Genomic DNA, 55,053 nt, shown 5'->3' with positions numbered 1-55,053 from the left:
AGGTTCATGACCTTGATCTCGGCGCCGGACACGGCGTAGCAGGCGTCAGCCATCATGCCGGTGGTGAGGTAGCCGCCGGACACGGCTTCGCCATACACCACGGACAACAGCGGGTGGCCCTTGCGACGCGCGATCTCGCAGCACTTGGCCAGATGCGCCATGTAGCCGTTGAGACCGAGCAGTTCGTCGCGGCGGCGCAGGCGCTGGCCTTGCGTGTCGAGGAAGAAGACGATGGCTTCTCCCGGATGCTTGCGCACGGTTTCCAGCACGGCGGCGGCCATGCGCAGGCAAAGGTCGACGCCGACTTCGGCGCGTTCCGAGGTGCCGATGATGGTGACGGTCTCGTCACCGATGCGGGCGCGGCCGTCGAAATAGTGGTCGTCGAGCGTGCGCGGCGTCCAGCCCGCGTCACTGAAAAAGGCCTCCAGCAATTCGTTGCGTGTCATGGCAGGGCCCTCCCGGTGGTGGCGTCGGCCATGGCCACGAAGTCTGCGGTGTCGAGCATCGAGACGTTTTCGGGTTGCGCAACGCCGAGGCGGCGCCAGACATCCAGCCCGTCGTCGCAGTCGGAAAAGGCTTCCCAGCGTGCGGCGAGCCGGGCGTGTTCGGCTTCGACGTCTTCCAGCGTGAGGCCGGCGGGGCCGTCGCTCAGCGCGATGGCCGCGGCGCGGAAATCGGCGACGTCGTCTTCGCAGATGCGGTTCGCGTCGCCCAGCAGATAGCGGTGCTTGCCGCCGGTGACGCGCCACACCAGCGCGCGGTCGCGGGCGTCGAACTCCTCGACGCCGTGTACGGTTTCGATCACCTCGGGGCCGGACATGGCCAGCCGCCCTTCCTCGGACATGGCGATGGCGTCGCAGCAGCGCGCGACCAGTCCGGTGCCTCCGAAGCAACCGGCCGAACCGCCCACCAGGCCGACGAAGCGCACGCCTTCGACGCGCGCCGCGCAGATTGCACGCAGGATCTCGGATACCGCGATCAGCCCGGCGTTGGCCTCGTGCAGGCGCACGCCACCGGAGTCGAACAGGATCAGCACGGCAGCCGGCTTCTCGGCCACCGCGCGGCGGATCAGGCCGACCAGCTTGGCGCCATGTACCTCGCCCACTGCGCCTCCTAAGAACAGGCCTTCCTGTGCGGCGATCAACACGGGCTTGCCGTCCAGCGTGCCGCGGCCGGCAATCAGGCCGTCGTCGAAGGCCACCGGCTGGTCGAGCTGGGCCAGATGCGGGCTGGAGGCGCGTTCGGACGGCGGTACGAATTCCTGGAAGCTGCCGGCATCGAGGATGCCGAGCACGCGTTCTCGGGCGGAGGCTTCGGAGTAGCTCTTATGCATGACCTTCTTCCCAGGCTTCGAGGGCCTGATCCAGGCGCAGGCTGACCACCGCCGGGGTGGCGCCGACGTCGTTGATCTCGATGGCCAGACCGCCGGCGGCGTGGCGTTCGCCGAAGTCGCGCAGCACGGCCTGCCAGATCGGCGCGAAGCCGATGGCCGAGGTGTTGATGGCAATGCGGCAGTGGCCGGTGTCGGCCCCCGATTCGACGAGAATCTCGCAGTTGCCGGACGCCGTGACGCCGACCAGTACCGGTGCGCCTTGTTGCGCAGCGGCTTGCGAGGGGATGTCGTACTGCAGTCTTTCCATGGCGCTCACCAGTTGCGGAAACGGCTGGGCGGGTCGTACAGCCCGCCGGAGGCGCGTACCAGATCCTTGATCGAGCGTGCGGCCAGCAGGTCGCGCGTGGCGTCGCGACGTGCGATGCCCAGATCTTCGGGGCGCTGGATGATGCCGCGCTGACGCAGCTCCGCCACCTTGGTCCGGTCGCGGGCGAGACCCACCGGCGTGTAGCCGGCCACCCCGCGAATGGCCTGCTCGCGCTCGCTGGCATCGCGGCACAGCAGCAGGTTGGCAATGCCCTCTTCGGTGACGATGTGGGTGACGTCGTCACCGAAGATCATCACCGGCGGGTTGGACAGCCCCATGTCTTCGGCCAGATCCCAGGCGTCCAGGCGCTCGACGAAGGCCGGTGCCATGTGCTCGCGGAAGGTCTCGACCATCTGCACCACCAGCTTGCGGCCGCGCGGCATTTCGTTGCGGCCCTGGCGTGCTTCCTCGCCGGCCTTGACCCAGGCTTCGCTCTCGTGGCGTCGGCCGCGGGCGTCTGCGCCCATGTTCGGCGCGCCGCCGAAGCCGGCGATGCGGCCTTTGGTAGCGGTCGAGCTGTTGCCCTGCAGGTCGATCTGCAGGGTCGAGCCGATGAAGAGGTCGCAGGCGTAATGACCGGCGGCCTGGCAGAAGGCGCGGTTGGAGCGCATCGAGCCGTCGGCACCGGTGAAGAACACGTCCGGTCGCGAGGCGATGTAGTCCTGCATGCCCAGCTCCGAGCCGAAGCTGTGCACCGAGTGCACGAAGCCGGCCTCGATGGCCGGGATCAGCGCCGGGTGCGGGTTGAGCGCCCAGTGCGTGCAGATCTTGCCTTTCAGTCCGAGCGACTCGGCGTAGGTCGGCAGCAGCAGTTCGACGGCGGCAGTGTCGAAGCCGATACCGTGGTTGAGCCGCGTGACGCCGTAGCGCGCATAGATGCCCTTGATGACCATCATCGCCATCAGCACCTGGATCTCGGAGATCTGCGCCGGATCGCGTGTGAACAGCGGTTCGATGTAATAGGGCGTGGGTGCTTCAACGACGTAATCGACCCAGTCAGCCGGGATGTCGACGCGCGGCAGGGTGTCGCGGATCTCGTTGACCTGTGCGATCACGATGCCGCCGCGGAAGGCGGTGGCCTCGACGATGGCGGGGGTGTCTTCGGTGTTCGGGCCGGTGTAGAGGTTGCCGTCACGATCGGCCGCTTCGGCGGCAATCAACGCCACGTTCGGTGTCAGATCGACGAAGTAGCGCGCGAACAGCTCCAGATAGGTGTGGATGGCGTTGACGCGGATGCGGCCCTCCGACACCAGTTGCGCCAGTCGCGTGGCCTGCGGGCCGGAGAAGGAGAAATCCACCTCCTTCGCGATGCCGCGCTCGAACAGCGCGATGTGGTCGGGCAGGGCGATGACCGACTGCACCAGATGCAGGTCGTGCACGGCCTGGGGATCGACTGCAGCCAGCGAGCGGGCCAGGAAGTCAGCCTGTTTCTGGTTGTTGCCTTCGACGCAGATGCGGTCGCCGCATTCGATCACCGCTTCGAGCAGCGCGATGGCGTCAGCCGCCTCGACCCGTCGTCCGCGCGCCAGCTTTGCCGCGCGCGACTTGCGCTCGGCTCGCCGGTTGCCCGGAAGGCGGTGATCGGTGGCGTTCATGGACAATTCTCCGTTGCGCACCCGGCCGGGGCCGGGTGCGGATTGGGCTTCAGACGGCCGGGCCCATCAGGAAGGTCGGCAGCCAGGTGGCGATGCCCGGGAAGATGCACAGCAGCACGATGGCGAGCACCATGCAGCCGACGTAGGGCAGCGAACCCCACAGGATGGTCTGCAGCTTGATGTCAGGCGCGATGCCGTTGATCACGAACAGGTTCAGGCCGACCGGTGGCGTGATCAGGCCGATTTCCATGTTGATGGTCAGCACCACGGCGAACCAGTACGGATCAAAGCCGGCTGCGATGACGATCGGCAGCAGGATCGGCGCGGCCATCAGGATGACCGCTACCGGCGGCAGGAAGAAACCGGCACCCAGCAGGAAGATGTTGATCATCAACATCAGCGTCCACGGGTTGAGGTTCATGTCGATGATCCACTGCGCCAGACTCTGCGTGATGTACAGGCTGGACAGCATGAAGCTGAACAGGCCCGAGGCGCCGATGATGACCATGATCATCACCGATTCCTTGGTGCAGTCGCGGAGCACATGCCACAGCACGGTCGGCTTCCACATCTTGTAGACCACGATGGCCAGCACCAGGCAGGCCAGCGCGCCGACCGCGGCCGCTTCGGACGGAGTGGCCACGCCGCCGTACAGCGCCCACAGCACGAACACGATGATCAGCAGGAAGGGCACGATCTTGGGCATCAGCTCAAGGCGTTCCTTCAGCGTGTACTTGATGTTGGAGACGATCACGCCGTCGGTCTGGCGCCACGTCGAGTAGATCGCCCACGACATGAACAGCGCGGTGAGCATCAGGCCCGGCAGGATGCCGGCAATGAACAGCCGGCCGATGGAGGTCTCGGTCGAGATGCCGTAGACGATCATCGTGACGCTGGGCGGAATCAGGATGCCCAGCGTGCCGCCGGCAGCAATCGAACCCGCAGCAACGCCTTTCGGGTAGCCACGCTTGACCATCTCGGGAATGCCCATCTTGCCGATCGCGGCGCAGGTGGCCGGCGAGGAGCCGGACATCGCCGAGAACAGTGCGCAGGCGCCGAGGTTGGACACCACCAGGCCGCCCGGTACGCGGGTGAGCCAGCGGCTGAGCAGTTCGTACAGGTCGCCGCCGGCGCGCGAAGAAGCCACCGCCGCACCCATCAGGATGAACATCGGGATGGACAGCAGCGCGAAGCTGTCGAGCTTGCCGAAGATGACTTCGGGGATCACGGCCAGGCCGAAGATGCCGTCCTGCCAGAGGATGAACAGGGTCGACACGATCATCAGACCGAAGCCGACCGAGACGCCGGAGAACAGCACCGCGATGGTGGCGATCAGTACGAAGAGGGCGAGCAGAAGCGGATCCATCAGCGTTCTCCCTCGGTGGTCGGCGTGAGCGGCTGGTGGCTGGCCGGCAGGAAGGGGTCGTCGACGCGGGTGGTCATCATCAGGTCAGCGGTGTATTGCAGCACCGTCAGGCCAAAGCCCAGCGGCATCGCGAGATAGGGAATCCACAGGGGTGTGCCGAAGACCGACGACGAACGCCAGCCGCCGTCCCAGGCCTGCAGGAGCAGTTCGGCGGAGTAGAAGGCGATGATCGAGCAGGCGACGATCTGTACCAGCACGCAGATCACGAACAACAGTTTTCGCGGGGTCTTCTGCAGATACAGCGGCAGCAGGTCCACGTTGATGTGGCCGCGCAGCAGCTGGACGTAAGGCATGCCCAGCATGGTCGCGCCGATCATCAGATAGGTGACGATTTCGGTCTGCCACACCGTCGATTCATTGAGCACATAGCGCATGAAGACGAGCTGGCAGACGATGAATACCGACGCGAGGATCATCATCGCGGCGGTGACGCCGCAGAGGCGCGAGAGCGCATGCACGGCACGGACATATTGAAGCATCTTCGTGCTCCGGTTCTGGGGCGTGAGACGTAAAAAGGCCGGCGCCTGATGGCGCCGGCCCGATGGGGATTACTCGACCGACAGAGCCATGTCCAGCAGCTCCTGGCCGCCTTTCACCTGCTCGTTGAAGGCCTTGTAGGAAGTCGCCTCGGCGAGCTTGCGCCACTTGCCGAACTGCTCGGCGTTCATCAGTGCGATTTCGACACCGGCCTTCTTGAAGACCTCGACCGAAGCGGCGTCTTCCTTGGCGGCTTCTTCAGCGTAGTAGGCCTCGGCCTTCTTGGCACCGGCAGCCACGGCGGCTTTCTGCGCGTCGTTCAGACCGTCATAGGCACGCTTGGACATCATCACCGGCTGATACATGAACCACAGCGCGTATTCGGCGGCCGGGGTGTAGCACTTGACCTGCTCGTAGAGGCGGAACGACACGAAGCTCGACGAGCTGGTGTTCACCGCGTCCAGCACGCCGGTCTGCATGCCGGTGTAGACCTCGGAGCTGGGCATCGACGCGATCGACGCACCGGCGCCGGCGAGCATCTGCTCGAAGGCCTTGCCGGCTGCGCGCATCTGCTGGCCCTTGACGTCGTCCGGTTCGACGATGCAGTTCTTCTTGGAGGCGAAGCCACCGGCCAGCCAGCCCTTGACGACCGTGACGGCGCCGGCCTTGTTGGCGATTTCCTCGATCTTGCCCATGAAGGGGGATTCGTTGATGCGGCCGGCGTGCGCGTGGTTCTTGACCAGGCCGGGCATCAGCGTGAGGTTGAATTCGGGGTGACGGCCACCGGCGTAGGACAGCGGCAGAACGGTCATGTCCAGACGGCCCGAGGTCATCGCGCCCCACTGGTCGTTGGCCTTGAACAGCGCCTGGCTCGGGAAGATCTGGATGGCAAGGCCGACGTTGGCCTTCTCGACCTCGTCCGCAACGATCTGTGCGACCTTGTGGCGGATGTCGTTGGTCGACCACTGGTGGGACAGGCGAAGGGTCTGCTGGGCGCTGGCCTGACCGACGATGCCGGCACCCAGGGTGACGGCGGCGGCTACGGTCAGAGCGGAACGCAGGAAGTTCCTGCGGACGGACGGAAGTTTCCGGGTCATGGCGGTTGTCTCCATATAAAAATTCTTGTTTCTTGTGGTGCCGTTGTTACGCAGCGCATGCTGGTAGCATCCGCTTCGGTCGCTTCGGCGGGGCGACCGTACCCCCGAGGGCATGCGTTGGTGCAGATTTGTATTCCAAAACTGCTTTCTTGTATACGAGAATAACCTAACATGAAGCTGATTCAAATTGACGCGGAATCAGCCGCGGATGAGGAAGCTCGCACGATGAACCGTCCGGAATCCCCACCGGTGGCGACGCGCCGCTCGGAGTATCTGCGCGAGACGATCGAGGAACGCATCGCTACCGGTGAGTATGGTCCGGGAATGCGCCTTGATGAAAGCGAACTTGCCGAAGAGTTCGGCGTGTCGCGCACGCCGATTCGCGAGGCGCTGATCCAGCTCGACTCCGAAGGTCTGGTCGAGATGCGGCCGCGCCGTGGTGCGGTCGTCGTGGAAGTGTCGCCGCAGCGGCTGTGCGAGATGTTCGAGGTCATGGCCGAGCTTGAAGCCATGTGCGCGCGACTGGCCGCCCGGCGCATCACGTCGGCCGATCGCGAGGAGCTGGTGGCGGCACACGAGGCCAGTCAGGCGGCACTCGACGGGGGGGATCCGAATGCCTACTTCTACCTCAACGAGCGCTTCCATCACGCCATCTACGCGGCCAGCCACAACCAGTTCCTGATCGAGCAGGCGCGCCAGCTGCAGCGCCGCCTGCGTCCCTATCGCCGCATGCAGCTGCATGTGCGTGACCGCGTCAAGGCCTCGTTCGACGAGCATGGCGGCATTACCGCGGCCATTGTGGCCGGTGATGGTGATCGCGCGGCGCAGCTGCTGCGTGATCACGTCACGGTGCAGGGCGAGCGCTTCAGTGACCTGCTGGTTTCGCTCTCCGAATTGCAGGAGCGTGCGCGCCGTTCGCGCTGACTAAACCCTGCACCCTTGATCCTGCGCAAGGCGGTCGAGGCGGGGATCGTGTTAAATAGACGCTCTGCCCGCGATCCGGTGCGCCCTGCGCCGGGGCGGCCGCCGCAGCGCCTGCCTGAATGACTTCCGAAGCTTCACCGGCCAGTTCCGCCACACCCGACGAATCCTGCTATCACTGCGGCCTGCCGGTGCCGCCATCGAGCGCGCACTGGGTGCGTATCGACGAGGCCGATCGCCGCATGTGCTGTGGCGGTTGTGAGGCGGTGGCCGGTGCCATTGTTGCCAGCGGCCTGACGGATTACTACCGTCATCGCGACGCCATGCCCGAGCCGGTGCGCGAGGCCATGCCGTCCGAGCTGCAGGACCTCGGCCTGTTCGATCATCCCGATTTTCAGGCCGACTTCGTCAAGCCGGTGGGCGAGCATGAGCGCGAGGCGGCGCTGATTCTCGAAGGCATCACCTGCGCCGCCTGCGTGTGGCTCAACGAGCGTCACGTCAAGACCTTGCCCGGCGTGTCGCTGGTCGAGGTCAATTACGCCACGCGTCGTGCGCGCGTGCGCTGGGATACGCGGGTGACGCAGCTCTCGGCCATTCTCGGCGCGATCCAGTCCATCGGTTATCGCGCCTATCCGTATGACGCCGAGCGGCTGGAGCAGGTCGCGCACCGCGAGCGGCGCTCGATGCTGTGGCGCGTCTTCGTGGCCGGTTTCGGCATGATGCAGGTGATGATGTACGCCTATCCGGCGTGGATCGCCTCGGGCGACGACCTGTCGCACGGCGCCGAGGTGTTGATGCGCTGGGCCAGCCTGGTGCTCACCCTGCCGGTGGTGTTCTATTCCGCAGCACCTTTCTTCCGCCGTGCCTGGCGCGACATCCGGCTGCGCTCCCTGGGCATGGATGTGCCGGTGGCGCTGGGTGTCGGCAGTGCCTTTCTGGCCAGCGTGTGGGCCACGCTGGTGGACGGGCCGGACGTGTACTTCGATTCGGTCACGATGTTTGTCTTCCTGCTGCTGTGCGGGCGCTATGTAGAAATGCTGGCGCGGCAGAAGGCGGTGCGTGGTGTCGAGGAGCTCGGCAAGGTATTGCCGTCCTTTGCCGAGCGGCTTGCCGCCGACGGCAGCGCCGAGCGCGTGCCGGTATCGCAGCTGGTAGCCGGCGAGCGCGTGCGCGTGCGCCCCGGGGAAGTGATTCCGGTCGATGGTGTGGTGCATGAGGGGGCGAGCTCGGCCAACGAGGCGCTGCTGACCGGGGAGAGCCACCCGGTGACGAAAGCCGTGGGCGCCGAAGTCATTGGCGGCAGCATCAATATCACCAGCCCTTTGGTGATCGAGGTCGTACGTGTGGGCGAAGCCACCCGGCTGGCAGCCATCCGGCGCCTGATCGATCGTGCCGCCCAGGAGCGACCGGCGGTTGCCACGCACGCTGACCGCGTGGCGCGCTACTTCATTGCGGCCCTGCTGGTGGCGTCGGCGCTGACCTGGGTGATCTGGCACTTCATCGACCCCGATCGTGCGCTGTGGATTTTCGTGTCGGTGCTGGTGGTGGCGTGTCCCTGCGCCTTGTCGCTGGCCACGCCGACCGCGCTGACAGTGTCCACCGATGCGCTGGCGCGCATGGGCATCCTGGTCACGCGCGGGCATGCCATCGAGGCCCTGGCCAAGGCCAACCGTTTCGTCTTCGACAAGACCGGTACGCTGACCCATGGCGAAATGCGTGTTGAGGCGGTCGACGTCTTCGCAGGCGACGAAGCAGGCGTGCGCCGTCTGGCGGCAGCGCTTGAGCAGGGTTCCGAACACGCCATTGCGGCCGCGTTGCGTCGGGCGAGCGACGCGGCGGATTTGCCGCAAGTCGAGGGTTCGAGGGCGGTGACGGGGCAGGGCGTTGAAGGGCGCATCGACGGCCGCCTGTTGCGTCTTGGCCGTCCCGATTTTGTTGCTGCGCTGGTGGGGGCTGCAGTACCGCAGCTGTCGATGGATTCCGGTGGAGCGACCGTCGTCGCACTGGGCTCGGCAGAAGGCTGGCTGGCGCTCTTTCGGCTGGCCGACACGCCGCGCGAGGATGCGCCGGTGCTGATCCGCCGTCTGGCCGCCGAAGGCGTGCCGATGGCGCTGGTCAGCGGCGATGGCGAGGCGGCCGTCAAGGCGGTGGCGGCGCATCTGGACATTGCCGAAACCCGCGCCGGAGCAACGCCCGAGCAGAAACAGGCTTTCGTGCGTGACTGGCAGGCGCAGCCCGATGCGCTGGTGGCGATGGTGGGAGACGGCGTGAATGATGCACCGGTGCTGGCGCAGGCGCAGGTCTCGGTAGCCATGGGCGGCGGCACGGATCTGGCGCGCAATCAGGGCGATCTGGTGCTGCTGTCAAACAGCCTGTCCGGCCTGTCTGCGGCGATCACGCATGCCCGGCGCACCATGCGCATCGTGCGTGAGAACCTGTGGTGGTCATTTGCCTATAATTTCACCTCGGTTCCGCTGGCCATGGCGGGGTTCATCACGCCTTGGATGGCGGGTCTCGGCATGGCCCTGAGTTCGCTGCTGGTCGTGCTCAATGCCTTGCGCCTGCAGCGCCGACCGGCCACTGGAGCCTGACATGGATTTTGGTCTGTACCTGTTGATTCCGCTTTCGGTCATTCTCGTCTTCGTGATCGGCGTGGTATTCTTTCGATCTTTGCGAAGTGGCCAGTTTGACGACCTCGAGGGTCCGGGTTTCCGGATTCTCGTCGATGATCCAGACCCCCCGCGAGAACAGGAAGAACTGGAGGCGCGCGCCAGACGAGAGGAAGAATCCTCGAAATCCGGCAACGGCGAGCCCGGTTGATCCAGATCAAACCAGCCCCAGGGGCACGATGACATACTGCCCCCATGGTGATCGAACGGCGCCAGCAGCGCCCTCGTTGCCATGGATTGCAAGTCTCTCTGTTGGGGTTGGGGGTGCGCTCACGCGCACCCCGTTTTTTTGTCGTAGTGCCCTCCGGGGCAAGAACGCAGGCCATGACCTACATTCAGAACTATTGATTTCACTGGCGCTTGATCGGAGTCAAATCCGGTCAGGCGCTTTGGCGTATGTTCGTGCCGGCGCGCATGGCTGCAAGCCGCTGGTGATGGAATCCGGTAAACAAGAGGAGTAATCCAAGTGCAATCGCAGACGACTTACCACTACAAAGTCGTTCGCCAGTTCGCCCTGATGACGGTCATCTGGGGCATCGTCGGCATGTCGCTGGGGGTCTTCATCGCTGCCCAGCTGGCTTGGCCGGCGCTCAATCTGAGCGAACTCGGTGAATGGTTCCACTTTGGGCGTTTGCGCCCGCTGCATACCAACGCGGTGATCTTCGCGTTCGGTGGCTGCGCACTGTTTGCGACCTCGTACTACGTTGTCCAGCGAACCTGTCACACCCCGCTGTTCGCGCCGAAGCTGGCCGCGTTCACGTTCTGGGGCTGGCAGGCCGTCATCGTGCTGGCTGCCATCACGCTGCCGATGGGCTTCACGTCGAGCAAGGAATACGCCGAGCTGGAATGGCCGATCGACATCCTGATCGCCGTCGTGTGGATCTCGTACGCCATCGTCTTCTTTGGCACCATCGCCAAGCGCAAGGTCTCGCACATCTACGTGGCGAACTGGTTCTTCGGTGGCTTCATCCTGACCGTGGCGCTGCTGCACATCGTCAACAGCGCTGCGATCCCGGTGACGTTCTGGAAGTCGTACTCGGCCTATGCCGGCGCGCAGGACGCGATGGTTCAGTGGTGGTACGGCCATAACGCGGTCGGCTTCTTCCTGACCGCCGGCTTCCTCGGGATGATGTATTACTTCGTGCCTAAGCAGGCTGGTCGTCCGGTGTATTCCTACCGCCTGTCGGTGGTGCACTTCTGGGCGCTGATCTTCACCTATATGTGGGCGGGCCCGCACCACCTGCATTACACCGCGCTGCCCGACTGGACCCAGTCGCTGGGCATGGTGTTCTCGCTGATCCTGCTCGCACCGAGCTGGGGCGGCATGATCAACGGCATCATGACGCTGTCGGGTGCCTGGCACAAACTGCGCACCGACCCGATCCTGAAGTTCCTGATCGTGTCGCTGTCGTTCTACGGCATGTCGACCTTCGAAGGCCCGATGATGGCCATCAAAACGGTCAATGCGCTGTCGCACTACACCGACTGGACCATCGGTCACGTTCACTCCGGCGCACTGGGCTGGGTGGCGATGATCTCGATCGGCTCGATCTACTACCTGATCCCGCGCATGTACGGCAAGACCGAGATGTACTCGGTGTCGCTGATCAACACACACTTCTGGATCGCGACCATCGGCATCGTGCTGTACATCGCGTCGATGTGGATTGCCGGTGTCACGCAGGGTCTGATGTGGCGCGCGGTCAACTCCGACGGCACGCTGACCTACTCCTTCATCGAGGGCGTGAAGGCCAGCTATCCGTTCTGGAACATCCGTCTGGTGGGCGGAATCCTGTTCCTGTCGGGCATGTTCATCATGCTCTACAACGTGATCAAGACCATTTCGGGCCAGAAGACCTACGAAGCGCCGGTGCTCGCCCCGGCTGCTGCGCACTGAGGAGTCGTGAGAGATGCGCAAAATCAAGCATGAGCTTATCGAACGCAGCGTCGGTCTGATGATTGTGCTGACGCTGCTGACGGTGAGCGTCGGCGGGCTGGTGGAAATCGTCCCGCTGTTCTTCCAGCACTCGCTGACCAAGCCGATCGACAAGTCGGGCAACCCGCTCGACATCAAGCCGTACGACGCAGTGCGTCTGGCTGGTCGTGACATCTATATCCGCGAAGGCTGCTCGAACTGCCACTCGCAGATGATCCGTCCGTTCCGCGCCGAAACCGAGCGCTATGGCCACTACTCGGTCGCGGGTGAGTTCATCTACGACCGCCCGTTCCTGTGGGGCTCCAAGCGTACCGGGCCGGATCTGGCGCGTGTCGGTGGTCGCTATTCCGACGAATGGCACCGTGTTCACCTGACCAATCCGCGTGCGGTCGTGCCGGAGTCGAACATGCCGGCCTTCCCGTGGCTGAATCGTCCGGTCGACGCCAGCAGCATCGACAAGAAGATGGTCGCGCTGCGCACGCTGGGCCACCCGTACTCCGACGAGGACATCGCCGGGGCCAAGGCTGCGCTGGAAGGCAAGACCGAGATGCAGGTGCTGATTGCCTACCTGCAGGGTCTGGGCACCGCGCTGTCCAACTTCAAGTGATCCGGGGGTGAGCATGGACGTCAATATCTTGAGGATCATCGTGACCGTGGTCGGTTTTGCCTGCTTCCTCGGAATCTGTTTCTGGGCCTATAGCCGGCACGCCCGCAAGGGCTTCGATGAAGCGGCCATGCTCCCCTTTACCGAAGATGACGACATGCCCGTCGCGCGCGATGACGGGCATCTGACGCAAGGAAAACAACATGGCTGACTTCGTGAGCGGCTTCTGGAATCTGTGGGTCATGGTGCTGGTGGCCCTCAGTCTGCTGTTCTGTCTGTTCGTGCTGATGTCGAACAACAAGAAACCCGAACCGGGTCCGGTCGAGCTGCACGGTCACGTGTGGGACGAGGACATCGCCGAGTACAACAACCCGCTGCCGCGCTGGTGGCTGTACCTGTTCTGGATCACGCTGATTTTTGCAGTGGTGTATCTGGCGCTGTATCCGGGTTTCGGTAACGTCAAGGGCGCGCTGGGCTGGACTTCGACCGGACAGTACGACACCGAGGTGGGGCTGGCCGACGAGCGTTATGGTCCGATCTACGCCAAGTACCGTGAGATGGATGTGGCTGCCGTGGCGGCCGATCCGGAAGCCAAGGCCATGGGCGGTCGTCTGTTCCAGACCTATTGTGCCCAGTGCCACGGCTCGGATGCCGGTGGTTCAAGCGGCTTCCCGCGCCTGAGCGACACGGTCTGGCTGTATGGCGGCGAGCCCGAGAACATCAAGGCCACCATCACCAACGGCCGTCTGGGCGTGATGCCGGCACTGGGTGCGGCGATCGGCCCGGAAGGCACCCGCGATGTGGCGCACTATGTTCGCTCGCTCAATGGCCTTGCGCATGACTCGCTGCGCGCCCAGCGTGGTGTGGATGTCTTTGCGGCCAACTGCGCGGCGTGCCACGGTCTGGAAGCCAAGGGCAACCCGGCATTGGGCGCGCCCAACCTCACCGACAACACCTGGTTGTGGGGTTCGAGCGAGGCGATGATCGTGTACACCATCAACAACGGCCGCCAGAACCGCATGCCGGGCTTTGGTGACTTCCTGGGTGAAGACAAGGTGCATCTGCTGGCCAGCTACGTGTGGGGCCTGTCGAACAAGCCCAAGCAGTAACGGTTGTCTCGTCCGCCCGGCTTCGGCCGGGCGGATTTCTGCAACATCCGGAACGGAAGACCATGGCGAAAGGCAGCAAGGCGCAACAGGAAGAAAGCGACTCACTGTACGCATCACGCAAAAAGATCCACATGCGCTCGGTGAAAGGCAGCTTTGCCAACTGGCGCTGGTTCTTCGTCTGGTTCACGCAGATTCTCTACTACGGCTTGCCCTGGCTCGAATGGAACGAGCGGCAGGCCGTTTTGTTCAATCTGGCCGAACGCAAGTTCTACATCTTCAGCTGGGTGTTCTGGCCCCAGGACGTCATCTATCTGGCGATCCTGCTCATCATCTCGGCCTTCGGCCTGTTCTTCTTCACGGCAATTGCCGGTCGCCTGTGGTGTGGTTACACCTGTCCGCAGACGGTGTACACCGAGATCTTCATGTGGATCGAGGAGAAGATCGAGGGCGATCACGTCGCGCGCCGCAAGCTTCATGAAGCGCCGATGAGCCCTCGCAAGGCCATGCTGCGCACCGCGAAGTACGCGGTGTGGGCGGTCGTTGCCTTGTGGACCGGCTTCACTTTCGTCGCCTACTTCACACCGCTGGACGGGCTCATCGAATCCTTCGCCGCGTTCGATGTTGGCGGCTGGGTGCTGTTCTGGACCCTGTTCTACGCAGCCTTTACCTACATCTTCGCCGGCGTCCTGCGCGAGCAAGTGTGCTTTTACATGTGCCCCTATGCGCGTTTTCAGGGGGTGATGTTCGACCCGGATACGCTGGTCGTGACCTACGACAGTGAGCGCGGAGACCCGCGCGGTTCGCGCAAGAAGGGCGTTGATCCGAAGAGCATCGGCAAGGGCGATTGCGTCGACTGCAACATCTGTGTGCAGGTCTGTCCGACCGGCATCGACATCCGCGACGGCCTGCAATACGAGTGCATCGGCTGTGGTGCCTGTATCGACGGCTGTGACGACGTCATGGATCGTATGGGCTACGAGCGCGGCCTGATCCGGTATTCCACGGAAAACGCCGTCAAACAGCACTGGACGCGCAAGGACATCATTGCGCATATCCTGCGCCCGCGCATTCTGGTGTATGCGGCCTTGCTGGTCGTGATCTGTTCGGCGACCCTGGCTGCGCTGGTGCTGCGCCCGGACATGCGGGTAGACATCATCCGCGACCGCGCGGCGCTGGCGCGCGAGGTCGAAGGCGGCATGATCGAGAACGTCTACCGTCTGCAGATCATGAACATGACCGAACTTCCGCGCGAAGTGCTCGTCGATGTAAGCGGTATTGAAGGTGCGCAGCTTGTCGGCTCGACGCTGGCGTTGCTGCCGTCGGCCGGAATCGAGTCGGTCTCGGTCAATGTACGTGTGCCCTATGATGCGGTTCCACCGGGCGTGCATGAGATTGTTTTTGAAGTGACCGCGGAAGACTTGAAGGTACGTGAGCAGACCACCTTCATCATGCCGCAATGATCAGGATGAGCAGATGAACACCCGTACGGACCCTGGCTACGACCCGACTCCCTGGTACAAGCAGCGCTGGCCCTGGCTGCTGATGGTGATGCCGGGCATCTCGATCATGCTTGGCAGCATGCTGCTGTACTTCGCCATCACGACCAATGATGGTCTGGTGGTGGATGACTATTACCGTCAGGGCCGCGCGATCGACCAGACCATCGCCCGTTCGGTGGTGGCGGCGGATCAGGGGCTGGCTGCGAACGTCGGCGTCCGTGCGGAGGATATCCGCATCGCGCTCGACGCCAACGACGGCGTTGAACTGCCGTCCGAACTGATCGTCACGATCATCCATCCCACGCGCGCGGGCTTTGATCAGGTGCTGCGTCTCTCGCGCGTGGATGGGCAGTATGCCGGGCCGATTGCGCCGATGTCGCTGGGACGCTGGCACGTCCAGATCGAGGACCCGGAGCGTGCGTGGCGGCTGCATGGAGATGTGCGCATCCCCGATGAAACGCAGGTTCGCATCCTCCCGTACGGCGTTTGATTCTTCGTCACTTCAGGCACATACTGAATCCCGAAGTGGCGGAGTTTGCGCATGCCGGCCTCCAGAGCGGGCAGCGCGGGCGTAGGAGTCCGGTCGTGCGAGGAGGAATCGCAAATGATCAGATGGATCCTGGTGCTGTGGCCTTCGTTTCTGGTCGCCGGTGTTGCGGTGACGCTGTTCTTCACGCTGGTCAATCCGCGTGAGTTGTATCTGTTCGGGGAAATCGTCGAGTTCTCGCCGATCGCTACCTATTCGATCGGCTTCTTCGGTTTCTGGGCCTTGTGCGCCGCTTCCAGTCTGTTGACGCTGTATCTGGTCGGCAAGCCGGTGAGCGCAGATCCGCCTAAGTCGGTTCCGACGCGCAAGCCGCGCGCCTCAGGTACACCGAAATCGCGTCGGATGGAGGCTGGTCTGCACCCACATCACCACGTCCACGGATAAGAAAACGGCCCGTTTCGGGCCGTTTTTTGTTTCAGCGATAGATCAACACCGGAATCTTGCTGTGCGAGAGCACTTTCTGGGTCTCGCTGCCCAGTAGCAGTCCGGCCAAGCCTTTGCGCCCGTGCGAAGCCATGAAGATCAGGTCGCACTCGTGGCGCTCTGCGGCCTCGATGATGCCCTCGTATGGTACCTCGCACACCCCCGAATCCGTATCCGCCGAGACGCCGGCGGCCTTTGCGGATGCCTCGGCCCGATCCAGAATGAGCTTGGCCTCGGCGGACGCCGACTGGGCGAATTGCTCCGGTGTGGTCGGGTCGATCAGCGCGCCTTCCCCGTAGATCGGCATCGGGAAATCAGGCTGGGCATAATAGAAAGTGATGCGGGCGCTGATCTCGGCGGCAAAGCGTACGGCCTTTTCGACCGTTGTCTGCGAGAGTTCGGATCCGTCCGTCGGGACGAGAATGTGCTGGAACATGGCGCAACTCCAATACCGGATTGGGATGATGGCATTATAGCCATGCCCCGCCAGCTCTTGCGGCAGGCAATGTCCCCGGAGGCCTTGATGCAGATCGAATTTCACGGTGCGGCCGGCGAAGTGACCGGTTCGTGCGCCAGAGTGACCTGGGACGGCGGATGTTTTCTCGTCGATTGCGGCATGTTCCAGGGCGGTCGCAATGCCGGGCTGAAGAACTTGCGCGCGCTGGATTTCAGCCTCAAGAGCATCGATTTTGTTCTGCTCACTCATGCCCATCTTGATCATGCGGGCCTGCTGCCCAGGCTGGTCGCGCTGGGTTGGCGTGGCCCGGTGTATGTGACCGAGGCTACAGCTGATCTGCTCGGCATCATGTTGCTTGATGCCGGCCATATTCAGGAGAAGGAGACCGAGTGGGCCAACCGGCGCTCGCGGTCGCGCAACCGGCGCAGTCTGTCAAATGCCGCGCCGCTATATACCGTAGAGCAGGCGCGTGCGAGTCTCGGCCACTTGCGGGCGCATCCGTACGAAACGCCGTTTTCGCCCATGGACGGCGTTGACGTGCGTTTTCGTGAAGCTGGCCACATTCTGGGTTCAGCCATTATCGAGGTCGACCTGTCGTGCGCGGGTGGCACGCGGCGCATCGTATTCTCCGGCGACCTGGGCATGCATGCGCGTCCGGTCTTGCGCGATCCGGCACCCGTGAAGCATGCCGACTATCTGGTCGTTGAATCCACCTACGGAGATCGGGCCCACCGTTCGCTGCCGCAGACGGAAGACGAACTGGTGCACGTCCTGCAGGACACGCTGGAGCGTCGCGGCGGCAACGTGGTCATTCCGGCCTTTGCAGTCGGTCGCACGCAAGAGGTCATCTACATGCTCGCCGATCTGGTGCGGCGAGGGCGGGTGTCGCGGCTGGAGGTCGTCGTTGATTCTCCGATGGCCTCTGCGGTGACCGAGGTCACGCTCGAGCATGACGCCCTGTGGGATGCCGAGACACTCCGTCTGCGCGACTGGGCGCTGGCTCACCCCGAGCGTTTCGCCATCCGTTTCGTGTCCGACGTGGAGGAGTCGATTGCGCTCAATGCGCGCAAGCGCGGCCTGGTCATCATTTCGGCCAGTGGCATGTGTGAGGCGGGGCGCATCAAGCACCATCTCGCCCACAATCTCCCGCGCCCCGAATGCAGCGTGGTGATCTGCGGCTTTCAGGCAGGCGGTACGCTGGGGCGTCGCCTGGTCGATGGGGCTCGATCCGTGAGCCTGTTTGGCGAACGGGTGCCGGTGCGTGCATCGGTGCATACCATCGGCGGGCTGTCGGCGCATGCCGACCAGCCATCCCTGCTGGCGTGGATGGGGGGCTTTGAGCGGGCCCCCCGCAAGGCCTTTGTCGTGCACGGCGAGAGCAACGCTGCGCAGGCACTGGGCGATGCGATGCGTCAGCGTCTGGGGTGGACGGTGCGGGTGGCGGAGCCTGGTGTGGTGGAGCCGCTCGAATGAGCGCGAGGCGCTAGCGACTGCCGGACAGCTGGATGAGGCGGCGCAAGCCGGCTTGATCGATGATGCGGATGTGCTTCTGCTGCACCGTGATCAACCCTTCGTCCTGGAAGCGCGAGAAGGCGCGCGACACGGTTTCGAGTTTGAGCCCGAGGTAGGAGCCGATCTCGTCGCGGGTCATGCGCAGGTTGAACTCGGCCGGAGAAAAGCCGCGCGCATTGAAGCGTTGCGACAGATTCATCAGAAAGGCGGCCAGCCGCTCTTCCGCCCGCATCGAGCCGAGCAGCATCATCACGCCGTGGTCGCGCACGATCTCGCGGCTCATGACCTTGTGGAACTGATGCTGCAGCCCTTCGACCTCGCGGGACAGTTCTTCGAGCTGGCTGTACGGAAGTACGCACACCTCGCTGTCTTCGAGTGCGACCGCGTTGCAGCTATGGGTTTCGGTGCTGATGCCGTCCAGTCCGAGCATCTCGCCCGTCATCTGGAAGCCGGTGACCTGTTCGCGGCCGTCCTCCAGCAGCACGTCGGTCTTGAACCAGCCGACGCGGATGGCGTAGATCGCGTCGAAGGCGTCGCCCGAACGGTAGAGGTGCTGGCCCTTGCGGATCTTGCGGCGTGCGCCGACCAGGTTGTCGAGCCGCTCGATCTCCTCGGCGGACATGCCGACCGGAAGACACAACTCATGGAGATTGCACTGTGAGCAGGCAGCGCGCATGGCGGGGGCGCTGATTGGAACCGTCGCTTTGGTCACTGCGTGTGGCCACTCCATAGACATGCAGCGCCATTCGCGCATGCGTTTGATACACGTCAAAGCGGTCCGGGCCGGAATCCGGGATCGTGGAAACCATGCAGGAAACTACTCCCATGGATATCCACCAGCCGGTCGTCTTCGATCCCGATCTGATCCGTCGCTTCGACGTCAGCGGACCACGGTACACATCCTACCCTACGGCCGATCGCTTTGTTGAAGCCTTCGACGCGCAGGGGCTGGAGCAGTGGCTGCACAAGCGCAGCGTGGGTGGGGTGGTGCGTCCGCTCTCGCTGTATTTTCATATCCCGTTCTGCAACACCATCTGCTACTACTGCGGCTGCAACAAGATCATCACCAAGGACCACGGCCGCTCGGGCAGGTACCTCAAGTATCTCGCCAAGGAAATTGCACTGCAGGCGGCCCATATCGAGGGCAGCCGCGAGGTCACGCAACTGCACCTGGGCGGCGGTACGCCGACTTTTCTGTCGCATGACGAAATGCGCGGACTGATGGAGTCGGTACGCAAGCACTTCACGCTCAAGCCGGGTGGGGAGTATTCGATCGAAGTCGACCCGCGCAAGGTTGATTTCGAGACCGTCGCGCTGCTCGCCGAGCTGGGCTTCAACCGCATGAGCCTCGGCGTGCAGGACTTTGATCCCGATGTGCAGAAGGCCGTCAATCGCATCCAGAGCTACGAAGAGACGCGCCTGGTGCTCGACGCCGCGCGCGCCACGGGTTTCCGCTCGGTCAGCATCGACCTGATCTACGGCCTGCCGAAGCAGAACGTGATCCGCTTCAACCGCACGCTGAAACAGGTCATCGAACTGGCACCGGATCGCATTTCGCTCTACAGCTACGCTCACCTGCCGGCCACCTTCAAGCCGCAGCGGCGTATCGACGCCGCGCTACTGCCCGATCCCGACGGCAAACTGCAGATCCTGCAACTGGCCATCCGGCGGCTGACCGAGGCGGGCTACGTCTATATCGGCATGGATCACTTCGCGCGGCCCGACGATGAACTCGCCGTGGCGCAGCGCCAGGGCCGTCTGCACCGCAACTTCCAGGGCTATTCGACACAGTCCGAGTGCGATCTGCTGGCCTTCGGCGTTTCGGCCATCGCCAGCATCGGTCCGGTCTACGCCCAGAACCACAAGGTCATCGACGACTACTACGACGCGCTGGATCGTGACGAGCTGCCGGTGATGCGCGGTATCGAGCTGTCTGCCGACGATGTGCTGCGCCGCGCCATCATCCAGGCGCTGATGTGCCATTTTGAACTCTCGATCGAGTCCATCGAGATCGCGCACCTGATCCGCTTCGACGAATACTTTGCTGAAGAGCTGGCCGATTTGCGCGAAATGCAGGCGGCCGGCTTGCTCGAGATCAGCGACGGCTGGATTGCCGTTCAGCCCGCCGGCCGCATGCTGGTGCGCGTCATCGCCATGGTGTTCGATCGCTATCTGCGTGCTGACCGGGAACGCAAACGTTACTCCCGCGTGATCTGAGTCCGGCCCGGCGCGACGCCGGCGGGTATACTCGCGCCTTGCATCGTTGTTCCCTCCTATTTTCATGCCTGAAACCGGTTACATCGCGGTCTTCCTGATCGGCCTGCTCGGCGGTACGCATTGTGTTGCCATGTGCGGCGGCATCGTCGGCGCGCTGTCGGTACAGATGCCGGGGAAGTCTGCGCGTCAGTGGCCCATCCATCTTGCCTACAACCTCGGGCGCATCAGCACCTATACCGCTCTGGGCGGCCTGGCCGGTGCCATCGGCAGTGCAGGGATGCTGTTCGGCGATGTGTTGCCGGTGCAGCTTGGCTTGTACGTGGCGGCCAACATCATGCTGATCCTGCTCGGGCTCTATCTGACCGGTATCACGCAGTTGCTCAAGCCGCTTGAGCGCGCGGGAGGTGTGATCTGGCGACGTGTCCAGCCTTTCACCGCGCGCTTTCTGCCGGCACGCACGGTGGGGCGCGCGCTGCCGCTGGGTTTGTTGTGGGGTTTTCTGCCCTGTGGACTTGTGTACAGCGTGCTGACAACGGCGCTGGTCACCGGCTCGGCCGGTCGCGGCGCCGGGCTGATGCTGGCCTTCGGTCTGGGAACCTTGCCCAACCTGATGCTTGCCGGCATGTTGTTCAAGCGCTTTCGCGATCTCACCCGCAATACCCGTGTGCGCCTTGCAGCCGGTCTGCTGGTGCTCGGCTTTGGCGTATTCGGGCTCTACCATGCGCCGCATCTGGGCGGGCAGCTGTGGAGTGGCGTGATATGCTGACGCCGCATTTTTGTGCGGTGCAATGTCAGGCAAACGCAGGAGTCAGGGCATGAGTGAAGTGACGATTCGCGTAGACGGGATGAGCTGTGGCGGTTGTGTGCGCAATGTGACCGGGGTGCTGAAGGCCTTGCCCGGCGTCTTCGAGGCCGAGGTTCATCTCGAAGAGGCTGAAGCCCGCGTCGAGTTCGACCCGGCCCGGATTACCGTCGAGGACTTGCGTCAGGCCATCACCGACGCCGGTTTTGACGCTGCAGCCTGAGCGGCTCAGCTTTTGTCGAGCCTGAACGGTGAGCGCTCCGACAGCTCATCCAGATAGAACCCGATCCCCTCGGTCTCTCGCGCCAGAAAGCGGTCTACCGCGTCTGCGAAGCGTTCATCGCGCAGCCAGTGTGCCGAGCGCGTGACCACCGGCTCCAGTCCCCGTGACAGCTTGTGTTCGCCCTGGGCGCCGCCCTCGAAGCGCGGGATGCCTTGTGCGACGCAGTATTCGATGGCGCGGTAGTAGCACAGTTCGAAGTGCAGAAAGGGCAAGGCCTCGCTGGCCCCCCAGTAACGCCCGTACAGTGCGTGCCGGTCGTGCAGGAAAAAGGCACCGGCGACCGGCTGTCCGGCGCGTCTGGCCAGCAACAGGCGCACCTTGTCCGGCATGCGCTGGGCCAGCATCGCAAAAAAGTCCGGCGTCAGATACGGCGTGGAACGGTGCATCGCATAGGTCGTTGCGTAGCAACGGTGGAAGAACGCCCAGTCGGCCTCGCTCGCCGTGTATCCGTCCAGCCACACATATTCCAGTCCATGTTCGGCCGCGCGCCGGCGTTCCTGGCGAATCTTCTTGCGCTTGGCGTGGTTGAGGCTGGAGAGAAATTCCTCGAAATCACCGTAGCCGCGGTTGTGCCAATGAAACTGGACCCCGCTGCGCAGCATGAAGCCAGCTCCAGCCAGTGCCTGCGCCTCCGTCTCTGAGGGCAGCAGTACGTGGATCGAGGACAGGCCGGATTCAGCCGCGAGCAGTTGTGCGGCCTGGGCCATCGGGGCCAGATAGGCTGCATCCCGGGTGAGCAGGCGCGGACCCGGCACGGGCGTGAAGGGGATGGCCGAGAGCCACTTGGGGTAATAGGCCAGCCCGTGACGCTGGTAGGCATCGGCCCAGGCCCAGTCAAACACGTACTCGCCATACGAATGCAGTTTTTCGTACAGCGGCATGGCGGCGACCAGCGTGGTGTCGTTCTCCAGCACGAGGTGCTGCGGGTGCCATCCGGTACCTTCGCCAACCGAGCCGCTGTCTTCCAGCGCCGACAACATGGCGTGCGAGACACAGCAGGCGCCGTCACCCAGTTCGTCCCACACGGCGGCGTCGACTTCGGCGATGTGCGGAACGATGCGGGCGGTCAGCGAAGCAGTCATGTTCATCCGTTAATCAAGATCATCCTGGCGCCACGCAGACACTTGGCGCGCGACCTGACGGGCATCTTGCCGTGGGCCGGCAATAAAAAAGCCCGCCGTGAGGCGGGCCGAGGGGACTCTGCGCGGGCTCGTGTCAGACGGTCTTGCACTCGTTTGCAAGCGGCTTGTTGGTGCGTCCGTCGAGCAGAACACCCTTCCACGGCAGGTCGATCCAGACCAGGCCGTTCCGGCGATCCTCGTAGCGTGGCAGGCCCGACTCGGACGGGTCTCGCGCCAGATTGTAGCGCTTCCCCTGCCAGCCGATCTGCATCGATCCTTGCTCGCGCGCGCCGCGCTGCACGTCGACACGTTGGCCGAACTCGCACTGATAGCTGCCACTGCCCAGCTCGAACTCGAGCTGTCGTTTCTGCGAATCAGGTTTTGAGGCAAAGGCGGGGGTGGTGCTGACTGCGAAAACCGCAGCACCGATGAGGGCAGGGAAGAGGGGTGTGCGGGACATCGTGTCTGCTCCGGGAACCGTTGGCGGATTCTAGGTCCCCCGCCGACGCCGGTGTAGTCGTGAAAGTGTAAGCGAACACTTGCTGACGGCATCTGTCGCGGAGGGCCTTGGCGCAAGTGTAGCTGGCTGAGCCCTGCGGGTACATTCTGTGCTGCGGGCGAAGCCGGTATAGTTGCGCCCATGATGAAATCGCATGCCTTTGCCGTCGCCCAGTTCAACCTGGTGGTTGGCGACGTTTCCGCCAATGCGGAGCGGATTATTGATGCCCTCGCACAGGCCCGCGCGGATGGCGCGCGGCTGTTGCTCACGCCCGAATTGGCCCTGTCCGGCTATCCGCCGGAGGATTTGCTGCTGCGCCCGGATTTTCACCGTGCCTGTGAACGTGAGCTTGCGCGTATCGCGGAGGGCGTCACGGACGTAGTGCTGGTGCTGGGCCATCCTCACATGCGTGACGGGCGTTGCTACAACGCGGCTTCGGTCATCCGCAACGGGCAGGTGGAGACCACCTATCTCAAGCAATTGCTGCCGAACTATTCGGTCTTTGACGAGCAGCGCTATTTCTCGGCCGGGTCACAGGCGTGCGTGTTCGAGCTGGATGGTCTGCGCATCGGTCTGGCGATCTGCGAGGACCTGTGGGAACCGGGGCCAGTGCAGGCGGCGCGTGCGGCCGGTGCCGAACTGCTGCTGGGCCTGAATGCCTCGCCCTTTCACCTCGACAAACGCGCGATGCGACTGGAGACCCTGCGTGCGCGGGTCGCCGAGACAGGCTTGCCGGTGTTGTATTGCAACAGCGTGGGCGGGCAGGACGAATTGGTGTTCGATGGCGCATCCTTTGCGCTGGATGCAGACGGTGCGCTGGCCTGGCGCGGGCCGTCGTTCGACGAGGCGCTGAGCGTGCTGCGTTTCGACGGGGCAGGCTGGGTGCATGACCTGCCCGCCGTGGCGGAGCCTTCACCGGAAGAGGAGGTGTACGCGGCGCTGATCACCGGCGTGCGTGACTACATCGGCAAGAACGGTTTTCCGGGTGCCATCATCGGCCTGTCGGGTGGCATCGATTCGGCGCTGACGCTGGCGGTGGCGGTCGATGCGCTGGGGGCCGACAAAGTGCGTGCGGTGATGTTGCCGTCGCCCTACACCGCACAGATGAGCCTGGACGATTCGCGAGAGATGGTGCGGCGGCTGGGCGTGCGTTACGACGAGATCGCCATCGAGCCGGCCATGCGGGTGTATCACGACATGCTCGCCGGACAGTTCCGCGGGCTGGCCGAGGACGCCACCGAAGAGAACCTGCAGAGTCGCATCCGCGGCAACATTCTGATGGCGCTGTCGAACAAGACCGGCGCCATCGTGCTGACCACCGGTAACAAGAGCGAGATGGCCACCGGCTACGCCACGCTGTATGGCGACATGGCCGGGGGCTTTGCGGTGCTGAAGGACCTGTACAAGTGTTTCGTGTACCGCCTGTCGAACTGGCGCAATACGCGCGGCGAGGTCATCCCCGTGAACATCATCGTGCGTCCGCCTTCGGCCGAGTTGAAGCCCGATCAGGTGGACCAGGATTCGCTGCCGCCCTATGAGGTGCTCGACGCCATCGTGGAGGCCTACATGGAGCGCGACGAGTCGCCGCGCGAGCTGATTGGGCGCGGCTTTGCCGAGGCCGACGTGCGACGTGTCGTCGGTCTGCTCAAACGCAATGAATACAAACGTCGTCAGGCTCCGGTCGGCATCCGCATCACGCGGCGCGGATTCGGCAGGGACTGGCGTTATCCGATAACATCGCGCTACCGCGACGAGTACTGAAACATCGCTCGCAGGAGCATAAATTCAGGAGACAGGAATGAAGAAGATCGAAGCCATCGTCAAACCGTTCAAGCTCGACGAGGTGCGCGAGGCCTTGGCCGAAATCGGCGTAAATGGCCTTACGGTGACCGAGGTGAAGGGCTTTGGTCGGCAGAAGGGTCACACCGAGCTGTATCGTGGCGCCGAATACGTGGTCGATTTCCTGCCCAAGATCAAGGTTGAGGTGGTGCTGTCGGACAGTCTTGTCGAGGCCACCATCGAAGCGATCATCAAGGCCGCGCGCACCGGCAAGATCGGTGACGGCAAGATTTTCGTGACGTCGGTCGAGCAGGTGGTGCGTATCCGCACAGGTGAGACTGACGAGGACGCGTTGTAAGCGGCATTCGCGTCGCATCAAAAGGCCGCCCCGTGAGGCGGCCTTTTTCATGGGTGGTTGCGTGCCGACGCTTGGCCGCGCAGCAGCACCAGCAGCGCGCCCGAGCCGCCCTGGGTCGGGCTGGCCTGGCAGAAGGCGAGGATTTCCTCGCGCTGGGCGAGCCAGCCGCGCGAGAGCTGTTTCAGGATCGACACGCCACCCGGCGAACCCAGTCCTTTCCCGTGGATGACGCGCACGCAGCGCGCGCCGCGCTGCAGGCTCGCGGCCAGAAAGCGTGACAGCGCGGCACGCGCGTCTTCACGTGTGAAACCGTGCAGGTCGAGCTCACCCTGCAGCGTCCAGCGCCCGCGCCGCAGGTCGATCAGCACGCGGCGCGGCACGCCAGGGCGCAGGAACACCGCTTCGTCGCCCATCTCCAGCCGATCTTCGAGCGAGATCGGCGCTTCCATGGTCTCGCGCAGCGCCGAGGCTTCGTCCTCGCTGCGCTTGATCGGCTCCGGCCGGGGGGCAGGGCGTTCCGGTTCGATGCGGTTCTTGTCGGGAATCGGCTCCGCGCCGCGTACGGCGTGGCGGAACAGTTCGGCTGCGTCCATGCGCTCGGGGTCCGCCGGCAGCAAGGGCGGGACCTCATCGACGTCGGGCTTGGCGAGGGGATCGGTCGGGCGTTGAAGCTTGCCGCGTGCCATGTGAGCGCGAGCGCCGGACAGTTCCGCCCGGTTGCTGTCGCCGAGGGGTACGACGTCCTGCATGGACGCCCGGAAGAGATCGGCTTCGTTCCGGGGTTCCGCGCCGGAAGGTTTATGCGAGGGCGCGTCCGGCTCGCCCGAGGTCGAGCGAGGGCGTGGTACGGGCGCTGGGCGCGGCGTCTCGATCTCGGCGCGCCCGCCGTCATCGATCGGGGCGACACTGCGCATCTCGCGCTGGAACAGCTCAAGGTCGTCGGCCTGCTCAGGCGGGGCCGGATCGGGAGTCGGTGCGCTGGTGCGAGCCTTTGTGGGTGGCCGCGAAACGATGCGCGCGCGCAGGGACTTCAGCGTGTCGAGGCCGGAGTCCTTGCGTCGCGTCATCGCACCGTGCTTCGCTCAGCCGAGCGAGTCGAGGTAGCGCTCGGCGTCGAGCGCGGCCTGGCAACCGGAAGCGGCCGAGGTGACCGCCTGGCGGTAGATGTGATCCTGCACGTCGCCGGCGGCGAACACACCGGGGATGCTGGTCGCCGTCGCGTTGCCGTCGCGCCCGCCACGGGTGACGATGTAGCCGCCTTCCATGTCGAGCTGACCTTCGAAGATGTCGGTGTTCGGCTTGTGGCCGATGGCGATGAACACGCCGTGCACGGACACTTCACGCTTGCTCCCGTCGACGGTGCTCTCAAGTCTCATGCCGGTCACGCCGTTAGCATCACCAAGGATCTCGTCCAGCGTCGAGTCGAGCGCGAGTTCGATCTTGCCGGCGGCGACTTTCTCCATCAGCTTGTCGATCATGATCTTCTCGGCGCGGAAGGTCTGGCGGCGGTGTACCAAGGTGACCTTGGAAGCGATATTAGCCAGATACAGCGCCTCTTCGACGGCCGTGTTGCCGCCGCCGACCACGGCGACTTCCTGGTTGCGGTAGAAGAAACCGTCGCAGGTCGCGCAGGCCGAAACGCCGCGGCCGGCGAACTTCTCTTCGGACGGCAGGCCAAGATACTTGGCGGTGGCGCCAGTGGAGATGATCAGCGCGTCGCAGGTGTATTCGCCGGAATCACCGACCAGACGGAAGGGGCGCTCGCCCAGCTTCACGGTGTGGATGTGGTCGAAGATCATCTCGGTGTTGAAGCGCTCGGCGTGACGCTGGAAGCGCGCCATCAGGTCGGGGCCGAGCACGCCATCGGCGTCGGCAGGCCAGTTGTCGACGTCGGTGGTCGTCATCAACTGACCGCCCTGGGCGAGGCCGGTGACCAGCACCGGGGCGAGGTTGGCGCGGGCGGCATAGACCGCAGCGGTGTAGCCGGCGGGGCCGGAGCCGAGGATGAGAAGGCGGGCGTGTCGGGTGCTCATGCGGAATCCTGCAAAACGGGTTGGCTGAAGCGAGGGGCGATTATAGCCGAGGGGGTTGGCCGCATCTGCCGATCGCCTCGATAGTCGGCGTCGATGGCGGCCGGCTATTGTGTTGCGTGGGCGGTCGTGAAATAGTTCCACCACAATTACAGAAGCTTTCGGCCGGCAAAATGGCGTGGCGCCGGTCAAATGGCAGTGCAGTGGAGGGGTTCATGCTTTCAGCAGTATCGACTGTGGCGCTCAAGACCTTTGGCCTGTTTCAGGGGCTTCCGGACGAGGTGCTCGGCAAAGTGGCTGCGGTGTCGGGTATGCGGCGTTACCCGCGGGGGCATCACGTGCTTGATGCGGGTGACGATGGGGATCACGTGTACTTCGTGCTGACCGGTTCGGCCAAAGTGGTCGTGTCGGGCGAGGGCGGACGTGATGCCATTCTCGGGCTGTTGGCGCGGGGTTCGGTGTTCGGGGAAATGGCGATGTTCGGAAGCTGCCCGCGCTCGGCCTCGGTGATCACGGTCGAGCCTTCCGATCTGGTTCAGATCGCGGTCAGTGACTTCAGACGCCTGATGCAGGAGAACTTCGAGCTGGCCTGGCGCGTGATGTGCCTGCTGGCCGATCGTCTGCGTGAGGCCGATCGCAAGATCGAAAGTCTCGCCCTGCGCGACGTGCATGCGCGCGTGGAGGAGTTGCTGCGCGAAATGGCCGAACCGTGCGACGAAGGAAGCTTTGTCGCCACCCGCATCACCAAGCAGGATATCGCCCGCATGGTCGGAGCTTCGCGTGAGATGGTCAGTCGCGTGATGCGAGATCTGTCGCGCAGCGGCATCGTTGAGGAGCGCCCGGACGGAATTCTGCTGAAAGACCGCCGGGTTGCTGACGCAGACTGACGGGTCTTTCGGCAGCCTCGCTGTGTGCGCGCTGCCGAAAGCCTGTGCGGCTCAGAAGTTCGGCTTTACCGGCGAATCCTTGTACATCTTCTCGCTGGAGACGATCTCCGCCTTGGCGTCGTCTGCACCGCCCCAGCCTTCAACACGCACCCATTTGCCTTCTTCCAGATCCTTGTAGTGCTCGAAGAAGTGAGCGATCTGGTTGAGCAGGTCGGGGGATACGTCGGCGATGTCGCGCACGTTGCGATAGCCGCGGCACAGTTTGTCGATGGGCACAGCCAGCACCTTGGCGTCGTCACCCGACTCGTCGGTCATCTTCAGCACGCCGACCGGACGGCACTTGATCACCGAGCCTGAAATCAGCGGCACCGGCGTCACCACCAGCACGTCCACCGGGTCACCGTCGTTCGACAGCGTGTGCGGCACATAACCGTAGTTGCACGGGTAGTGCATCGCGGTGCTCATGAAGCGGTCGACGAACATCGCACCGGTTTCCTTGTCGACCTCGTACTTCACCGGGTCGGCGTGGGCGGGAATCTCGATGATGACGTTGATTTCGTTCGGGACATCGGAACCGGAGCTGACGCGATCGAGATTCATTGCAAGTGCCTCTTCTGGGTGCGAAAAATGAAAAGACCGGCATTATAGCCGGCCTCGGTATTGTGCGGTGCACCGGGCGGCAGCCCGGGCACCACATTTACAGCAGCGGAACGATCAGCAGCGCGACGATGTTGATGATCTTGATCAACGGGTTGATCGCCGGGCCCGCCGTGTCCTTGTAGGGGTCGCCCACCGTATCGCCGGTTACGGCGGCCTTGTGGGCCTCCGATCCCTTGCCGCCGTGGTGGCCGTCCTCGATATATTTTTTTGCATTGTCCCAGGCGCCACCGCCGGCCGTCATCGACAGCGCAACGAAGATGCCGGTAACGATGGTGCCAAGCAGCACGCCGCCCAGCGCCTGCGGCCCGAGGATCAGGCCTACGGCCACTGGCACCAGCACCGGCAGCAGCGAAGGCACGATCATTTCCTTGATGGCGGACTTGGTCAGCATGTCCACTGCGCGGGAGTAATCGGGCTTCTGAGTGCCGTCCATGATGCCCGGCATCTCCTTGAACTGCCGCCGCACCTCGATCACGATGCCGCCCGCCGCGCGTCCGACGGCTTCCATCGCCATTGCGCCGAACAGGTAAGGGATCATGCCGCCGATGAACAGGCCGATGATCACCATGTGGTTCGACAGATCGAAGGTGAGGCTCTTGCCGGCCGCCTCCAGCCCGTGGGTGTAGTCGGCAAACAGCACCAGCGCCGCGAGGCCGGCCGAACCGATGGCATAGCCCTTGGTCACGGCCTTGGTGGTGTTTCCGACCGCGTCGAGCGGGTCGGTGATGTTGCGTATCGACTCGTCCAGACTGGCCATTTCGGCAATGCCGCCAGCGTTGTCGGTGATCGGGCCGTAGGCATCAAGCGCCACGATGATGCCGGTCATCGACAGCATGGACGTTGCGGCAATCGCGATGCCGTACAGCCCACCCAGTTCATACGCGCCCCAGATCGACGCGCACACCGCCAGCACCGGGGCGGCAGTGGCTTTCATCGAGACGCCCAGGCCCGCGATCACGTTGGTGCCGTGGCCGGTGGTCGAGGCTTCGGCGATGTGGCGTACCGGGGCGAACTCGGTTGCGGTGTAGTACTCGGTGATCCACACCATCGCAGCGGTCAGCGCCAGCCCGATCAGCGCGCTCAGATACAGGTTCATCGAGCTGATGGTGGTGCCATCGGCCAGCGTCACGCTGTCGCCGAGCAACCAGGTGGTGACCGGGTAGAAGGCCACCGCAGCCAGCACGCCGGAGACGATCAGGCCGCGATACAGCGCGTTCATGATCTTGCCGCCTTCCCGTGCGTGTACGAAGAAGGTGCCGACGATGGAGGCCAGGATCGACACGCCGCCCAGTACCAGCGGGTAGATCGCCGCTGCGTCGCCCGCATCGCGCAGCAACAGGCCGCCCAGCAGCATGGTGGCGATCACGGTGACCGCATAAGTCTCGAACAGGTCGGCCGCCATGCCGGCGCAGTCGCCCACGTTGTCGCCGACGTTGTCGGCAATCACCGCCGGGTTGCGCGGATCGTCCTCGGGAATACCGGCTTCGACCTTGCCGACCAGGTCGGCGCCGACATCTGCCCCCTTGGTGAAGATGCCGCCGCCCAGACGCGCGAAGATCGAGATCAGCGAGCCGCCGAAGGCCAGGCCGACCAGCGGATGGATGGGGTCTTCGACGCCGAAGGCGACCAGCAGGCCGTAGTAGCCGGCAACGCCCAGCAGGCCGAGGCCGACCACCAGCAGGCCGGTGATGGCGCCACCGCGGAAGGCGACCTGCATGGCCGCGTCGAGGCCATCCTTGGCGGCTTCGGCCGTGCGTACGTTGGCACGTACCGAGATGTTCATGCCGATATAGCCGGCCAGGGCCGAGAAGACGGCACCCACGGCAAAGCCGATGGCACTGCCGATGCCGATGAAGAGGGCGACCAGTACGAACAGCACGGCGCCGACGATGCCGATGGTGAGGTATTGCCGGTTGAGGTAGGCGGTGGCGCCTTCCTGGATGGCTTGCGCAATCTCGCGCATGCGCTCATTTCCGTCGGGCTTGGCCAGAATCCATTTGACCGAATACCCACCGTACGCCAGTGCAGCTAGGGCGCACAACAACGCAAAAAGCAAAGCACCTCCCATGGTCCTCTCCTCCGTATTGATTTTGTTGGCCTGCAAGACTCCTTCGTTTCCGTTTCTCGATGCCATCCGCAGCCGGCACGATCTGCTGCCATCACGGATATGAACGCGAGAATACGCCTTCGCCGTAGGGTGGTACAGACACGCAGACCATATGCCGACCCTTTGCAGTCTGTTGCAACAGCGGGGTGTGGCGATCGCATATAATCAAGGGCTTCCAACGGCTCCCGGCGGCCCTGCCTTGAGAACACCCCCGCGACAAAAAAACCGTCCGCAACCGCTTCCAGAGCGCATTTCCCTGCTGCTTCAGGAGGCCCGCTGGCTGATTCTCGGAGTCATGTCCTTGTATGTCGCCCTCATATTGCTGGGCTACAGTCAATCCGACCCCGGTTGGTCGCATGCGGCCGAAGTCACGCGCGTGTCGAATCCGGGCGGGCGTTTCGGGGCATGGCTGGCAGACGTTCTCTACTATCTGTTCGGGCTTTCGGCCTGGTGGTGGGTGGCTTTTCTCGGCTACGGCCTGTTCTGGGGTTTCCGCCGTATGCGCAGGCGTGAGACGCATGCCGACGGCCGTTCCTTCTTCATCATCTTCGTCGGGTTTGTCGTCGTACTGCTGGCAAGCAGCGCGATCGAGGCCATGCGCTTCCATTCGCACGGCGCAGGCATGCCGCTGGCGCCGGGCGGGCTGATCGGCGTTGAACTCGGCGCGATCGTGCAACGCTACTTCGGCTTCACCGGCGGCACCTTGCTGCTGCTTGCGCTGGTTGCGAGCGGTCTGAGCCTGTTTACCGGCATCTCCTGGCTGAGCATCGTCGAGCGCTTCGGTACCTTTATCGAGCGCGGCTGGCTTGGTCTGCTCGATGCGTGGGACCGTTGGCGCGATCGCCGCGCCGGACGTCAATTGGCGCAACGCCGTGAGGCCGTGGTCGAGACGCGTCGCCGCAAGACCGATGCGCAGCCGGCAGCGCAATTGCGCATCGAGCCGAGTGCGCCGGTGCCCAAATCCGAGCGCGTCGAGAAAGAGCGCCAGAAGGCGCTGTTCGAAGAATTGCCCGCCGAGGGCCTGCCGCCACTGTCACTGCTCGATCAGCCGTCTGGCGACGTCGAGCCGCCCAGCGCCGAGGCGCTGGAATTCACCTCGCGCCTGATCGAAAACAAGCTCGCCGAGTTCGGCGTCGAGGTGCGTGTTTCGGCGGCCTATCCCGGCCCGGTCATCACGCGCTACGAAATCGAACCCGCGGTCGGCGTGAAGGGCAGCCAGATCGTTAACCTCTCCAAGGATCTGGCGCGCGCCTTGTCGCTGGTGTCGATCCGCGTGGTCGAGACGGTGCCGGGCAAATCGTGCATGGCGCTGGAGCTGCCGGTGGCCAAGCGCCAGGTTGTGCGCCTTTCCGAGATTCTCGGTTCGCAGGCCTATCACCACATGAGTTCGCCGCTGACCGTGGCGCTCGGCAAGGACATCGGCGGTCAGCCGGTGGTGGCTGACCTGGCGCGCATGCCGCATTTGCTGATGGCCGGCACCACCGGCTCGGGCAAATCGGTGGGCATCAACGCCATGATCCTGTCGCTGCTCTACAAGTCCGAGCCTTCGCGCGTGCGCATGATCATGGTCGACCCCAAGATGCTGGAGCTGTCGATCTACGAAGGCATTCCGCATCTGCTCGCGCCGGTCGTGACCGACATGCGTCACGCCGCCAACGCGCTGAACTGGTGCGTCGGCGAAATGGAGAAGCGCTACAAGCTGATGGCCGCCGTCGGCGTGCGCAACCTGGCCGGCTTCAACCGTGCGGTGCTCGATGCGCGCAAGGCCGAGAAGCCGATGACCAATCCGTTCTCGATCACGCCTGAGTCGCCCGAGCCGCTGGATACGCTGCCGCACATCGTGGTGGTCATCGACGAGCTGGCCGACCTGATGATGGTGGTCGGCAAGAAGGTCGAAGAGCTCATTGCGCGGTTGGCACAGAAGGCGCGCGCGGCCGGCATCCACCTGATCCTCGCCACGCAGCGCCCGTCGGTGGACGTCATCACCGGCCTGATCAAGGCCAACGTGCCGACGCGCATCGCCTTTCAGGTCTCGTCCAAGATCGACTCGCGCACCATCCTCGACCAGATGGGCGCAGAAGCGCTGCTCGGCATGGGCGACATGCTCTACCTGCCGCCCGGCACTGGCCTGCCGGTGCGCGTGCATGGCGCCTTCGTGGCGGACGAGGAAGTGCACAAGGTGGTCGAGAACCTCAAGAAGATGGGCCCGCCCGACTACATCGACGACATTCTTTCGGCCCCGGAGGAAGCTTCCGACGGCGGCGGAGGTCTGGGTGAGGACAGCGACGCCGAGGCCGATCCGATGTACGACCAGGCCGTCGAGCTCGTGCTCAAGACGCGCCGTCCGTCAATTTCGCTGGTGCAGCGTCATCTGCGCATCGGCTACAACCGCGCCGCCCGTCTGATCGAACAGATGGAGCGCGCCGGCCTGGTTTCGTCCATGGGCGCAAACGGCAACCGCGAGGTGCTTGCGCCCTCGCGAGAGGAAGATTGAACATGTTTCGCCCCTTTTGCCGCGCGCTGAGCGCGGCCTTGTTGCTGATCAGTACGGCCGTCTTTGCCCAGGACAGCGGAATCACCCAGCTCGAACGCTTCATGGCCAAAGCCGCTTCGGCCGAGGGCCGGTTCGAACAGGTGGTGGCCGCCGCGTCGGGCAACCGGCCCGAGTATTCCAAAGGCACGTTCGTGTTCCAGCGCCCGGGGAAATTCCGCTGGGAGTATGAGAAGCCGTATCCCCAACTGCTGGTCAGCGACGGTGCAAAGCTGTGGTCGTGGGACCCCGATCTGAATCAGGTCACGGTGCAGCCGATGGGCGATGCGCTGGGCTCGACGCCGGCCGCCATCCTGGCCGGAGACGGTTCGCTTGAGCGCAACTTCCGCCTCGTCGCAGAGGGCGAGCAGGGCGGTCTGGCCTGGGTGCGCGCCGAGCCGCTGTCGAGTGACGGTCCGTTCGCCGAGGTGCGCATCGGTCTGTCCGACAACATGCTGCGGCGCATGGCCATGCAGGACCATTTCGGTCAGACCACGGTGATTGATTTCGTCGAGCTCAAGGTCGGCGTCCAGCCCGCCGCTGATCGCTTCCGTTTCACGCCGCCGCCCGGCGCGGACGTGCTGGGTAACTGAGCGTGCGCCGTGACCGCTGACCTCTTCGGCGAGGCGGACACCGGCGACACTCCGCTGGCCGAGCGCTTGCGCCCGGCCACGCTGGAAGAAGTTGCCGGCCAGCGCCATCTGCTTGGCCCGGGCAAGCCGCTGCGCCTGGCCTTCCAGTCCGGCAAGCTGCACTCGATGATCCTGTGGGGGCCGCCCGGCGTCGGCAAGACCACGCTGGCGCGTCTGATGGCGCGGGCCTTCGATGCCGAGTTCGTTGCGCTTTCAGCGGTGTTCTCGGGCGTAAAGGATATTCGCGAGGCCATTGTCACCGCGCAGGCCGCCAAGGCGCGCGGGCGTCACACCATCCTGTTCGTGGACGAGGTGCACCGCTTTAACAAGGCCCAGCAGGATGCCTTTCTGCCGTATGTCGAGCAGGGGCTGGTGACTTTCATCGGGGCCACCACCGAGAACCCGTCCTTCGAGGTCAATTCGGCATTGCTTTCGCGGGCTGCGGTGTATGTGCTCGAGCCGCTCGATGCCGAGGCCATGCACGACCTGTTCGAGCGCGCGCGCACTACGGCCTGCCCGGACCTCACGTTCGAGGATGACGCGCGCGAGCGCATCATCGGTTTTGCCGACGGCGACGCGCGGCGCCTGCTCAACCTGGTCGATCAGGTGCGTGTCGCCGCTGAAACCACCGGCCTCGCCACGGTGACGCCGACCTTTGTCGACGAGGCGCTGGCCAGCAAGCTGCGCCGTTTCGACAAGGGCGGCGAAGCCTTCTATGACCAGATCTCGGCGTTGCACAAGGCGGTGCGCGGCTCCGACCCCGATGCTTCGCTGTACTGGTTCTGCCGCATGCTCGATGGCGGCGCAGACCCGCTGTATCTGGGCCGGCGTCTGGTGCGCATGGCGAGCGAGGACATCGGTCTGGCGGACCCGCGTGCGCTCGACATCACGCTCAACGCCTGCGCCGCCTTCGAGCGGCTCGGTACACCGGAGGGCGAGCTGGCGCTGGCGCAGGCCGTGGTGTTTCTCGCCTGCGCGGCCAAATCGAATGCGCTCTACAAGGCTTATAATGCCGCCCGCAAGTTCGTTGCCGACGACGCTTCGCGCCCGGTGCCGCTGCATCTGCGCAATGCGCCGACCAAGCTGATGAAAGGGCTGGGCTATGGCCACGCCTATCGCTATGCCCATGACGAGCCCGAAGGCTATGCCGCCAACGAGCAGTATCTGCCCGAGGGCATGGCGTCACCCGGCTGGTATCGTCCGGTGGATCGCGGCATGGAGGCACAGATTGCCGCCAAGCTCGCCCACCTGCGCAAGCTCGATGCCGCCGCGCGCAAGAACGCACCCGAAAAACCCGACACCCCGGATTCCAGATGATCGACATCCAGTTCCTTCGCAACGACATGGACGGCGTCGTAGCCGCCATGCGCCGCCGCAATTTCGCTTTCGATCCGGCCGAGTTCCAGTCGCTGGAAGCCGAGCGCAAGACGCTGCAGACCCGCACGCAGGAGCTGCAGGCCAGGCGCAATGCGCTGTCCAAGCAGATCGGCATGCTCAAGGGCAAGGGCGAAGACGCCTCCGCCGTGATGGCCGAGGTGGCCGGGCTGGGTGACGAGCTCAAGGCCAGCGAGCAGAAGCTTGCCGAGTTGCTGCCGCGCATCGAGGCCATCACCGCTAGCATGCCCAACCCGCCGGACGCCGGCGTGCCTGACGGCAAGGATGAAACCGCCAACGTCGAGGTGTCCCGCGTCGGCTCGCCGCGCAGCTTCGACTTCGAACCGCTCGATCACGTGGATGTCGGCGCGCGTCTGGGGCTGGACTTTGAAGTCGCCACCAAGATCACCGGTTCGCGCTTCGCGGTCATGCGCGGTCCGCTCGCACGTCTGCACCGCGCACTCGCGCAGTTCATGCTCGACACCCACACCACCGAGCACGGCTACACCGAGGCCTATGTGCCGTATCTGGTCAACGAAGCCTCGATGTTCGGTACCGGTCAGTTGCCCAAGTTCGAGGAAGACCTGTTCGCCGTGCCGCGTGGCGAGGGAGAGCGCAATTTCCTGATCCCGACTTCCGAAGTGCCGCTGACCAACCTCGTGCGCGGCGAGATCCTCGCCGCTGACGCGCTGCCGATCAAGCTCACCGGCCACACCCCGTGCTTCCGCTCCGAAGCCGGCAGCTACGGCCGCGACACGCGCGGCATGATCCGCCAGCACCAGTTCGACAAGGTCGAGCTGGTGCGTATCGAGCATCCGGACAATTCCGATGCCGCGCTGGAAGAACTCACCTCCCACGCCGAAGCCATCCTGCAGAAGCTGGGCCTCCCGTACCGCAAGATGCTGCTGTGCACCGGTGACATGGGCTTCGGTGCGCGTCGCACCTACGACCTTGAAGTCTGGCTGCCGGCGCAGAACACCTACCGCGAAATTTCCTCGTGCTCCAACTGCGGCGATTTCCAGGCCCGCCGCATGCAGGCCCGCGTGCGCGGCGCCGACGGAAAGAACGTGCTGGTACATACGCTCAACGGCTCCGGTCTGGCGGTCGGCCGTACCCTGGTCGCGGTGCTGGAGAACTACCAGCAGGCCGACGGCAGCGTGACTGTGCCGCCGGCGCTGGTGCCGTGGATGGGTGGCGTCAAGGTCTTGCAGCCGGCACGCTGAAAACGCCGATCAGGGCTTGTCTGGCGCGTGGCCTGTGCGTACAATTCGGCCTCTTCGACGGACTGAGCCCCGTCGAAGTCCGGAGAGGTACCGAAGTGGTCATAACGGCGCCGACTCGAAATCGGATGGTCAGGGAAACCTGGCACGTGGGTTCGAATCCCACCCTCTCCGCCAAATTGCTTGACGAAAGGTTTTGGGGTGCTAAAATCCCGCTTCTTTTCAGCGCGCTCGTAGCTCAGTTGGATAGAGTACCTGGCTACGAACCAGGGGGTCGTGGGTTCGAATCCTGCCGAGCGCGCCACAGAATCAAACAAAAACGCCACCTTGAAAGAGGTGGCGTTTTTGTTTTTATGGTCATTTTCGGTACGGGATGGGAATGGTTTTCGAACCGCCCCGGGAAAATGTGCCGCGCTGGCGTTCAGTACCTGTGCTGCCGGCCGAAAAAACGGGCTGCGATCAGGCGTGCAAGGATGCAGGCCTGATCGACGAAGCCCATGCGTACCGTTGTGGTGTGCCGTGTGAGGGTGTCGGCGCACCAGGGTGGGCTGAAAAACGTGGGTCGGCCGCAGTGCTGCGGCGCGATGTGATCCAGACTTGGGCCGTATTGCTCTATCAGCTGGTGGGCCAGCCTTGGTGATACGAAGCTGGCGGGGCGCTTGTTTCCGCGCCGCTGGAAGGCCAGATTCAGAACTTCCCTACGTGAGCTGAGGTGTCTGGTCCAGTGTCCGGAGTTGATGCGCCGGAGCCATTCGATGTATCGCAGATCCGGCGTGATATTCGCGGTTTCGGGGTTGCTCTCGACCGCCTTCCAGCAGGTGTCAGGCAAGATTCCCAGGGCGTGCTTGAGGAAGTCGCGCGCGATGTCGAATGACCCAAGGTCTTCCTCATAGGGGCGCACCACGAAAGTGGCGTCCGGAAAGTGCTGTTTCCAGGCAGACAGGATGCTCGGGCCGTCCAGGCGTTCGTGAAATGCCTGATGGAAGGCGTCGAAGGGCAGGTGGTTGGTGGCCCGTCCTTTGATGTATTGCGCGTAATGGGCGTTGAGCAGCGCGTCCGGTCGGCGCAGATACACCACCAGGGTGGGCGCCCAGCCGAGCGCTCCGATCTGCGAGGCAAGCCTTGTCGCGGCTCGTTCTACGCGTTGCAGTGACCACGGCAGTTCGTGCGCGGTCTGCATGTCGAAGAGATCTTCAGCCGACAACAGCAGCGCGCCTGCGTCGGCCGCATCAAGCGCATCACGCCAGCGTGCGAATGATGCGGCGAGGGCGGCTTCGCAGGCTTCCGGGTCGTCCTGCTGCAGTGTGGCGTACAGACCGAAATGACTGTTGCGATAGGCGCTGAGCGTGGCCTCCGGTGCGTCATCCGGATACACGATGCCGAGCTCGGCGAGCCGGCTGCGGTTGGTTGCCAAGGTGGCCTGAAGGAACTTGGAGCCGGTCTTGTGTTGACCCAGATGGATGACGATGCGCTTCGGACTCAAGGCTTCACTCCCAGCCCGACGAAGCGGGGCGGGATCATGATCTCGTGCACCTCGACATCGATCAGCCCGGCCAGAAAAACGTCGCGCACGGCCTGGCGCGAGAACCGATAGTAGTCGTCCGGGTAGAAGTGCTCGCCGAGCGTGAGCGCTGAAGCGGCGAAGGCCGGGCGCAAGCCTGCCGGCAGCAAACGCGGCAAGAGTCGGCGCGCCCAGCGCTTGCTGAAGAGTTTGTGCAGACCCATGCCGCGATAGCCCGGCACGCCGATGGCGATCAGCCCGCCGCTGGCAGTGACCCGTTTGGCTTCCTCGATCGACTTCCAGAACTGCGCATCGTGCTCGAGTACGGAGTTGCACAGCACCAAACCGAAATGCCCGTCCTGAAAGGCGCTCAGGTCATTGGCGTTCATCTGCAGGATCGGCGTGGGGCCGGCGCCGGGATCCGCATTGATGCCAACCTTCTCGCGCACGTCGCACAGGCAAGGCAGGTTCAGAAGGGTGTCCGCGGAGTGTGTCGCGCCGATTTCCAGCACCGCCCCTGGTGGCCTTCGCTCGGCAAGCAGGCGTTCGAACAGATCGAATACGTCGGGGCTCATGGTGGGGCAGTCCTCCGCACACGCAGTGCGACATGGGTGATCAGCCGCAACACGCGCCGACTCAGAAGCAAGGAAGGATGGATCGAGATGATCTCGCGCAGCAGCCTGCCCGGTGTGGTGGGCTCCCGCTCCACGGCGCGGCGGTACAGGAAAGTCAGTGAGTGGATCTGGTAACGCCGGAGTGCGCCACCGATCTCGTTCCGACGCAGTGCACCGCGCGCAATGCCCTGTCTCGCGATGTCGCGGAAAATGCGGATGTTCTCGGCAATGCGGGCAACGGGCAGGTTGCTGCTGGTGTTGGTGCCGTGCTGCACCCAGCGTCCGACACTTCTGTTCAGCAGGATGACGCGGCCAGCCAGCGCAATGCGCAAAAACGATTCCATGTCGGATGAGCTGATGTTCGCGCGGTAGGCCTCGTAACCGATGGCGACGCGACGGTCGTAGAAAAGGCCAAGGTGCGAGAAGAAGTGGGTCTCGAGGACGTGTTTGAGGTACTCGTTGCCGCTCATCAGCCGGTGCGTCTGATCGATACCGGGAAGCGTCAGCCGGTCTGCTTGGGATCCATCGGGATGATGTCGGGTTTGCCCGGCCTGCACGAAAACCACGCCCATCCCGGCATGCGCCTGCGCCAGTTGCCAGGCGGTGGATACGAAGCGGTTGTCCGTCAGGTAATCGTCCCCGTCGAGCATCACCACCCACTGGCCGCGCGCGAGTTCATGCAGCGCCTTGCGATAGTTGGCAACCCGGCCCAGGTTGCACGGATTACGTACGTAGCGCAGGCGCGCGTCGCCCAGCCAGGGGCGACAGGCATTTTCGGTGTCATCGCTGGAAGCGTCGTCCAGCACGATGACCTCGAGTGACGGGAAATCCTGCTGCAGCGCGCTGGCAATGGCCAGGCTGACGCAGTGAGCCTGGTTGTAGGTCGGGATCAGGATGCTGACGAGGGGTGCTGCGGGGCCCGCTGGCGGAAGGGGTTGGCGCAGCTCGGCACGGAACTGCGCAAAAGCGTGCTCGATGGACGCCTGAACAGGCGTTCTGCTTGCGCTCTGTCGCAGGTGACCGAGCAGGCGCGGGTCGCTTGCCAGCTCACGCAAGGCGTTGGCAAGTGCTGCCACATCGTGCGCGACGATCAGGCCGTTCTCGCGGTGGCGGACGAAGTCATGGATGCCGTGCACGGGCGTGGTGACTACCGGGCATCCCATGTGCAGGGCTTCGAGCACCACCGTCGGGCAGCCTTCCGAGTCCGAGAACAGCACCAGGACGTCGGCGCGCCGCATCCAGTCGGGGACGTCTGCGGGGGGCGGGTGCAGCGTGAATGTTGCCCCGACGTTGAGGCGTGCGATCTCGGAGGCAATGGCGGCCTGTTCCTTGCCGTCGCCGATGACGTCCCAGATGAGATCCACACCCTCGCCAATCAGCCGGGCGTGAGCGCGCACGCAGTCGATCACGCGTTTGCCCGCGGACAGTCTGGCTACGGTCAGGACTCGTAGCGGCGAGCCTTCGCGGGGGGCGTGCTCAAGCGGCTGCAGGAAGGCCTCGTCCAGCAAGGACGGCAGTACGCTGAATGGCTTGTCGCGCAGCGGGAGGCAGGCTTCTGCCATGGCTTGCCGGAGCGATGCGGATACGGTGACGATGGACGATGCGCTCTCAATCGCAGCGCTGATCGCGACCTTGCGTCCGGGCGGCAGCGAAGGGTATTGCTTCAGAGCCTCGTCGATCAGAAAGAGCAGTTTGCGGTCGGCGCTGATGAGAGAGTGTGCAATACAGCCGCGCCAGTCCCACAGGATCGAAATCGACAGCAAGAGGTGATAGGACGCCCTGAAAACCGGCAGCGACCGCACGCGCTCGGCCCACTCCGCACCCGCCAGCAGCGAGTGGTCGCCGTGGCGGCGCTGCCGCCTCTCGGTGAGTTCGTTCAGGTGATGGATGCGCACACCGGCCGGCATGCGGCGCAACAGGTCGGGCGAGCACGCGCCGATGACCAGCACATCAATCGCGTAGTCTGGCGACAGCTTGCGCATCAGGCGGATCGCAAGCAGGGCGGCCCCGCCCAGGGTGAGATCCTGGAGCAGAAAGAGCGCGCGTTGCGGTGTGGGTGAGTCCATGAAGCCAAGTCTGAACCGGATGACGGCGATGTGGCGATTGTAGGGGCGGCGCACGGCGCGCGAAGGCGAGTTTTGTGGCGACAGCGCTCTGCTATGCTCCGCGGCATGGATACTGTGCTTGCCCTGCACGTCGTCGCGCTCGCGGCCGTGGCGGTGAATGCCGCTTCCGGTGTGCTGGAGGCCGGGCGCAAGCCCTTCGACCTGTTCGGGATGGTGGTTGTTGCGCTGGCCGCGGCGTTGGGTGGCGGCTCGCTGCGTGACGTGCTGCTTGACCGACAGGTGTTCTGGATTGCTGATCCTTCTTATCTGATCACGGCCGTCATTGCGGGGCTGGCGACGTTTGCGCTGGTGCGGCTGATGCGTTTGCCGCCGCGCCTGTTTCTGCTGCCGGACGCGGTCGGGCTGGCGCTGTTCACGGTGAGCGGCACGCAGGCCGCGCTGGCGGTGGGGGCGCCGTGGATGGTGGCCTGCCTGATGGGCGTCATCACCGGCGTGTTCGGCGGCATCCTGCGCGACATGCTGTGCAACGAGGTGCCGCTGGTGTTCTCCGGCGAGCTGTATGCTACGGCCTCACTGGCCGGTGCGCTGGTGCTGGTGGGCCTGGGGGCGATGGGGGTTGCAGCCGGTTGGGCGGCGTTGGCCGGAGGCTCGACCGTGTTGGCGATCCGGCTCGCGGCCATCGCCTTCAAATGGCGATTGCCGGTCTTCATCGCCAGGCCTTAGCGTCGTCTCAGTTCGGCGACCAGAAAATCCCGATCAGGCTGACCACGATCAGTACCGTGCCGAGCACACGGAAGAACAGCGGTGTCTCGGCGGCGACGATGTGACGGTGGAAGCGTTCGCCGAACAGATGGCCGATCCACGCGCAGGGCAGCAGCCAGAGGTGATGGATGAGTTGCAGGTCGACGCCGGCAATGATGAACGACGTCATCTTGATCACCACCAGAATGAACCACAGCACGAACAAGGTATCGCGCAGCTGGTGCTTGGCCACGTGCGAGGCATACACGGCCGCGATCAGCGGGGCGCCGATCAGGGAGGCACCGCTGGCGTAGCCGCCCAGCGAGAGCAGCGTGAAATCAAGCTTGCGGCCGGTCGAGCGGATCGGCTTGTTGAGCACGTAGCCGATGGCGTAGCAGATCACGATGGTGAAGATGATGGTGCTCATCACGCGCGGCGGCAGCGTCAGCAGGCCCAGCACGCCGATGAGTTTCGGCACGATCATGACCTTCAGCGACCACTTCAGATACGGCCAGTCGATGTTGCTGGCGGCCGGGTCATCGTTGGCGAGATGCTTGGTTGCGCGATGGCCTTTCCACGCGATCAGGCTGGAAAAGATCAGCAAGTGCATGGCCACAAGCGGCAGGAACACCAGCGGATCGTTCACCACCAGCAGCAGAAAGGGCAGGGCCAGTGCGGCACCGCCAAAGCCCAGGCCCGAGCGGACGAAACCACTCCACACGAAGATGAGTCCGATCAGGACATACTGGTACCACAGGAGCTCAGCCATGTTGCAACGCCGCACGCACGAAAGCGGCCAAGCGTGGTCGAAGCTCTAGGATTTGTCAAAAAGCCGCGCTCCACAGGACGCGCCCAACCGGAGAAACGTGCATGAAGTTGATGTCCCCGTTGATCGCCGCTGCGCTTGTCGGCGTTTCGCAGACCGCCGCTGCGGGCGGTGATGCGCTGCTCGGCCACGAACTGCGCCGGCTGCATTCGCCCGAGGTCGTGAAGCTCGACCGCTACGCCGGTCAGCCGCTGCTGATCGTCAACACCGCCAGCCATTGCGGCTTCACCCGTCAGTTCAAGGGGCTGGAAGCGGTGCACCAGAAGTACGCCGACAAGGGCCTGAAAGTGCTGGGCTTCTCGTCCGATGACTTCAACCAGGAGGCCAGGGACGAAGCCAAGGCGGCCGAGGTGTGCTTCGTGAACTTCGGCGTGACCTTCGACATGTTCGCCACCATCCCGGTCAAGGGTGACGGCGCACATCCGCTGTTCCGCGAGCTTGCGCGTCAATCCGGCCAGCAGCCGAAGTGGAATTTCCACAAGTACGTGGTGGATCGCTCGGGCAAGGTCGTGGCGGTATTCCCGAGTTCGGTCGAGCCCGACGAGCAGCAGCTGCGCGAGGCCATCGAACGCGTGTTGTGATTCGGGCGGCGCGGCTTGCACGCGCCGCCTCTTCCTCCCATCATCGGGGCCAATCTTCCCGGAGGCCCCGCCTTGCGTTTTCTGCACACCGCCGACTGGCACCTCGGCCGCATCTTCCACGGCTGTTCGCTGGTCGAGGATCAGGCCCACGTACTCGACCAGTTCGTGGCGCTGGTGCGCGACGCAAAGCCCGATGCGGTGCTGATTGCCGGTGACGTCTACGACCGCGCCGTGCCGCCCGCCGAGGCGGTGAGCCTGCTCGACGACACGCTGTCACGCATCGTGCTCGGCGAAGGTGTGCCGGTGGTGATGATCGCCGGCAACCACGACAGTCCGGACCGCCTCGGCTTCGGCGCGCGCCTGCTCGCTGCGAACGGGCTGACCATTGCCGGGCGCATCGACGCGCCGCAGGCCGGTGTGTGCTTTGACGACGCCTGGGGCCGCGTGGTCGTTCATCCCTTGCCGTATGCCGAGCCGGCCGCAGTGCGCGATGCGCTGGCGGCCGACATTGCCGGGCATGAGGCGGCGATGGCCGCGCTGCTCGAACGCGTGCGGGTTGCGCATCCGGCCGGCGCACGCTCGGTGCTGGTGGCCCATGCCTTCGTCGCCGGCGGGGCAGAGAGCGAATCCGAGCGACCGCTCTCCATCGGCGGCAGCGGGGCCGTGGATGCCGCGCTGTTTGCCGGTTTTGACTACGTCGCGCTGGGCCACCTGCATCGGCCGCAGCGGGCCGGCGCGGATCACGTGCGCTATTCCGGTTCGCTGCTGAAATACTCGCTGTCCGAGGCCGACCACGCCAAGAGCGTGTCGCTGGTCGAGCTGGGCGCGCCGGGCGCGTTGAAAATCGAGCAGATCGCGCTGTCGCCGCGCCGCGACCTGCGCCGCGTGTCCGGCACGCTGGACGAAGTGCTGGCCGCTGCACGCTCGGACGCCGCGCGCGAGGACTACGTGTTTGCCAGCCTGCATGACCGCGGCGCGCTGCTCGATCCGATGGCGAAGCTGCGTGAGGTCTATCCCAACGTGCTCGGCTGCGAACGTACCGTGCTGGCCCACTCGGGCGCAGCCGCTGTCGGTCCGGCGCGTGCCCGCGAGCTGGATACGCGTACGTTGTTCGGCGACTTCTTCCGTGAGGTGGCGGGTGACGCGCTGGATCCCGTCGCATCCGACGCCCTCGACGCTTCACTGCAGGCCCTTGCCGATGCGCGGAGGGAAGTGCCGTGAAGCCGCTGGTCCTCACCATGCAGGCCTTCGGGCCATTTGCCGGGCGTGAGCGCGTCGACTTCACGCTGCTCGGAGCGCGCGCGCTGTTCCTGATCCACGGCCCGACCGGCGCCGGCAAGACCACCCTGCTCGACGCCATCTGCTTTGCACTGTACGGCGACACTTCCGGCGGTGAGCGTGAAGCCCGTGCGATGCGCAGCGATCACGCGCCGCAGGATCTGGCGACCGAAGTCGAACTGGAGTTCTCGCTCGGCCCCGAGCGCTACCGCGTCACGCGCGCTCCCGCGCAGCAGCGCCCGAAGAAGCGCGGTGAGGGCATGGTCGAGGCCAAGCCTGAGGCGCAGCTCGACCGCCTGGTCGGTGCCGACTGGAAGAACGTCGCTTCCCAGCCGCAAAAAGTTACCGAGGCTGCGCGCGAGCTGCTCGGCTTCGACAGCGCGCAGTTCCGCCAGGTCATCGTGCTGCCGCAGGGGCGTTTCCGCGAACTGCTGGTGGCGCGCTCGGATGAGCGTGAGGCCATCCTGCAGACCCTGTTCCGCACCGAAATCTGCCGCGCCTTGGCCGACGAGCTCAAGCGCCGCGCCCGCGCGCTGGAGGAGGCCGGGCGTGACAACCGCACGCGGCGGGACGAGCTGCTGCGCCACGCCGGTCACGACACGCTGGAAGCCCTGACTGCGCAGCGCGCCGAACTCGCAGCCGAGCATGCCCGCCTGCAAGCGGGCGAGGCGCCTGCTCGCGAGGGCGATGCTGCCGCCCGCGCGGCGCTGGATCGCGGTCGCACGGTGGCCAACGTGCTCAAGGAGCGCGACGAAGCCATGCAGGCCGAACGCACGCTGGGCGAGGCGGCGCATGCCATCGACGCGCAGCGCCGCGAACTCGATGCCGCGCGCAAAGCCGCTGCCCTGTGTGCGCTGGAGGAAGTACGCACGCAGGCTGCCCGTGCTGCCGAAGACGCGGGCAGGCGCCACCGCGAATGGATCACAAAACTCGATGAGGCGACGCGGGCGCACACCGATGCCGAAGCCAGACTCGCCATCGAGACCGCTCGCGCACCGGAACGCGAAACCCTGGCCGTGCGTCAGCGCGAACTCGAAGCGCTGGTAAAGCCGGTGATGGAACTGGCCGGGGCGCAATCGAAACAGGCCGTCGCGCACAAGCGGTGCGAGGCGGGTCAGGTCGCCAGCACGCAGGCCGAGCAGGCGCTGGTTGCGCAACACGAGCGCGCACAGAAACATCGCGCGGCGCGTGAGCAGGTTGCCGTGCAGGCGGCGCGTGTCGAGATGCTGGAGCATCGGCTGCGAGAAGCCAGCGTTTTGCAGGAAAGGCTGGATCGGCTCGACAAGGCGCGCAAGACCCTGGCGCAGTCCGAGGCCGAATTGGCTCGGGCTGTCGACGCCGTGACAAAGGCCGAAACCGTGCAAGGCGAGGCGCAGCGCAGGCTGGATGACATTGAGCATGCATGGGTCGCGGCGCAAGCCGGGCGACTGGCTGCGGCATTGGAGGTCGGTGCGACGTGTCCGGTGTGCGGCAGCACGGATCATCCGGCGCCTGCAGTGCAGACGGACGATGTATCGGAGGCCGCCCTGCGCAGCGCACGCGACGCCGTGCGCGCCGCGGCTGCGGCACGCGATGCGGTGCTGGCCCAGCGTCATGCGGCCGACAAGCTGGCCGCAGAGCAGCGTGCCGTGGTCGAGGAATTGCAGCGCGGCGCGCAGGCGCCGCAAGACGCACCGCCCGATCCTGCAGCGCTGCAGGCGGAGTTGCTGACCGCGCGGAATGCCGCGCGACGCCTGGCCGAACTCGACGGCGGTTTGCCGCAGATCGAGCAGACGCTGCGCGATCTGGAGGCCGCGCTGGCGCAGCGCAAGCTCGAACTGACTACGGCTGAGCGTGAACTGACCGAAGCGGCTGCCGATCTGCGCGTGTTGCAGCAGGCCGTGCCGGAGGCCTTGCGTGAACCGGCGCGCCTGCAGGCCGAGACGGAAAGGGTGAGCGTTCAGCGCAAGGCGCTCGACTCAGCACTGGTGCAGGTCACCGACTCAGCCAAGCGCGCCGAGAATGCGCTCGCCGCCACGCGCGCAGCGGAGCAGGGCGCGCAGGCCGAGCTCGGTCGTGCGCGCACGGACGCCGAGGCCGCCCAGGCCCGCTTTGCGGCTGCGCTGGTGCAGGCCGGTTTTGCGGACGAGGCCGCCTGGCGCGCGGTGCTGCGTGCGCCCGATGCAATGGAAGGCATGGCTACCGCCATTCATGCGCATGACGAATCCCGCGCGGCCATTTCGGCGCGTCTCGTGCGCGCACAGGCCGCGGCCGAGGGCTTGCAGCCGCCGGACCTGGAAGCGCTGCAGCTGGCGACCAACGAGGCCGCGCAGGCGCTGGAGGCGGCCTTGCGTGCAATCCATGAAGCGGCGGGGCGTGTCGAGGCCGCGGATGGAACGCTCAAGGCCATCGCCGAGCTGGCCGAGGCCGCAGGCGAGGTCGAGCGTCAGTACGCCGTGCTCGGCCGGCTGGCCGAGGTCGCCGCCGGCAACAACCCGCTGCGCATGACCTTTCAGCGTTTTGTGCTGGCGACTTTGCTGGAAGAAGTGCTGGAGGCCGCGTCGCTACGCCTCACGCGCATGAGCCGCAATCGTTTCGAGCTGCGCCGTGTGCGTGGAGTGACCGACCTGCGCAGTGCGGGCGGGCTGGAGCTGGAAGTCTTCGATCACTACACCGGCACCAGCCGGCCGGCGGCCACGCTGTCGGGCGGGGAGGGCTTTCTGGCTTCGCTGTCGTTGGCGCTGGGACTGGCCGACGTGGTGCAGTCGCGCTCAGGCGGCATCCGCATGGAGACGCTGTTCATTGACGAGGGCTTCGGCACGCTCGACCCGGAGAGCCTGGATTTTGCGCTTCGCACGCTGATCGACCTGCAACAGGCAGGGCGTCTGGTGGGCGTGATTTCGCATGTGGCCGAGCTGCGCGAACGCATGGACGTGCGGTTGGAAGTGGTGGCCGGAGCCGCCGGCAGCACGCTGCGCATCGTGCGCTGAAAACGCAGCCCAAAATAAAACGGCCGCCCGCAGGCGGCCGTTTGGTGCTCAGCAAGCCCCGATCAGTAGGAACCGATCTGCGTCGGCGAGACGCTCAGATTGTTGTGCACCGCCTTCACCCCTGCCGTGTTCTCGGCGGCGATGGCAGCACCCTTCTTCTGGGCTTCGCTCTGCACCAGACCCCACAGCGTCACGACGCCGCCGACCACCACCACGTTGGTGCTGTTCTCGGAAATGTCGAGCTTGTCTTCCATTTCCTTGACGATGGCACTGCGGATGGTCTTGTCGTCGGCCGCGCCTGCCGGAGCGTCCTTCTGCATCGTCGAGAAGCCCTGCAGCAGGTTGGAGCGGCTGACAATGCCGACCAGCTTGCCGCCGGTGACGACCGGTGTGCGCTTGATGTGGTTCTTCTCCAGGGTCTGGGCGATCTTGTACAGCGGGGTGTCCTCGCTGATGCAGATCGGGTCGCGCGTCATCACATCCTCGGCGCGACGGCCGCGGGATTTGACGTATGCATCGACATCGTTGCGAGCGGAGAACAGTGCGGACAGCCACCACGAATCACGGCGGTCCGTGTTGTTCTCGACGCGGCGCATCAGATCGCCCTCGCTGACCATACCGATGACGCGACCTCCGTCGTCCACGACCGGAACCGCACTGATGCGATTCTTGATCATCAAATCGACGATCTCGCGCACCTCGGTCTTCGGGCTCGCGGTGATGACGTTGCGGGTCATGATTTCAGCTGCGTGCATGATAGGTCTCCTATTGAGTTGGTCTTATGAAGCCAGCGTAGCGCAGATCGCCTGCTTCTGGTTTGTATTCTAGCCCTGCGCGACTTCGTTGCATGTTGCGGGATCTTTCAAGCAGCTTACGCATGGAGGATGCCGGAGTCTTGAGCTAGGTCAACAGTGCTTCACTCCGTGCTGCGGGCGCTGCGGTGGACCGTCGGGCGGGCATCTGATAACGTGCGCCTTCCTTTGCGGGCGGGGTTTCCTGCCTGTTCCGGCCCGGTCGGGAAGTGCTATCCGGGCTGCATGTTCAATCCGTTTTTGCGCCGCCGAATTCGCTTCGGCGGGGCTGCAAGGAATTCCAAATGGATGTTTCCAAAGTACGCTGCCTGGTGTCCCGTGGGGGCTCGATGATCGGGATGTTCACGCTCGACATGATCGATTTTGCCGGTGGCCATTACGTCGTGTTCGAGTGGCAGGACATGCCGGACGGCAATCGTCGTCCGCTGTACATGGCGCCGCTTGATGCGCGTTTTCTGCAGGAGCTGCCGGAGCCGGAAGAGGGTGAGGAGAGGATCACTCACCAGTACCGTGTTTCGGTTGAGGATCCGCGTCCGTTCTCCTGAACAAAGGCTTGCGGATAGACGGGCGCCCGCGGGCGCCCGTTTTGCGTCGAGCCCGGGCTGCTGGTTCGGACGTAACAGGGGCTGTGCTACAGTCGCCGCCAATTGACCATCCTGAAGGGGTGGATATCCGCAGGGCATGCCTGCGGTTTTAAGGAGTGTTTGCATGGCGTCACTGGTGATGGGCTTGCGCGGAAAATCCATGGTCGCGCTGCTCTTCGCCTGCCTGCTGGCACTGGTGCCGGCAGTGCTGGTCGGTTGGCAGTTGCTGGACGGGGTGCGCAGTCATTTCGGCGAGGCCTATGCGCGCAACTTCACGCAGCTCAATCTGCAGAAGATCGTTGCCCCGGTGGCGCGCGATCTCGCGCTGTCCACCCGGCTGGCCGGCTCGGAGCTGACGCGCCAGTGGCTGGTCGACGAGGCCAGCACCGCGCACAAGGACATCTTCTTCCGTGAGGCCGAGGGCTACCGGGCCGATTTCAGCAGCCGTTCCTATTTCCTGATCAGCGCGCTCAGCGGCAACTACTACTACAACGCCGAGAGCGAGCCCTGGAGCGACTCCCCGCGCTACGTACTTGACCCCGACGCGCCAAAGGACGCCTGGTTCTTCAACACCATGGCCGGTGAGGCGCCCTACAACATCAATGTCAATCCGGACGAGGCGCTGGGCACCACCCGCGTGTGGTTGAACGTCGTCGTGACCGACGGCGAGCGCCGCATCGGTCTGGCCGGCACCGGCCTCGACCTGGGCGAGTTCATCCGTGCCTTCTTGGCCGTAGACGAGCCGGGCGTGACGCCGATCATCCTCGATGAATCCGGCACCATCCAGGCTCACCCCGATGCCTCGCTGATTGCTTTCGGTTCGGCGGCCGGTCTGGCTGACGAGGCCGACGGCCTGGAGCGCCTGTTCGTCCGTGAAGACGATCGCAAGGCCGTGCGTGAGGCGATGTCGCGCGCTGGCGCGACGCCCGGCAGTGTGCAGACCCTGCACGCCGAGGTGGGCGGCCGCGACCAGTTGCTGGCCGTTGCGCATGCGCCGGAACTGGGGTGGTACATCGTTACCGCGGTGGATCTGAATGTCGCCGAAGTGCTTGAGGGCGGCTGGGTGCAGACCGTGGTGATCGGCATTGCAGTGGTCGTGCTGTTGCTGCTCGGCCTGTCGGCGTGGGCGGTTGACCGCATGGTGCTGGAGCCCCTGCGCAGCTTGCGCCGTTCGGCCACCGAGATTGCGCGCGGTCGCTACGACGTGTCGCTGCCGGCGGCGTCAAGCGACGAGATCGGTGATCTGAGCCGCGCCTTCGGCAGCATGGCCGATCAGGTGCGTACGCATACCGAACAGCTCGAAAGCCAGGTGCGCGACCGCACCGCCGAGCTTGAGCGCAGCAACCGCGAGATGGAAGATGCGCATCGTCAGATCCGCGCCTCCATCGACTACGCCAGCGTGATCCAGCGTGCGACCTTGCCTGACCGCCAGATCCTGCGCGAGCTGGGCGACGGTCACTTCATCCTGTGGCGTCCACGGGACGTGGTCGGCGGCGATTTCTACGTGTTTCGCTCGGACGGCGATCGCTGGCTGATCGGGGTGGTCGACTGCGCCGGCCATGGCGTGCCGGGAGCCTTGATGACGATGTTGGCGCGTACCGCCATCGATCTGGCGATCGAGCAGGAAGGCATGGATTCACCGGCGGCCATCCTGCGTCATACCGACGATGCAATGCGCGCCATGCTGTCGGATTTCGATCTGCCCAAGGGCATTGCCACCAACATGGATGCCGGCATTGTGTGCATCGATCGTGCCGCGCGGCGCATGCGCTTCTCGGGCGCCAAGATTTCGCTGTACTGGAGTGATGGCCAGGAATCCGGCGAGGTGCGCGGCCACCGCCGCGCCATCGGCGATCGCAAGCGTGGCGACTACCAGGACGCCGAACTGACCCTGGCGCCAAACACCAGCTGCTATCTGGCGACCGACGGTTTCCTCGATCAGGCGGGTGGCGAGCGCGGCTTCGGTTTCGGCAATACACGTTTTGCCGAGCTGCTGCGCACGGTTGCGGCGCTGCCGATGGCTGAACAGGCCGGAGAACTCGACGAAGCGCTCGAAGCGTACCGCGGCGAGTTCGCGCAGCGTGACGACATCACGATACTATCCTTCCGACTGGACTGAACGGCCCCGCCATGAATGCCATCGACCTGTTCGACCTGCGCGATCAATTTACGCGACGACGCATCCTGTTGTGCTTCAACGGCCCGATCTCGCACGGCCTTATCGAGGAGCTCGGCAACGCCTTGCGCAACTACCTCACCGCCGAGCAGGTGCAGCCATCTGCGGTAATGGATGTGTTCGGCGTGTATATCGAGCTGACGCAGAACATCCGCCATTACAGCAAGTCGCGTGGGTACGACGAGACCGACAGCGCGGTGACGGTGGTCGTGGCGCGTGAAGACGACGGCCGCTACGCCGTGCAGGCCGGCAACCTGGTCGAGCGCGCGGACGGCGTGGCGCTGCTTGATCGCGTCCGGATTCTGGCGGGGATGGACAAGGTCGAGCTCAAGGCGGCCTACAAGGAACAATTGCGCAAGCCGCGCGAGGAGGGCGCGCTGAGCGGAGCCGGACTGGGCCTGATCGACGTCGCCCGCAAGTCCTCTCAACCGCTCGCGGCAACCCTTTCCGACCTCGGTGGAGAACGCGTGTTCTTCAGCGTGCGCGCGGTGATCTGACGGAACGCCAATGGATAACTTGACGATGAACGAACTGAACATCGAACCCACTCAATCCACCCCCTCGGTTGTCGGCCAATGGGCGGAGGGCGTGTTGAGCCTGGCGGGCGATTCCTTTCCCGAGAATTCCTACGAATTCTTCGGCAGCGTGATCGACTGGATCGAGCGCTATCTGGCCGGCTCGGATCGCCCGCTGCGGCTGGATTTGCGCCTGATGTACATGAATACCAGCTCGGTCAAGGCCATGATGGATATCTTCGACATGCTCGAAGACGCGCACCGTGCGGGTCGTGCGGTCGCCGTGCGCTGGTATCACGATCCGCAGAACGAGCGTGTGGCCGATCTGGCAGCCGAGTTCCGCGAAGACTGCACCTTCCCGTTCGACATCGAGAAGGACGATGCCTGACGTCTTGTTTCCGTTGAGCCAGAACGAGCAGGAGCTGGTCGTGCGCGCACTCGCGCTGCTCGAAGACCCCGCTCAGGCTGACAATCCCATGCGTTCCGTTCTGCGCGAGCTGCTCGCCCAGAACGAGGAGCAGCGCGGCCGGCTGGAGAAGCTGGTGCGCATTTCCGATGGCTATCACAACGTCTCGCGCACGCAGAATCTCGACCTGATCCGCGAGTACGACCGCCAGATCATGCGGCTCGAAAAGCTCGCACGTATCTCCGACCGTTATCAGAGCCAGTTGCTGCATCTGAACGAAGAGCTCAAGGCGCTGACCCTGCGCGACCCGCTCACCGGCATCGGCAACCGCCGCTACATGAGCGAGCGTCTGCGCGAGGAAGTCGAGCGCGTCCGGCGTGTCGGCGCCGTGTTCTCGCTGGCGGTGCTCGACGTTGACCGCTTCAAGCAGGTCAACGATTTCCACGGCCACGATGCGGGTGACGAGGTCCTGTGCCGCGTGGCCGAGGTCGTGCGCGCCACGCTGCGCGACTACGACCTGTTTGCCCGCTGGGGCGGCGAGGAATTCGTGATCGTGCTGCCCGAGTCGGCGCTGACTACCGCCATGACGGTGTGCGAACGCGTGCGTGCTGCGGTTGAAGCAGCGCACTTCGGGCATGGCGGGGAGCGTATCCGGATCACCGTCAGTTTCGGTGTGACCGAGCATCGGGTCGGTGAAACGCCGTCGGATACCATCAACCGCGCTGACGTTGCGCTACGCCGGGCCAAGTCCGCCGGGCGCAACTGCCTCAAGACCGTCTAGCACGTGATCATGTTTTCGCCGGCGGAGCAGCGCTGAACAGGCGGTCCACTGCGGCAGGCTTTGCGCCTTGGCCCGGATGCGGCATAGTCGCAGCGTCATGGAGAATCGCCCAGCATGAAACCTCCCGCCGTACGTCTGCAATTGCAGTTTGATTTCCAGCTGGCCGTGCCCGAGCAGATGGCTGCGGCCGATGCCGAGGCCTTGCAGCGCAGCCTTTCCGATGCCCTCGGTTCGATGGTGTTGCAGGGCTTGCCCACGATTGCCGCCAAGCAGCTTGCACGGGTCGGGGTTTCGATCGTGCAGCAATCTCATGCGGTGGTGGCCAGCGTCGATCTGTCGACGGCCGAGATCGACCGCGAATTGCTGGTTGCAGCGGCGCCTCACCTCACCGACGACGAACTGCGCCGGCTGGCCGGCCGTGTGGCCGGCAAACTGCCCGAGAAGCCCGATGAGCAGATCAAGACCGCGCGCCGTCACGCGCTGGCGCTGGCCAACGAATTCCGGCTGGTGCCGGGTGTGGTGCATGCCGTGTTGACCTCCGAACAGCCCGGTACGCTGGACGCCACGCTGAACCTGACCAACGGCAGCGTCATGATCGAGTCGCACGACCGTCAGAAGCGCTTGCTGCCCGGTCAGCCCGAGGTCGCCATCGAGGTGCCCGGCGCCGGCTTGCGGCTCAAGGCCAGTTATGCCGGTCACACCATCAGTGGCCCGGTGATCGAAGTGGCCGTTGCCGAGCTCGCGCGTCACCGCGATGCGCTGATCGGTCTGTGGCAGCAGTCGGCCTGAACACCGCATGATGGTGATGGAGGCGCTGGATCGGGCGCTCGGCGGTACGCTGCCGCTCAGTTTCGACGCGCTGGCCCTGCCGACCAGCGGGCGGCTTGCGGTGCTCGCGCCACATCCCGACGACTTCGACGCAATTGCCGTGAGCCTGCAGCGTTTCGCGCGCCTGGGCTGGACGATTCACCTCGCCGTGCTGACCACCGGCGCCTCCGGCGTCGAGGACGGTTATCGGGGCGCCAGCAGCGTGGAGGACAAGGCCGTCCTGCGTGAGGCCGAGCAGCGCGCCAGTTGCACGGCCTTCGGGCTGCCGGCCGGGAATCTGCATTTTCTGCGTCTGGATGAGGACGAACGCGGCCATCAGCGCGAGGACGAGGCCAATCGCCAGCGTGTCGCGGGTTTTCTGGCGGCGGCCGCGCCGCACTGTGTCTTCATGCCGCATGGCGAAGACAGCAACACCGCGCACCGCCGCACCTGGTCGATGTTCGAGGCCATCGCCTTGGCCGAGGGCTTGCAGGTATGGGCGTGGCTCAACCGTGACGCCAAGACGCTGGCCATGCGCGAGGACGTCTATACGCTGTTCGGAGCCGAGGAAGCGGAGTGGAAGGCGCGGCTGCTGCGCCTGCATGACTCGCAGCAGTCACGCAACCTGCGCACGCGCGGCGCGGGTTTCGATACCCGGGTGCTGGAGGTCAATCGTGCTGTCGCACGTGAGGCTGGCTTTGATGGCGTACTGGCGGAAGTGTTCGAGCTGCGCCGTTTCGGGTAGGCGTGTTCAGTCGCGGCCTTCGCGCCGCTCTTCGTGTACTTCGCGGATGACCACCCCTTCGATCACCTCGCTGTCCTGAGCTTGCTGCTGGCGGCGCATTTCCTGAAAGCGCGGGTCCTGCTCCATCTGCTTGCGCAGCGTGCGCATCTTCCACCACAGCCAGATCGCCACGACGGCGCCCACGCCCAGCGCGATGGCGAACACCACTACCGAGAACATCAGGCCGACGATGGTGATGGCCACCGCCGCGACCACCGCGAAGACGCGAGTCAGGATGCCGGGCGGTTTGCCGGTCAGGGTGTAGCGGCTGCGCGGGTCTTGTTGCATGGAAAACTCCGTTTCGGACGATGGGCTGCGGCCGCCATCGTGAGGCCGGCACGCGCGGCGGTCAAACCGACCACTTCCAATGCATGTGGGGGCGGCGCTCCCGATTGCAAGCCTCACCACCCGCACTGAGGCAGCGGGTGGGGTGATGCCTGATCAAGCGCAGCGGCAATCGCCATGTCGTGCCCATAGCTGTCGGGGCGCCAGCCCAGCGCGCCGTCGGCATCGATCTCAGCGGTCCAGTAGGCGATCAGAATTGGTACCGGATTATGCAGGCGCAGGTTGCGTGTCTGGCCACTGCCAAGCGTCGTTGAGACCGCTTCCGGGGGGATGCCGGAAGCGTCGGCCAGCAGTAGCCCGGCCAGTTCCACCGCCCCCTCGACGCGCACGCAGCCGGAACTGAAGGTGCGCTGCCAACTTGCGAACTGCGTCTGGCTGGGCGTGTCGTGCAGGTAGATGGAAAACGGGTTGGCGAAACGCAGTGCGACCTGGCCCAGTGCATTGTTCGGGCCGGGGTCTTGTCGCAGTGTGATCGGGCCGGGCGCGTTCCAGTCGATGCCGGCCGGGTCGAGTTCGGCGCCGTGCCGGTCGAACACGCGCAGGCCGCTGTCGTGCAGCACCTGCGGGTTGGCGCGAATGGCGGGCAGCTTGTCCTTGCGCAGAATGGTGGGCGGCACCACCCACGGCGGATTCAGCGTGATGTAACTCAGGCTCGAATGCAGCAGCGGCGTGGCACGTTCGCTGCGCCCGACCTGCACGCGCGCGCTCCAGCGCAGCGCTCCATCGCGCAGGTAGCGCAGTTCGGCGCCGGCGACATCCACGCGTACTTGCGTGGGCAGGAACTCGCGAGCCAGCC

The 55,053-nt window shown here is 64.7% G+C and carries 54 protein-coding genes and 2 tRNA genes (2 of these 56 cut by a window edge); 34 read left to right on the top strand and 22 right to left on the bottom strand.

The features are described from left to right. The 7 genes from AC6H0R_RS03875 to dctP all read right to left on the bottom strand — a co-directional run. Positions 1–446, bottom strand: partial view of a biotin-independent malonate decarboxylase subunit gamma gene (locus tag AC6H0R_RS03875; protein ID WP_497580025.1) — the 5' portion only. It extends 271 nt beyond the left edge of the window; the window shows 446 of its 717 coding nt (coding positions 1–446); it begins with the start codon at positions 444–446; its stop codon lies beyond the left edge, outside the window. Then, positions 443–1,333: a biotin-independent malonate decarboxylase subunit beta gene (locus AC6H0R_RS03870; RefSeq protein ID WP_497580024.1), complete on the bottom strand. Its 891-nt coding sequence runs from the start codon at positions 1,331–1,333 to the stop codon at positions 443–445. The genes AC6H0R_RS03875 and AC6H0R_RS03870 overlap by 4 nt, the downstream gene beginning before the upstream one ends. After that, on the bottom strand, positions 1,326–1,640 hold the full coding sequence (gene mdcC, locus AC6H0R_RS03865; protein ID WP_497580023.1) for a malonate decarboxylase acyl carrier protein: 315 nt from the start codon (positions 1,638–1,640) through the stop codon (positions 1,326–1,328). Before mdcC ends, AC6H0R_RS03870 begins: the two co-directional genes overlap by 8 nt. 5 nt (positions 1,641–1,645) lie before the next feature. After that, complete coding sequence (gene mdcA, locus AC6H0R_RS03860) at positions 1,646–3,295, bottom strand: malonate decarboxylase subunit alpha (RefSeq protein ID WP_497580022.1); 1,650 nt, start codon at positions 3,293–3,295, stop codon at positions 1,646–1,648. Between the two features lie 49 nt (positions 3,296–3,344). Then, positions 3,345–4,661, bottom strand: coding sequence for a TRAP transporter large permease (locus tag AC6H0R_RS03855; RefSeq protein WP_497580021.1), 1,317 nt, complete (start codon positions 4,659–4,661; stop codon positions 3,345–3,347). After that, complete coding sequence (locus AC6H0R_RS03850; protein ID WP_497580020.1) at positions 4,661–5,200, bottom strand: TRAP transporter small permease subunit; 540 nt, start codon at positions 5,198–5,200, stop codon at positions 4,661–4,663. Before AC6H0R_RS03850 ends, AC6H0R_RS03855 begins: the two co-directional genes overlap by 1 nt. 69 nt (positions 5,201–5,269) lie before the next feature. Further along, complete coding sequence (gene dctP / locus AC6H0R_RS03845) at positions 5,270–6,295, bottom strand: TRAP transporter substrate-binding protein DctP (RefSeq protein ID WP_497580019.1); 1,026 nt, start codon at positions 6,293–6,295, stop codon at positions 5,270–5,272. 171 nt (positions 6,296–6,466) lie between these two features. Here dctP and AC6H0R_RS03840 point away from each other — a divergent pair, with 171 nt between their 5' ends. The 10 genes from AC6H0R_RS03840 (at position 6,467) to AC6H0R_RS03795 (ending at position 15,964) form a co-directional block, all read left to right on the top strand. Beyond that, positions 6,467–7,219: a GntR family transcriptional regulator gene (locus AC6H0R_RS03840; protein ID WP_497580018.1), complete on the top strand. Its 753-nt coding sequence runs from the start codon at positions 6,467–6,469 to the stop codon at positions 7,217–7,219. 119 nt (positions 7,220–7,338) lie between these two features. Further along, the gene (locus AC6H0R_RS03835) at positions 7,339–9,807 is read left to right on the top strand and encodes a heavy metal translocating P-type ATPase (protein WP_497580017.1); all 2,469 of its coding nucleotides are present in this window, start codon (positions 7,339–7,341) and stop codon (positions 9,805–9,807) included. Position 9,808: 1 nt separating this feature from the next. Next, on the top strand, positions 9,809–10,036 hold the full coding sequence (ccoS, locus tag AC6H0R_RS03830; RefSeq protein WP_497580016.1) for a cbb3-type cytochrome oxidase assembly protein CcoS: 228 nt from the start codon (positions 9,809–9,811) through the stop codon (positions 10,034–10,036). Between the two features lie 315 nt (positions 10,037–10,351). Next, the gene (ccoN, locus tag AC6H0R_RS03825) at positions 10,352–11,782 is read left to right on the top strand and encodes a cytochrome-c oxidase, cbb3-type subunit I (RefSeq protein ID WP_497580015.1); all 1,431 of its coding nucleotides are present in this window, start codon (positions 10,352–10,354) and stop codon (positions 11,780–11,782) included. Positions 11,783–11,795: 13 nt separating this feature from the next. Further along, positions 11,796–12,428, top strand: a complete 633-nt coding sequence (gene ccoO, locus AC6H0R_RS03820; protein ID WP_497580014.1) for a cytochrome-c oxidase, cbb3-type subunit II — start codon at positions 11,796–11,798, stop codon at positions 12,426–12,428. A 13-nt stretch (positions 12,429–12,441) separates the two neighbouring features. Then, complete coding sequence (locus tag AC6H0R_RS03815) at positions 12,442–12,636, top strand: cbb3-type cytochrome oxidase subunit 3 (RefSeq protein ID WP_497580013.1); 195 nt, start codon at positions 12,442–12,444, stop codon at positions 12,634–12,636. Next, on the top strand, positions 12,629–13,534 hold the full coding sequence (ccoP, locus tag AC6H0R_RS03810; protein ID WP_497580012.1) for a cytochrome-c oxidase, cbb3-type subunit III: 906 nt from the start codon (positions 12,629–12,631) through the stop codon (positions 13,532–13,534). Before AC6H0R_RS03815 ends, ccoP begins: the two co-directional genes overlap by 8 nt. A gap of 62 nt (positions 13,535–13,596) precedes the next feature. Then, entirely contained in the window at positions 13,597–14,994 is a 1,398-nt protein-coding gene (gene ccoG, locus AC6H0R_RS03805) for a cytochrome c oxidase accessory protein CcoG (RefSeq protein ID WP_497580011.1), read from the top strand. 13 nt (positions 14,995–15,007) lie between these two features. Continuing rightward, the gene (locus AC6H0R_RS03800; RefSeq protein WP_497580010.1) at positions 15,008–15,523 is read left to right on the top strand and encodes a FixH family protein; all 516 of its coding nucleotides are present in this window, start codon (positions 15,008–15,010) and stop codon (positions 15,521–15,523) included. Between the two features lie 114 nt (positions 15,524–15,637). Next, positions 15,638–15,964 carry a hypothetical protein gene (locus tag AC6H0R_RS03795; RefSeq protein WP_497580009.1) on the top strand — a complete coding sequence of 109 codons (327 nt, stop codon included), beginning with the start codon at positions 15,638–15,640 and terminating at the stop codon, positions 15,962–15,964. A 31-nt stretch (positions 15,965–15,995) separates the two neighbouring features. Here AC6H0R_RS03795 and AC6H0R_RS03790 read toward each other — a convergent pair whose 3' ends face one another. Next, positions 15,996–16,439 carry a universal stress protein gene (locus AC6H0R_RS03790; RefSeq protein ID WP_497580008.1) on the bottom strand — a complete coding sequence of 148 codons (444 nt, stop codon included), beginning with the start codon at positions 16,437–16,439 and terminating at the stop codon, positions 15,996–15,998. Positions 16,440–16,526: 87 nt separating this feature from the next. Here AC6H0R_RS03790 and AC6H0R_RS03785 point away from each other — a divergent pair, with 87 nt between their 5' ends. Continuing rightward, entirely contained in the window at positions 16,527–17,933 is a 1,407-nt protein-coding gene (locus AC6H0R_RS03785) for an MBL fold metallo-hydrolase RNA specificity domain-containing protein (protein WP_497580007.1), read from the top strand. A gap of 10 nt (positions 17,934–17,943) precedes the next feature. Here AC6H0R_RS03785 and fnr read toward each other — a convergent pair whose 3' ends face one another. Continuing rightward, a complete protein-coding gene (fnr, locus tag AC6H0R_RS03780; RefSeq protein ID WP_497580006.1) occupies positions 17,944–18,648 on the bottom strand; it encodes a fumarate/nitrate reduction transcriptional regulator Fnr in 705 nt (234 codons plus the stop codon). Positions 18,649–18,797: 149 nt separating this feature from the next. On the opposite strand from fnr, the gene hemN reads away from it, so the two are divergent. From hemN to AC6H0R_RS03765, 3 genes are all read left to right on the top strand, one after another. Beyond that, on the top strand, positions 18,798–20,189 hold the full coding sequence (gene hemN / locus AC6H0R_RS03775) for an oxygen-independent coproporphyrinogen III oxidase (RefSeq protein ID WP_497580005.1): 1,392 nt from the start codon (positions 18,798–18,800) through the stop codon (positions 20,187–20,189). Between the two features lie 64 nt (positions 20,190–20,253). After that, the gene (locus tag AC6H0R_RS03770) at positions 20,254–20,955 is read left to right on the top strand and encodes a sulfite exporter TauE/SafE family protein (RefSeq protein WP_497580004.1); all 702 of its coding nucleotides are present in this window, start codon (positions 20,254–20,256) and stop codon (positions 20,953–20,955) included. A gap of 49 nt (positions 20,956–21,004) precedes the next feature. Beyond that, complete coding sequence (locus AC6H0R_RS03765; protein ID WP_497580003.1) at positions 21,005–21,214, top strand: heavy-metal-associated domain-containing protein; 210 nt, start codon at positions 21,005–21,007, stop codon at positions 21,212–21,214. Positions 21,215–21,219: 5 nt separating this feature from the next. Here AC6H0R_RS03765 and AC6H0R_RS03760 read toward each other — a convergent pair whose 3' ends face one another. Together AC6H0R_RS03760 and AC6H0R_RS03755 are read right to left on the bottom strand one after the other, a co-directional pair. Next, positions 21,220–22,356 (bottom strand): GNAT family N-acetyltransferase, encoded by a 1,137-nt coding sequence (locus AC6H0R_RS03760; RefSeq protein WP_497580002.1) that lies wholly within the window; start codon positions 22,354–22,356, stop codon positions 21,220–21,222. 133 nt (positions 22,357–22,489) lie between these two features. Beyond that, positions 22,490–22,855, bottom strand: a complete 366-nt coding sequence (locus AC6H0R_RS03755) for an MliC family protein (protein ID WP_497580001.1) — start codon at positions 22,853–22,855, stop codon at positions 22,490–22,492. 180 nt (positions 22,856–23,035) lie between these two features. On the opposite strand from AC6H0R_RS03755, the gene AC6H0R_RS03750 reads away from it, so the two are divergent. Continuing rightward, entirely contained in the window at positions 23,036–24,655 is a 1,620-nt protein-coding gene (locus AC6H0R_RS03750) for an NAD+ synthase (RefSeq protein WP_497580000.1), read from the top strand. A 37-nt stretch (positions 24,656–24,692) separates the two neighbouring features. Then, positions 24,693–25,031, top strand: coding sequence for a P-II family nitrogen regulator (locus AC6H0R_RS03745; protein WP_497579999.1), 339 nt, complete (start codon positions 24,693–24,695; stop codon positions 25,029–25,031). A gap of 47 nt (positions 25,032–25,078) precedes the next feature. Here AC6H0R_RS03745 and AC6H0R_RS03740 read toward each other — a convergent pair whose 3' ends face one another. After that, positions 25,079–26,098 carry a Smr/MutS family protein gene (locus tag AC6H0R_RS03740; protein WP_497579998.1) on the bottom strand — a complete coding sequence of 340 codons (1,020 nt, stop codon included), beginning with the start codon at positions 26,096–26,098 and terminating at the stop codon, positions 25,079–25,081. Between the two features lie 15 nt (positions 26,099–26,113). Then, on the bottom strand, positions 26,114–27,064 hold the full coding sequence (gene trxB / locus AC6H0R_RS03735) for a thioredoxin-disulfide reductase (protein ID WP_497579997.1): 951 nt from the start codon (positions 27,062–27,064) through the stop codon (positions 26,114–26,116). A 212-nt stretch (positions 27,065–27,276) separates the two neighbouring features. Between trxB and AC6H0R_RS03730 the strand changes: the two genes are divergently transcribed. Next, on the top strand, positions 27,277–27,948 hold the full coding sequence (locus tag AC6H0R_RS03730) for a Crp/Fnr family transcriptional regulator (protein WP_497579996.1): 672 nt from the start codon (positions 27,277–27,279) through the stop codon (positions 27,946–27,948). 51 nt (positions 27,949–27,999) lie between these two features. Here the strand turns inward: AC6H0R_RS03730 and ppa are convergent, their stop codons facing one another. Together ppa and AC6H0R_RS03720 are read right to left on the bottom strand one after the other, a co-directional pair. Next, on the bottom strand, positions 28,000–28,548 hold the full coding sequence (ppa, locus tag AC6H0R_RS03725; RefSeq protein WP_497579995.1) for an inorganic diphosphatase: 549 nt from the start codon (positions 28,546–28,548) through the stop codon (positions 28,000–28,002). 97 nt (positions 28,549–28,645) lie between these two features. Continuing rightward, positions 28,646–30,676 (bottom strand): sodium-translocating pyrophosphatase, encoded by a 2,031-nt coding sequence (locus tag AC6H0R_RS03720; protein ID WP_497579994.1) that lies wholly within the window; start codon positions 30,674–30,676, stop codon positions 28,646–28,648. Positions 30,677–30,974: 298 nt separating this feature from the next. Here AC6H0R_RS03720 and AC6H0R_RS03715 point away from each other — a divergent pair, with 298 nt between their 5' ends. The 6 genes from AC6H0R_RS03715 to AC6H0R_RS03690 all read left to right on the top strand — a co-directional run bounded on the left by AC6H0R_RS03715 (position 30,975) and on the right by AC6H0R_RS03690 (position 36,775). Continuing rightward, complete coding sequence (locus AC6H0R_RS03715) at positions 30,975–33,209, top strand: DNA translocase FtsK (RefSeq protein WP_497580275.1); 2,235 nt, start codon at positions 30,975–30,977, stop codon at positions 33,207–33,209. Positions 33,210–33,211: 2 nt separating this feature from the next. Then, positions 33,212–33,838 carry an outer membrane lipoprotein periplasmic chaperone LolA gene (gene lolA, locus AC6H0R_RS03710; protein ID WP_497579993.1) on the top strand — a complete coding sequence of 209 codons (627 nt, stop codon included), beginning with the start codon at positions 33,212–33,214 and terminating at the stop codon, positions 33,836–33,838. A gap of 9 nt (positions 33,839–33,847) precedes the next feature. Beyond that, the gene (locus AC6H0R_RS03705; RefSeq protein WP_497579992.1) at positions 33,848–35,194 is read left to right on the top strand and encodes a replication-associated recombination protein A; all 1,347 of its coding nucleotides are present in this window, start codon (positions 33,848–33,850) and stop codon (positions 35,192–35,194) included. Beyond that, positions 35,191–36,474 (top strand): serine--tRNA ligase, encoded by a 1,284-nt coding sequence (serS, locus tag AC6H0R_RS03700; protein ID WP_497579991.1) that lies wholly within the window; start codon positions 35,191–35,193, stop codon positions 36,472–36,474. Before AC6H0R_RS03705 ends, serS begins: the two co-directional genes overlap by 4 nt. Positions 36,475–36,555: 81 nt before the next feature. After that, positions 36,556–36,648 (top strand) — tRNA-Ser (locus AC6H0R_RS03695). 50 nt (positions 36,649–36,698) lie between these two features. Next, positions 36,699–36,775: transfer RNA gene (locus AC6H0R_RS03690), tRNA-Arg, on the top strand. A 117-nt stretch (positions 36,776–36,892) separates the two neighbouring features. Here AC6H0R_RS03690 and AC6H0R_RS03685 read toward each other — a convergent pair. The 3 genes from AC6H0R_RS03685 to AC6H0R_RS03675 are packed head-to-tail and all read right to left on the bottom strand — an operon-like array spanning position 36,893 to position 40,706. Then, positions 36,893–37,954, bottom strand: coding sequence for a hypothetical protein (locus AC6H0R_RS03685; RefSeq protein WP_497579990.1), 1,062 nt, complete (start codon positions 37,952–37,954; stop codon positions 36,893–36,895). Continuing rightward, positions 37,951–38,547 (bottom strand): methyltransferase domain-containing protein, encoded by a 597-nt coding sequence (locus AC6H0R_RS03680; protein ID WP_497579989.1) that lies wholly within the window; start codon positions 38,545–38,547, stop codon positions 37,951–37,953. Before AC6H0R_RS03680 ends, AC6H0R_RS03685 begins: the two co-directional genes overlap by 4 nt. Next, a complete protein-coding gene (locus AC6H0R_RS03675) occupies positions 38,544–40,706 on the bottom strand; it encodes a glycosyltransferase (RefSeq protein ID WP_497579988.1) in 2,163 nt (720 codons plus the stop codon). Before AC6H0R_RS03675 ends, AC6H0R_RS03680 begins: the two co-directional genes overlap by 4 nt. Positions 40,707–40,757: 51 nt before the next feature. On the opposite strand from AC6H0R_RS03675, the gene AC6H0R_RS03670 reads away from it, so the two are divergent. Continuing rightward, positions 40,758–41,375, top strand: coding sequence for a trimeric intracellular cation channel family protein (locus AC6H0R_RS03670; protein ID WP_497579987.1), 618 nt, complete (start codon positions 40,758–40,760; stop codon positions 41,373–41,375). A 7-nt stretch (positions 41,376–41,382) separates the two neighbouring features. Here AC6H0R_RS03670 and AC6H0R_RS03665 read toward each other — a convergent pair whose 3' ends face one another. Next, positions 41,383–42,162 (bottom strand): TSUP family transporter, encoded by a 780-nt coding sequence (locus AC6H0R_RS03665; RefSeq protein ID WP_497579986.1) that lies wholly within the window; start codon positions 42,160–42,162, stop codon positions 41,383–41,385. A gap of 101 nt (positions 42,163–42,263) precedes the next feature. Here AC6H0R_RS03665 and AC6H0R_RS03660 point away from each other — a divergent pair, with 101 nt between their 5' ends. The 3 genes from AC6H0R_RS03660 to AC6H0R_RS03650 all read left to right on the top strand — a co-directional run bounded on the left by AC6H0R_RS03660 (position 42,264) and on the right by AC6H0R_RS03650 (position 47,047). Next, positions 42,264–42,800, top strand: coding sequence for a glutathione peroxidase (locus AC6H0R_RS03660; protein WP_497579985.1), 537 nt, complete (start codon positions 42,264–42,266; stop codon positions 42,798–42,800). A gap of 72 nt (positions 42,801–42,872) precedes the next feature. After that, positions 42,873–44,021, top strand: coding sequence for an exonuclease SbcCD subunit D (locus AC6H0R_RS03655; RefSeq protein ID WP_497579984.1), 1,149 nt, complete (start codon positions 42,873–42,875; stop codon positions 44,019–44,021). Next, entirely contained in the window at positions 44,018–47,047 is a 3,030-nt protein-coding gene (locus tag AC6H0R_RS03650; protein ID WP_497579983.1) for an AAA family ATPase, read from the top strand. The genes AC6H0R_RS03655 and AC6H0R_RS03650 overlap by 4 nt, the downstream gene beginning before the upstream one ends. Before the next feature lie 62 nt (positions 47,048–47,109). On the opposite strand, the gene AC6H0R_RS03645 is transcribed toward AC6H0R_RS03650, so the two are convergent. Next, the gene (locus AC6H0R_RS03645; protein ID WP_497579982.1) at positions 47,110–47,802 is read right to left on the bottom strand and encodes a CBS domain-containing protein; all 693 of its coding nucleotides are present in this window, start codon (positions 47,800–47,802) and stop codon (positions 47,110–47,112) included. Positions 47,803–48,143: 341 nt separating this feature from the next. Between AC6H0R_RS03645 and AC6H0R_RS03640 the strand changes: the two genes are divergently transcribed. The 7 genes from AC6H0R_RS03640 to AC6H0R_RS03610 all read left to right on the top strand — a co-directional run bounded on the left by AC6H0R_RS03640 (position 48,144) and on the right by AC6H0R_RS03610 (position 53,873). Next, positions 48,144–48,404: a hypothetical protein gene (locus AC6H0R_RS03640; protein ID WP_497579981.1), complete on the top strand. Its 261-nt coding sequence runs from the start codon at positions 48,144–48,146 to the stop codon at positions 48,402–48,404. A gap of 163 nt (positions 48,405–48,567) precedes the next feature. Beyond that, positions 48,568–50,562, top strand: a complete 1,995-nt coding sequence (gene siaA, locus AC6H0R_RS03635) for a biofilm regulation protein phosphatase SiaA (protein WP_497579980.1) — start codon at positions 48,568–48,570, stop codon at positions 50,560–50,562. A gap of 11 nt (positions 50,563–50,573) precedes the next feature. Beyond that, the gene (siaB, locus tag AC6H0R_RS03630) at positions 50,574–51,116 is read left to right on the top strand and encodes a biofilm regulation protein kinase SiaB (protein WP_497579979.1); all 543 of its coding nucleotides are present in this window, start codon (positions 50,574–50,576) and stop codon (positions 51,114–51,116) included. Between the two features lie 25 nt (positions 51,117–51,141). Then, positions 51,142–51,522, top strand: coding sequence for a biofilm regulation phosphoprotein SiaC (gene siaC, locus AC6H0R_RS03625; RefSeq protein ID WP_497579978.1), 381 nt, complete (start codon positions 51,142–51,144; stop codon positions 51,520–51,522). Next, positions 51,515–52,321: a biofilm regulation diguanylate cyclase SiaD gene (siaD, locus tag AC6H0R_RS03620; RefSeq protein WP_497579977.1), complete on the top strand. Its 807-nt coding sequence runs from the start codon at positions 51,515–51,517 to the stop codon at positions 52,319–52,321. The genes siaC and siaD overlap by 8 nt, the downstream gene beginning before the upstream one ends. 114 nt (positions 52,322–52,435) lie before the next feature. Next, a complete protein-coding gene (locus tag AC6H0R_RS03615) occupies positions 52,436–53,110 on the top strand; it encodes a hypothetical protein (protein WP_497579976.1) in 675 nt (224 codons plus the stop codon). A gap of 7 nt (positions 53,111–53,117) precedes the next feature. Continuing rightward, positions 53,118–53,873 carry a PIG-L deacetylase family protein gene (locus AC6H0R_RS03610; RefSeq protein WP_497579975.1) on the top strand — a complete coding sequence of 252 codons (756 nt, stop codon included), beginning with the start codon at positions 53,118–53,120 and terminating at the stop codon, positions 53,871–53,873. Positions 53,874–53,879: 6 nt separating this feature from the next. On the opposite strand, the gene AC6H0R_RS03605 is transcribed toward AC6H0R_RS03610, so the two are convergent. Both AC6H0R_RS03605 and AC6H0R_RS03600 read right to left on the bottom strand, forming a co-directional pair. Continuing rightward, the gene (locus tag AC6H0R_RS03605; RefSeq protein WP_497579974.1) at positions 53,880–54,200 is read right to left on the bottom strand and encodes a hypothetical protein; all 321 of its coding nucleotides are present in this window, start codon (positions 54,198–54,200) and stop codon (positions 53,880–53,882) included. A 113-nt stretch (positions 54,201–54,313) separates the two neighbouring features. After that, positions 54,314–55,053, bottom strand: partial view of a L,D-transpeptidase family protein gene (locus tag AC6H0R_RS03600; protein WP_497579973.1) — the final stretch only. The gene runs 796 nt beyond the window's last position; the window shows 740 of its 1,536 coding nt (coding positions 797–1,536); its start codon lies off the right edge, out of view; it ends in the stop codon at positions 54,314–54,316.

The sequence above is a fragment of the Pseudazoarcus sp. NS36 genome (assembly GCF_059703705.1).
The sequence above is the reverse complement of the archived record's forward strand: the minus strand, read 5'-3'. Positions and strand labels throughout refer to the sequence as shown.

Excerpts from the sequence above, each read along its gene's own strand:
- AC6H0R_RS03800 (WP_497580010.1), top strand. The coding sequence starts at position 15,008 with ATGAACACCCGTACGGACCCTGGCTACGACCCGACTCCCTGGTACAAG.
- AC6H0R_RS03680 (WP_497579989.1), bottom strand. The coding sequence starts at position 38,547 with ATGAGCCCCGACGTATTCGATCTGTTCGAACGCCTGCTTGCCGAGCGA.
- trxB (WP_497579997.1), bottom strand. The coding sequence starts at position 27,064 with ATGAGCACCCGACACGCCCGCCTTCTCATCCTCGGCTCCGGCCCCGCC.
- ccoG (WP_497580011.1), top strand. The coding sequence starts at position 13,597 with ATGGCGAAAGGCAGCAAGGCGCAACAGGAAGAAAGCGACTCACTGTAC.
- AC6H0R_RS03610 (WP_497579975.1), top strand. The coding sequence starts at position 53,118 with ATGATGGTGATGGAGGCGCTGGATCGGGCGCTCGGCGGTACGCTGCCG.
- AC6H0R_RS03815 (WP_497580013.1), top strand. The coding sequence starts at position 12,442 with ATGGACGTCAATATCTTGAGGATCATCGTGACCGTGGTCGGTTTTGCC.
- AC6H0R_RS03730 (WP_497579996.1), top strand. The coding sequence starts at position 27,277 with ATGCTTTCAGCAGTATCGACTGTGGCGCTCAAGACCTTTGGCCTGTTT.
- serS (WP_497579991.1), top strand. The coding sequence starts at position 35,191 with ATGATCGACATCCAGTTCCTTCGCAACGACATGGACGGCGTCGTAGCC.
- AC6H0R_RS03660 (WP_497579985.1), top strand. The coding sequence starts at position 42,264 with ATGAAGTTGATGTCCCCGTTGATCGCCGCTGCGCTTGTCGGCGTTTCG.
- AC6H0R_RS03765 (WP_497580003.1), top strand. The coding sequence starts at position 21,005 with ATGAGTGAAGTGACGATTCGCGTAGACGGGATGAGCTGTGGCGGTTGT.
- AC6H0R_RS03870 (WP_497580024.1), bottom strand. The coding sequence starts at position 1,333 with ATGCATAAGAGCTACTCCGAAGCCTCCGCCCGAGAACGCGTGCTCGGC.
- AC6H0R_RS03645 (WP_497579982.1), bottom strand. The coding sequence starts at position 47,802 with ATGCACGCAGCTGAAATCATGACCCGCAACGTCATCACCGCGAGCCCG.
- AC6H0R_RS03605 (WP_497579974.1), bottom strand. The coding sequence starts at position 54,200 with ATGCAACAAGACCCGCGCAGCCGCTACACCCTGACCGGCAAACCGCCC.
- dctP (WP_497580019.1), bottom strand. The coding sequence starts at position 6,295 with ATGACCCGGAAACTTCCGTCCGTCCGCAGGAACTTCCTGCGTTCCGCT.
- lolA (WP_497579993.1), top strand. The coding sequence starts at position 33,212 with ATGTTTCGCCCCTTTTGCCGCGCGCTGAGCGCGGCCTTGTTGCTGATC.
- AC6H0R_RS03795 (WP_497580009.1), top strand. The coding sequence starts at position 15,638 with ATGATCAGATGGATCCTGGTGCTGTGGCCTTCGTTTCTGGTCGCCGGT.
- ccoP (WP_497580012.1), top strand. The coding sequence starts at position 12,629 with ATGGCTGACTTCGTGAGCGGCTTCTGGAATCTGTGGGTCATGGTGCTG.
- AC6H0R_RS03840 (WP_497580018.1), top strand. The coding sequence starts at position 6,467 with ATGAAGCTGATTCAAATTGACGCGGAATCAGCCGCGGATGAGGAAGCT.
- AC6H0R_RS03770 (WP_497580004.1), top strand. The coding sequence starts at position 20,254 with ATGCCTGAAACCGGTTACATCGCGGTCTTCCTGATCGGCCTGCTCGGC.
- mdcC (WP_497580023.1), bottom strand. The coding sequence starts at position 1,640 with ATGGAAAGACTGCAGTACGACATCCCCTCGCAAGCCGCTGCGCAACAA.
- AC6H0R_RS03720 (WP_497579994.1), bottom strand. The coding sequence starts at position 30,676 with ATGGGAGGTGCTTTGCTTTTTGCGTTGTTGTGCGCCCTAGCTGCACTG.
- AC6H0R_RS03615 (WP_497579976.1), top strand. The coding sequence starts at position 52,436 with ATGAAACCTCCCGCCGTACGTCTGCAATTGCAGTTTGATTTCCAGCTG.
- AC6H0R_RS03850 (WP_497580020.1), bottom strand. The coding sequence starts at position 5,200 with ATGCTTCAATATGTCCGTGCCGTGCATGCGCTCTCGCGCCTCTGCGGC.
- AC6H0R_RS03750 (WP_497580000.1), top strand. The coding sequence starts at position 23,036 with ATGATGAAATCGCATGCCTTTGCCGTCGCCCAGTTCAACCTGGTGGTT.
- AC6H0R_RS03785 (WP_497580007.1), top strand. The coding sequence starts at position 16,527 with ATGCAGATCGAATTTCACGGTGCGGCCGGCGAAGTGACCGGTTCGTGC.
- ccoO (WP_497580014.1), top strand. The coding sequence starts at position 11,796 with ATGCGCAAAATCAAGCATGAGCTTATCGAACGCAGCGTCGGTCTGATG.
- siaC (WP_497579978.1), top strand. The coding sequence starts at position 51,142 with ATGAACGAACTGAACATCGAACCCACTCAATCCACCCCCTCGGTTGTC.
- AC6H0R_RS03640 (WP_497579981.1), top strand. The coding sequence starts at position 48,144 with ATGGATGTTTCCAAAGTACGCTGCCTGGTGTCCCGTGGGGGCTCGATG.
- siaB (WP_497579979.1), top strand. The coding sequence starts at position 50,574 with ATGAATGCCATCGACCTGTTCGACCTGCGCGATCAATTTACGCGACGA.
- AC6H0R_RS03790 (WP_497580008.1), bottom strand. The coding sequence starts at position 16,439 with ATGTTCCAGCACATTCTCGTCCCGACGGACGGATCCGAACTCTCGCAG.
- AC6H0R_RS03755 (WP_497580001.1), bottom strand. The coding sequence starts at position 22,855 with ATGTCCCGCACACCCCTCTTCCCTGCCCTCATCGGTGCTGCGGTTTTC.
- AC6H0R_RS03740 (WP_497579998.1), bottom strand. The coding sequence starts at position 26,098 with ATGACGCGACGCAAGGACTCCGGCCTCGACACGCTGAAGTCCCTGCGC.
- AC6H0R_RS03670 (WP_497579987.1), top strand. The coding sequence starts at position 40,758 with ATGGATACTGTGCTTGCCCTGCACGTCGTCGCGCTCGCGGCCGTGGCG.
- ppa (WP_497579995.1), bottom strand. The coding sequence starts at position 28,548 with ATGAATCTCGATCGCGTCAGCTCCGGTTCCGATGTCCCGAACGAAATC.
- AC6H0R_RS03665 (WP_497579986.1), bottom strand. The coding sequence starts at position 42,162 with ATGGCTGAGCTCCTGTGGTACCAGTATGTCCTGATCGGACTCATCTTC.
- mdcA (WP_497580022.1), bottom strand. The coding sequence starts at position 3,295 with ATGAACGCCACCGATCACCGCCTTCCGGGCAACCGGCGAGCCGAGCGC.
- fnr (WP_497580006.1), bottom strand. The coding sequence starts at position 18,648 with ATGCGCGCTGCCTGCTCACAGTGCAATCTCCATGAGTTGTGTCTTCCG.
- AC6H0R_RS03760 (WP_497580002.1), bottom strand. The coding sequence starts at position 22,356 with ATGACTGCTTCGCTGACCGCCCGCATCGTTCCGCACATCGCCGAAGTC.
- siaA (WP_497579980.1), top strand. The coding sequence starts at position 48,568 with ATGGCGTCACTGGTGATGGGCTTGCGCGGAAAATCCATGGTCGCGCTG.
- AC6H0R_RS03855 (WP_497580021.1), bottom strand. The coding sequence starts at position 4,661 with ATGGATCCGCTTCTGCTCGCCCTCTTCGTACTGATCGCCACCATCGCG.
- siaD (WP_497579977.1), top strand. The coding sequence starts at position 51,515 with ATGCCTGACGTCTTGTTTCCGTTGAGCCAGAACGAGCAGGAGCTGGTC.
- AC6H0R_RS03745 (WP_497579999.1), top strand. The coding sequence starts at position 24,693 with ATGAAGAAGATCGAAGCCATCGTCAAACCGTTCAAGCTCGACGAGGTG.
- hemN (WP_497580005.1), top strand. The coding sequence starts at position 18,798 with ATGGATATCCACCAGCCGGTCGTCTTCGATCCCGATCTGATCCGTCGC.
- ccoS (WP_497580016.1), top strand. The coding sequence starts at position 9,809 with ATGGATTTTGGTCTGTACCTGTTGATTCCGCTTTCGGTCATTCTCGTC.
- AC6H0R_RS03835 (WP_497580017.1), top strand. The coding sequence starts at position 7,339 with ATGACTTCCGAAGCTTCACCGGCCAGTTCCGCCACACCCGACGAATCC.